Genomic DNA, 50753 nt, shown 5'->3' on the forward strand with positions numbered 1-50753 from the left:
AACACAATGCTAAATACAAAAAACCAAAGGGTAAATCAGAACCTTCTTTTACTAGATAAAAGTAAAGCTAGGTTTTGTATATCTAGGCTTATATAGGGTAGAGAGAACAATCATAAATTATTTTTTTTGAAAAATGAATACTTACAGTTGAAAAGACAAAACACAGAACGCTCATCACTTCTGAAAACATTTCTCATCATTGGTGTAAATCTTCCATTTTCCTTTTGATTACTTTTATTTCATCCTGCTGAAGTTGATAAGCTTCTAAAAGAATTGGGATAAAACCTTGATAATCGACAACATACATACCAGAAGATTCATCTTGAGTGACCAACTCTGGAAATACAGTTAACACCTCTTGTGCAATCAAACCGTAACGACTTCCTTTTTTAAATTTTGGCAGATCTACAACTATTTGATCAATCTTATCGGTCGGCAATTGAAAAGTGTTCCCAGCCTTGTCTATCCGATCTTCTAAAATATAAATAGTATCCACGGGAAAATGTGCCACTCCTGAACGATGCATGGACAACAATTCGGCATCTGTTTTAAATTCATACTGTTTTCCTCTTATTTTACTCAACTGGGTCAACAGGTTTTCGGAATTGATTGAACGCTCATTGCGCTTTAATCTTCTGTCAGAATAGCTATTCCATCCGCCCGTACTGTAGGCATCACCGTTTACATAAAGAGTCTGACCAAGACTTCTATTATAAGGATCTGAAATATACACGACATTGCTTACGTCTCTGTTCGGTTGAATTTTTAATGCATAGTTCCAACTGGAACTTGTACCAATGCCTAAGGATTCATAAACATAGCCAAATGAGGCATACGTGTGATAGAAATGAGAAGAACTCCCGATGAGAGAATAATTAGTATTAGGGCTATAAGACCCTAGACCAATTTTCCCTGAGGTATCAATCGTAAGTTGTGCATAACCGGAAGAAACTAATAACAAAGTAAAAAGTAGATTGTGTAGGTGTGCTTTTTTCATAATCAAATAATTTATCTTGAATCTACGATAAAATTATGATATAATTAATAAAAACATATATTTATTGATTATTATTCATTTTGTAAATCGTAAAAATATAAATTATGAGACGAAAGCACCTTCTCAGACCTTTAAAACAAAGAACAAAAAAAAGAGGTTGTATGTAAACATACAACCTCTTTAAATTTGCACGGGCGGAGAGACTCGAACTCCCGACACCTGGTTTTGGAGACCAGTGCTCTACCAACTGAGCTACGCCCGTAAAAAAAGAGCTTGCCTAAACAAGCTCTTCATTATGATAAAAAATAATCTTTCGATTATAAAATTTCAGTTACTTGACCAGCACCAACTGTTCTACCTCCTTCACGGATAGCGAAACGTAAACCTACGTTCATTGCGATTGGTGAGTGTAAATCAACAGAAATCGTTAAGTTATCTCCTGGCATTACCATTTCAACTCCATCAGGTAAGTTAATAGTACCTGTTACGTCAGTTGTACGTACGTAAAACTGTGGACGGTAGTTGTTGTGGAATGGAGTGTGACGTCCACCTTCTTCTTTTTTCAAGACATAAACCTCAGCTTTGAATTTATCGTGTGGAGTTACAGAACCTGGCTTACAGATTACCATACCTCTTTTGATATCCTCTTTAGCAATACCTCTTAACAAGATACCTACGTTATCTCCTGCTTCACCTCTATCTAAGATCTTACGGAACATTTCAACTCCAGTAATAGTAGAATCTAATTTTTCAGCACCCATACCGATGATGTCTACTGTATCTCCAGTGTTAGCAACACCAGTTTCGATACGTCCTGTAGCTACAGTACCACGTCCTGTAATAGAGAATACATCTTCAATTGGCATTAAGAAATCTTTTTCAACCTCACGAACTGGCTCTTCAATCCATGAATCCACAGCTGCCATCAATTCCATGATAGAATCAACCCATTTAGGCTCAGCATTTAATCCACCTAAAGCAGATCCTTGGATAACAGGAGTTTCATCTCCATCATAGTCGTAGAAAGATAGCAACTCACGTACTTCCATATCTACCAACTCTAACAATTCTTCATCATCAACCATATCAACCTTGTTCAAGAAAACAACGATACGTGGAATTCCTACCTGGCGACCTAATAAGATGTGCTCACGAGTTTGTGGCATAGGACCATCAGTTGCAGCAACCACTAAAATAGCACCATCCATTTGAGCAGCACCAGTTACCATGTTCTTTACGTAATCCGCGTGACCTGGACAGTCAACGTGCGCATAGTGACGGTTAGCTGTAGAATACTCTACGTGTGAAGTGTTAATTGTAATTCCTCTTTCTTTCTCCTCAGGAGCATTATCAATAGATGCGAAATCTCTTAATTCAGAAAGACCTTTTGATGCCAATACCGTAGTAATAGCGGCAGTTAAAGTAGTTTTACCGTGATCTACGTGTCCGATTGTACCGATATTTAAGTGCGGTTTCGAACGGTCAAATGTTTCCTTTGCCATGATTATTAATTTTAATTCTTAGTTATTTATTAGTGTTTATTTTTAAACTTTTTAATCCTTTTTGAGCCAATGACCGGATTTGAACCGGTGACCTCATCCCTACCAAGGATGCGCTCTACCAACTGAGCTACACCGGCTTGGATTTTAAATTTGAGCGAAAGACCGGGTTCGAACCGGCGACATTCAGCTTGGAAGGCTGACGCTCTACCAACTGAGCTACTTTCGCGTTTTACTGATTTTTCATCAGAAAGAACTCAATACCAATTAAGCTCTCTGTGGTGAGAGAAGGATTCGAACCTTCGAAGACATAGTCAGCGGATTTACAGTCCGCCCTCGTTGGCCACTTGAGTATCTCACCCATCCAATAATTTTAAAGAACTCTCTCTCCTCTTTTTGAGCCGATAATAGGACTCGAACCTACGACCTGCTGATTACAAATCAGCTGCTCTAGCCAGCTGAGCTATATCGGCATTTGGGTTGTTGATAAAAACTCCCCACCATCTTAACGGACTGCAAATTTATAAAGTTTTAGATATCATGCAAAACATTTTAAAATTATTTTGCTTTTTTTTATCAGTGTACAATTCTCTCCTTCTCTTTAGACTTCGTTAACTGCCTTTTCATCGCATCCGTACACAAACTAATTCCTTCTTCAAAAGTTTTTGATTCTTTTTTAACCATCAAATGATGTCCTGGAATACTCAACTTCAATTCTGTTACTTTGTTTTCTTTCTCACTGGTCTGCTGTACTTTTAAGAACACCTCACCATCTATAATTTTATCGTGGAATTTTTCCAAAGCCTCCACTTTTTCATTTACGAATTGAATCAAATCTTTGTCTGCATTAAAATTTACGGACTGAACGAATAGCTGCATAATTTTACTTTTTTTTAGCACTTCTAGGGTGTGCCTGGTTATAAACTTGTTTTAACTTTTCTAAGCTGTTGTGGGTGTAAACTTGAGTAGCGGCTAAACTAGAGTGTCCTAGCAACTCTTTCACCGAATTCAAATCTGCTCCTTTGCTTAGCATGTCTGTAGCATAAGAGTGTCTCAATACATGAGGACTCCTTTTTTCTTTTGTTGATACCTCACTAAAATAGGTATTTATTACACGATAAACAAGCGCATTGTACAATTTTCCACCTCGTGCAGTGAGGAATAAATTAGGTATCGAAACCTCCATCCCTTCTCTTTGCTCCATATACGTTTTTAACAGGGTCAATATTTCAGGGTATAAAGGCACCAATCGTTCTTTATTTCTTTTCCCCAATACCTTAATCGTGGCAGACTCAAAATCAACATCTTGAACTTCTAACCCCATCAATTCACCTTGTCGTATACCGGTAGCATAGAACAAATGTATCATGGTTTTATTTCTTAAATTTTCAAAAGGTGTGTATCGTTCATCTTCTAGTGTCAACACCGCATCAATTTCTTTTTCAGAAAAAGGAATGATCACTTTTTGGGCTCTTTTTAAACTTTTTTGATTTGAAAGGGGGCTTTCAACAACAACTTCAATCTTCTGAAGGTAGTTATAGAAACTTTTTAAGGCAGTTATTTTTCTATTCACAGATCTATTTGATAGGCCTGAATCATGTAAATCCAGAACCCACTCCCTAACAAAAACAGAGGGCACCAAACAAGGATCAGACACCTCATGTTCTCTTGCTACAAAACAGAAAAAAGCATGAATATCATTTTGATAGGCTGTAATGGTATGGGTGGAATAATTTTTCTCAAGGGTTAAGTATTCTATAAATTTTTGTAACAACTCCATTCTTGTGATTTGAATTTAGTAAAGTTAATATATAAAAAAACCACTTAACACCATTAAGTGTTTTTTTTGTGAGGGTAGTATAATTTTTATAAATACAGTCAACAATCCTATTTGGGTAATTTTTTAACGGATCAACTTTTTAGGGTGAGACAAATCAAAAGACATAAAAAAACCCTATGAAAATTCATAGGGTTTTGATTTGTACGTTTTAACAAACACTAAGCTTGTTCTTCGTTTGTTCTTAAACGTTGTACGTAAGAAGCTTTAATTCTTTGTTTGCGATTCACTACTGAAGGCTTATTAAACTGCTGGCGTTCACGTAGCTGCTTCATTGTTTTTGTACGGTCAAATTTTCTCTTGAAACGCTTTAAAGCTCTATCAATGTTTTCTCCGTCTTTAACTGGTATGATTAACATAGTTTAGCACCTCCCTTCATGTCGTAATATATTTTAAGTGTATTTATTCCTTTTTTGGACTGCAAATATAGTCTTATTTTAAGACTAAACTAATCTTTTAAAATATTTCTTGAAATGACTACTTTTTGTATCTCCGTAGTCCCTTCTCCTATCGTGCAGAGTTTACTGTCTCTAAAAAACTTTTCTACTGGGTAATCCTTCGTGTAACCATAACCACCATGTATCTGTATGGCTTCTGTTGCCACCTTGACACAGGCTTCTGAGGCATACATTTTTGCCATCGCTCCTATGGTTGTCATTTTTTCTCCTAATTCTTTCTTGGCTGCGGCTTTGTGGGTCAACAGTTCTGAGGCTTCAATTTCTGTTGCCATATCGGCCAGCTTAAACGAGATGCCTTGAAAAGAGGAAATAGGTTTTCCAAACTGAACCCTCTCTTTGGAATATTGTAAAGCAGCAGTATATGCACCTTTTGCTATTCCGATAGACAAGGCTGCGATAGAAATTCTTCCTCCATCTAATATTTTCATAGATTGTATGAAACCTTCCCCTACTTTTCCTAATATATTTTCTTTGGGAACCCTACAGTTGTCAAACACCAACTCTGCTGTCTCAGAGGCTCTCATCCCTAATTTGTCTTCTTTTTTTCCTGAATTGAAACCCGGTGTGCCTTTTTCAATAGCAAAAGCGGTCATACCATGAGAATCCCCTTTATCTCCTGTTCTGGCAATCACAACAGCTATGTTTCCACTGATGGCATGGGTGATAAAGTTTTTAGAACCATTGAGCACATAATGATCTCCATCCAATACTGCGGTGGTATTCATACCCCCAGCATCAGAGCCCGTGTTGTGCTCAGTTAAACCCCAAGCGCCTATCCATTCTCCTGAAGCTAGTTTTGGCAACCATTTGGTCTTTTGTTCTTCGGTACCAAATTGTAAAATGTGACCCGTACACAATGAATTGTGTGCCGCAACAGAAAGACCAATAGAAGGGTCAACTTTTGACAGCTCTTCTATCACCGTGATGTATTCGTGATAGGTCAATCCAGACCCACCATAGGCTTCTGGTACTAGAATTCCCATAAAACCCATTTCTCCTAATTTTTTAAACAAATCTACAGGAAATACTTGTGATTCATCCCATTGGTAAACATTGGGTGCAATATGAATTTTGGCAAAATCTTGTATCGATGATGCTATCATTTTTTGGGTTTCATTCGTTTCGAAATTCATTCAAAAAAATTTTGAGTTTTAATAAGCATGCAAATATAAACTTATTAAGTTAAACTTGTCATGTGGAAAATCCCTTATTGTTTTTAATTCAGCTAAATTCTGAATTTCTGCCACCTCTGCTCTATACTCAACAATTGATTTTGCCAATTTATAATCTATATAAACAATCTTAGACAATTCGTAAACACTTGCAATGTTGACATTTATCTTCTTAAGATTCGGATGAGACAAAACTTTAAATTCTCTCTGAAGCCTTATTAAAACATCCTCAGGAATTCCCCAAATTTCTTTTAACTGAAGGTCATAAGTATATCCTCCCAGTAGTTTTCTGTACTTGATAATACTCTTTGCCCTCTTTTCTCCTATCCCACTAACTTTCTTCAACGCTTCTACTGTCGCTACGTTGATGTCTTTAACAATTATTGGCTTACGTTTTATTTTTTGGAGTTTAGGTTTCTTTTGAATTGACCAGCTAGGAAATTTAAAATAAGGGGTCATGCAGGCAAGCAATGAATCTGAAATCTTAGTAACCTTTTGAAAGTCAATCGAGGAGTTTATATATTGTCCTGATTTCCTAAACGCCATCAACCTATCAATTTCCTTGACAGACATACCAAGTTGATAGGCTTTGTAATCCGACAAATAGTTAGGATTAAAAGGATATATTTTAAATTTCGTTTGCCGTAAATCAGAGGGAATACCCTCCAAGGCTGACTGGATTTCAAGTACCTCTGCTTCTACCTCATATCCACCTTGGCTGCTCTTTTGAAGCCCCCACAAAAGCACTTCAATCAGAACTACAATAAGCAGGAATAAAAAAAACCCATTTCGTTGACTTTTTGAGTATCGGAAATGGGTTTTAAGCTGTTTCATCTTAACACTATTACTTGTATTTTTTAATGGCTCCTGAATCGACACGTTTGAAATAATCCAGAGAATCTATCTTGACTTCTTTGACCAAGAAATACAACCCTAAAACATTGGGCAATGCCATTCCTAAAATCATCATATCAGAAAAATCCATTACCGCACCTAATGAGGAAGAAGAACCTATCACAACAAAAACTAAGAACAATAACTTGTAAAGAATCTCTGCGTTTCTTTCCCCTATAAATCTTTTAAATAAAAAGGTAAACGCTTTTATTCCGTAGTATGACCAAGAGATCATGGTTGAAAAAGCAAATAAAATAATAGCAATCAACAACACATACCTGAACCATGGAAACACACTAGAAAAAGCAGCAGAGGTCAATTCGGCTCCTGTCAATCCCTGGGTATGCTCTGCAAATCCAGAAAAAATTAAAACCAAAGCAGTCATGGTACAAATGACTATCGTATCAATAAAAGGACCCAACATGGCAACAACACCTTCTGTAATAGGTTCGTCAGTTTTTACTGCTGCATGAGCAATTGTTGCAGACCCAACTCCAGCTTCATTAGAAAAAGAAGCTCTCTGGACCCCAACGACCAACACACCTATAATCCCTCCTTTTATCCCTTCTCCAGTAAACGCTCCATCTAATATCAGAGAAAAAGCATGACCAATTTCAGAAATGTTGACACCCACAATCATCAAACAAGCGATCACATACACCCCTACCATTACTGGAACAATTTTATCCGTTACTTTGGCGATAGATTTAATTCCACCTATGATAACCAGCCCTACTAAAATTGCTACGATCACTCCGTACCAAGCACCGTAACCTTGAAAGACGGGGAACACATTGCTGAGTTGTGCATAGGACTGATTGGATTGAAACATGTTTCCTCCACCAAAAGAACCTCCTACACAAAGAATAGCAAAAAGTACAGCCAAGACTTTTCCTAGCGCACCTTTCCCTTGTTTTTCCAGTCCTCTCCACAAATAATACATCGGCCCACCTGACACCTCTCCATTTTCGTTTATCTCTCGATATTTAACCCCCAAAGTACAGCCCACAAATTTAGAAGACATCCCAAAGAAGCCGGCTAAAATCATCCAAAACGTAGCTCCTGGACCTCCTAAGACAATGGCAACCGCTACGCCTGCAATATTTCCAAGACCAACAGTTCCTGATAATGCTGTTACCAAAGCTTGAAAATGAGAAACTTCACCCTTTTTATTTGGATTGTCATAATCTCCTCTTATCAAATGAATCGCGTGTCTGGCCTTACGTAAATTGACAAACCCCAAATAAAAGGTAAAAAATACAGAACCCATAATCAACCACAACACGATCATAGGCATTTCAAAACCTAAAAAAGAAAATGGCTTCCAAAAAAACAAGTCACTCAGGATCTTGACCAAAGGTTCAAAAACACTGTTTATTTTTTCTTCTACGCTTGCAAAAGTAACCAAGGGGCTAAAAAGCGTGAATAGGGTCAATTTTGTGCTAACTTTAAAATTCTTCATATACTTCTTTAAATTTTTTTATCTGTTCTGGTCTTCCTAAGGCTATCAACCTACATTTAGGTTTTAAAATCATTTGGGAGGATGGATTCACAATATACTCATCTTTTTCTGTGATAAAACCAATCACATTACATCCCGAATTTTTGCGAACATCAAGATCCTGAATCGACTTCATTAAATATTGCTCTGGCAATTCATCAACACAAATTTCTTCTAAATTGGCATTGGAATCTCCCTCCATATTAATTCTATTGACAAACTCTACCAAATCGGGAGTCACCAAAAGCGAAGCCATATGATCTCCTCCTAATTTATCGGGCATAATAACATGATCCGCTCCAGCTATTTTTAATTTCTTAGTAGCATTTTCATCATTGGCCCTACTTACAATATTTAGGTGCTGATTAAGCTGCCTCGAGGACAACACCACGTATAAATTGTTTGCGTCTGAAGGTAGTGCTGTAATCAAATTAGAAGCCTGTTCTATACCCGCATTTTTTAATACATCATCATTGGTTGCATCACCTTTTACAAATTGGACATGCTCATATACTGGTGTTTCTGTAAAATCATCGCTCTGCTCTATGACCACACAAGTCTTATTGAACCTCTTTAATTTGTCATATGATTGTCTTCCATTTCTACCAAAACCACAAATTATGGTATGCCCTTTTAGCTTGGCAATTTCCTTTAATTCCTTCTTGATTCGAAAAGATTCCATAAGTACATTGTTTGAAAAAAAATCTGAAATAACAGTTACCAAATAACCATATACTCCAACACTCATAAATATTAATAAAATCGTAAATATTTTACCTAAATCATCTAATGGTTTCACTTCTCCAAAACCAACTGTAGAAGTGGTAATTATTGTCATGAAAAAAGCATCTAAAATAGAGAAATCAAAAAAAAGACAATATCCCAAGGTTCCGATAAGCAGAACAATTGTAAATAAAATTAAGCCTTTATATATCTTGCTAGTTAACATGCTATTACAAATCAAAAACAGATGTTCTCGTCGTCCTAATCATATCTTTTAATCGAAAGAGAAAGGCCAATGTCAAATAAATGGCAAATGATATCCCAAAAGTTACAAATGATACATATATAAAAAACAATCTTACGTTAGCGGTTCTGATTCCCATACTATCTGCTAATCTAGAGGAAACATCAAATCCATGTTTTTCAAAAAAATATCGGGTGTTTTTTACTAGTCTCATTTTTCAGAATCAATTTTATGCAAGGTAACAAAATGTAATGACTATGCAACAAGTAGATTCTTTTGAAACAAAACAGAAGAGAAAAACTTTAATTGTTAAAATATTTATCTCTCGAAAGGTCATAAAAAACAAGTCACTACTTTATCTTTACAATTCTTTTTAAACTGCAACAATGATGAATCAGGTCATGTTACCCTTGCGCATAGCGAAAAATACTTCATTCAGCTTACAAAGCATTCAATCCGTTTTAAATTTACTAGAAGAAGGAGCCACAGTACCTTTTATTGCTAGGTATAGAAAAGATCAAACCGGTGGTCTAGAAGATCATGAAATTTTCAAAATTCAAAAGGAAGCTAAAGCGGTCGAAGAATTGATCCAGAGAAAGAAATATATCTTAACCACCATCAAAGAATTAAAAATCAAAGACAAAAACCTAGCTTTAGACATTGAAAATTGTTGGGATAAAAAGAATTTAGAAGATTTGTTCTCTCCCTATAAAAGCAATCGAAAAACAAAAGCAAGTATCGCGAAAGAAAATGGACTAGAAGGGTTAGCTAGAATTATAATGTCTCAAAAAAACTTACTCATCAATACCGAGCCCTATATTCAAAACGCTATCAAGACCGAAGGAGAGGCTATTGAGGGTGCTATTGATATTATCTGCGAATGGATATCTAGACATGCATACAGCAAAAACCAATTGAGAAGATTATTTTCTGGAACTGGAATACTGAAAAGCAAAATTAAAAAAGGCAAAGAAAAGGAAGCAGAAGTCTACAAAACATACTTTGACTTTGAGCAAAAAGCTAACCAATTGCCCTCACATAGAATTTTGGCCATTTTGAGAGGAACTCAAGAAGGGTACCTCAACACTACGATTAAAGTTGATAAACAGACTGCCATTGATGCGATTGAAAAAAACTTCATCAAAAACAAAAGTAAAAGTGCTTCGATTGTAAAAAAAGCGATTTCGAACACCTACACCAAAAGCCTAAGGCCCTCCCTGGAAAAAGAACTACTCAATGATCTAAAACTAAAAGCAGATATAGAAGCCATTCAAGTTTTTTCAAAAAATCTTGAACAACTTCTGCTGGCTTCTCCGTTAGGAAAAAAAAATGTTTTAGCTATTGACCCCGGTTTCAAAACTGGGTGTAAAGTAGTGTGCCTTAACAAACAAGGAGACTTATTAGCAGACACTATAATCTACCCACACCCTCCACAAAAACAAGAACAAAAAAGCAAAGAATCTCTTCTAAATCTGGTCAAGAAACACCGTATTGAAACGATAGCTATTGGGAATGGAACTGCGGGTAGAGAGACAGAAATCTTCATAAAATCTATTCCTTTACCCAAAGATATCGCTATTTATTTGGTCAATGAAAATGGAGCCTCAATCTACTCCGCTTCCAAGATTGGTAGAGAAGAATTTCCTGAACACGACATCACGGTTCGTGGCGCTGTTAGTATAGGACGCAGATTGATGGATCCTTTAGCAGAACTGGTTAAAATTGAACCCAAATCTATTGGAGTCGGTCAATACCAACATGATGTTGATCAGGCCCTACTCAAGACAGAATTAGATCACGTGGTAGAAAAATGTGTAAACAGAATAGGGGTACAACTAAACACTGCAAACAAACACCTTCTACAGCACATTTCGGGCATTGGGCCCACCTTGGCCAATAATATTGTTTCGCACCGTTTAAAAAATGGGGAATTTAATACCCTAGTAGAATTAAAAAAAGTTGCTCGACTGGGTGATAAAGCTTTTGAACAATGTGCTGGATTCTTACGTGTTGATGGAAAAGAACCGCTTGACAAAATCGGTATCCATCCAGAACAGTACAATAACGTAAGAAAAATAGCAAAACAAAAAAAAATAAGAATAGAGGACCTAATCGGAAATCCAGAGGTTTTAAATCTAGCTAAAGACCAATATTTAGAAAAAGAAATTGGAAAACTATCTTTGCAGGACATACTCAACGAACTCGCAAAACCAAATATAGATCCCAGAGTACAAGATGATCAATTGGAGTTTAGCAAACACATCACAACTATTCATGATCTGACTATGGGAATGATTTTACAAGGACAAGTAACCAATATTACAAACTTTGGTGCTTTCATAGATTTAGGGATTAAAGAAAATGGGCTAGTACATATTTCTCAAATCACAAACAAATTCATAAAATCACCGAGTGATATCCTGTCTCTCAACCAGATTGTGTCGATAAAAATTATTCAGATAGACCTTGAAAACAAAAGAATTGGATTGACCATGAAGATTTAACCTCACTCAAATCAAAATCTTATTTGAATTGTATATTCCCCCGAAACCAACATTAAAGATTAAAAATGTAAATTGCAAAATGAAGAAAACCTACCTCACCCAAAAATTACCCCTTATTGTTACATTGATTTCTATCTTAAGCTGTAGCGATGATCCTATTCCAGAAGTAACCGAAAACGAAGAAAACACCCCTATCGTGGTTGTTTCTGAAGATCAATTACCACAAATAGAAATAAACACTTTGGGCATTACGATTGAAGACGAGTATAAAATTGATGCTGTGATGACCATTTCAGAAGATGAAACCGAAACATTCAACGGCAAAATTGCTATCGAAACTAGAGGTTCTAGTTCTCAAACCTTTCCGAAAAAATCATACGGATTTGAAACTAGAGATGCGACCAACGAAGATCTAGATGTTGCCTTTTTTGATTTCCCGGAAGAAGAAGATTGGATTCTTTACGCACCCTACAGCGACAAAACATTGATAAGAAACATACTTATGCATGACCTTTCAAAAGACATTGGTAGATACTCTAGTAGAACAAAATTTGTAGAAGTTAGCATCAATGACTCCTACAAAGGGATATATATCTTGATGGAAAAATTAAAAAGAGATAAGAACAGAATCAACATCAACAAGCTAAAAATAGATGAAAATTCTGGAACATCTGTAACGGGTGGTTACATTCTTAAAATTGACAAATCTGACATTGGAGAAGGTGCTGTATATAACAGCACCAATTCTTTCGTCTCCAAACACCACCCTAATAATGCCTATGAAAAGGTCAGGTTTCTGTATGATTACCCAAGTAAAGACAAAATCACAACACAACAAAAAAATTACATATCCAGCTATGTAGCAAATTTTGAAGATGCCCTAGCCTCTGTAAATTTCACCAACCCTACTATTGGTTATGATGCTTATATAAATACTGAAAGTTTCATAGATTATTTTCTGCTTACAGAGCTATCCAACAATGTCGATGGTTTTAGAATTAGCACTTGGTTGGTTAAAGACAAAAATGAAAAACTGAGCATGGGACCTCTCTGGGATTATAATCTTGCCTTTGGAAATGACGACTTTTGTAACAATGGAGCAACTAACGTTTGGCAACATAGGCAAAACGAAAGATGTGGAGGTGGAGGACCTTGGCCCATACCGTTCTGGTGGGAACGACTTCTGGAAGACCCTAATTACAAAATTAAACTGAAAGAAAGATGGTTAGAATTGAGAGGGGGCGCACTTTCCGAATCTAATATTTTGAGAAAAATTGATACTTACCAAAAGATTTTAACAAACACTGGAGCTCTCGAGAGAAATTTTAACACATGGCCTATTTTAGGAGAGTATATTTGGCCCAATATATATGTTGGAAACACCTATCAAGAAGAAATAACGCACCTAGAGGATTGGATCAAAGATCGAATTTATTGGTTAGATATCTCCATAAAAAACTTATAAGCTTTAATCTTTTCATCCTTTTACGAATGGCTCTAAAAAAGTCTTAACTTTGACTTTTTGAAAAAACACATGACACCTAACGAATCTATAGAAGTTTTAGGAGCTAGAGCTCATAATTTAAAAAATATTGATGTTAAAATTCCTCGAGACAAACTAGTTGTGATTACTGGTTTGAGTGGTAGTGGAAAATCATCGTTAGCCTTCGACACAATTTACGCAGAAGGACAAAGACGATATATAGAAACTTTCTCAGCATATGCGCGTCAGTTTTTAGGAGGTTTAGAAAGACCTGATGTTGATAAAATTGACGGCCTATCTCCAGTCATTGCCATCGAACAAAAAACCACCAACAAAAGTCCAAGATCAACCGTCGGAACGATTACGGAGATCTATGATTTTTTACGTTTGCTTTACGCTCGCGTGGCTGATGCTTATTCTTATCATAGCAATGAGAAAATGGTGAGTTATTCCGATGAACAAATCAAGGAGTTAATCCTAAAAGATTTCGAGGGTGAAAAAACGTTAATTCTTGCTCCAGTTGTAAAGTCTAGAAAGGGTCACTATCGTGAATTGTTTGAACAAATTGCTAAACAAGGCTTTACAAAAGTTCGTGTGGATGGTGAGATTTTAGAGATCGTCAAGGGTATGAAAGTAGACCGTTACAAAACCCATGACATTGAAATTGTTGTAGACAGACTAATCATTAATTCATCACAAGAAAAACGTTTGGAGGAAACGATTAAAACTGCAATGTATGCAGGGGATGGAGTTTTAATGGTCATGAAATTTAAGGAGAAAAATGCACGTTACTTTAGTAGAGCATTGATGTGCCCTACCTCAGGAATTTCATACCCGCTACCAGAACCTAACTCCTTCTCTTTCAATTCTCCTAAAGGAGCTTGTCCTAAATGCAACGGATTAGGGAATGTTGCAGAAATTGAACTGAAAAAAATAATTCCAGATCGTAGCATATCAATCAAAGAAGGTGGAATTATACCCCTAGGTAAGCAACAAAAAACTTGGATTTTCAAACAAATAGAAACCATTGCTAATGCCTATCAATTTGACCTAAAAGATCCCATTGCTAAAATTCCAGATACAGCTATGGATATTATTCTAAACGGGGGCAAAGATCAAATAGAAGTCAAGGCGAAGGTAGCAGGAGTAACAAAAAATTATCAAATAGACTTCGAGGGAATTGTTTCATTTATAAAAAACCAACACCAAAACACAGATTCTAAAAGTATCCAACGCTGGGCAAAAGATTTTATGAAAGAGGTGACGTGTAACAAATGTGAAGGTAGTCGTCTGCGCAAAGAATCCCTTTATTTTAAAATTGACGGTTACGACTTGGGGATACTAACATCCATGGACATCAAAGAACTTGGGGATTGGTTCTCCAAAATCGATCATAAACTAAGTCCAAAACAAAAGATTATTGGTTCAGAGATTATCAAAGAAATAAAGACTAGGATTCAGTTTTTACTTGACGTGGGATTAGATTATTTAACACTCAATAGAACTTCTAAATCTTTATCCGGTGGTGAGGCACAACGTATTCGATTGGCCACTCAAATTGGCTCTCAGTTGGTAGGTGTTCTATACATTCTTGATGAGCCAAGTATTGGTTTACACCAACGAGATAACGAAAAATTAATAAATTCATTAGAACAATTACGTGACGTTGGTAATTCTGTCCTAGTCGTAGAGCACGATAAGGACATTATGGAACGTGCTGATCACATTATAGATATCGGACCTGGTGCGGGAGTACATGGAGGGCAAATTGTAAGTGAAGGCAATTACGACCTTTTTGCACAAGTAGAAACATTGACAGCGGACTATTTAACCGGAAGAAAACAGATTGAAGTTCCTGCAAAACGTAGAGAAGGAAACGGAAAAGAATTGATACTCAAAGGTGCTTCTGGAAATAATCTAAAAAACGTAACGGCGCATTTTCCACTCGGAAAATTAATTTGTGTTACCGGAGTTTCTGGTAGTGGAAAATCAACACTAATCAATGGAACACTCTATCCTATCTTAAACGCACACATTTATAATGGAGTAAAAAAACCTCATCCGTATAAGAGTATTGAGGGTATGGAACACATCGATAAAATTATCGATATTGATCAATCTCCTATTGGGAGAACTCCAAGATCTAACCCCGCTACCTATACCAAAACATTTGACGAAATAAGAAGCTTATTTGCCAAGACTCCTGAAGCAATGATAAGGGGTTACAAGCCTGGACGTTTTTCTTTTAATGTTAAAGGAGGAAGATGTGAAACTTGTGAAGGAGGAGGAATGAGGGTCATAGAGATGAATTTTTTACCTGACGTACATGTTGCTTGCGAGACTTGTCAAGGAAAACGATTCAATAGGGAAACCTTAGAGATTCGCTACAAAGGAAAATCTATTTCTGATGTTTTAGAAATGACCATCAACCAAGGAGTTGACTTTTTTGATCAAATCCCTAAAATTCACAGAAAAATAAAAACCATAAAAGAGGTAGGCTTAGGCTACATTACCCTAGGTCAGCAATCGACAACTTTATCAGGAGGAGAAGCTCAACGTATCAAATTGGCAGCAGAATTGTCTAAGAGAGATACAGGGAATACTTTTTATATTTTAGATGAACCCACTACAGGACTTCACTTTGAAGACATACGAGTATTGATGGATGTCATCCAAAAATTAGTTGACAAAGGAAACTCAGTTTTAGTTATTGAACACAATATGGATGTGATTAAGCTTGCCGATCACATTATTGATATTGGCCCCGAAGGAGGAAAAGGAGGAGGCAAAATTATATGCAAAGGAACGCCCGAAGAAATTGCTAAACATAAAAAAAGCCATACTGCTCAATTCCTAAAAAAAGAGCTATGATTCACCTAAAACAAATCCATTGCTAACGAATAAAGATTGATATTTAATTTTATATTTTTAAAAAACAATGAATACGTTGCCCGTCATTATCAAAACAGGAATTAGAAATTAATGAAGTTACTACCCCTACTTTCCATTCTCATCAGTCTAAATCTCTACAGCCAAAATAATCAAATGGAGATAGAAGCTGAATTGTTTTCTAAAAAAAACATTCTAAAAATTAGCCAACACATTACTTACTACAACACAAGTCAAGATACATTAAAAACCGTTATTTTAAGAAATTGGGCCAATAGCTATAAGAATGATAAAACCCCACTAGCCAAAAGATTGTTAGAAGATTATAAAACTGATTTTTACTTTTCAAAAGATGAAGATAGAGGGTACTCTCAAGTCAATAGTATCAAAAACAAAAATCAAAACCTCAACTACCACTCTCTTACCCTACAAGAGGATTTGATCCGGGTAAACCTCAATAAAAAATTAAACCCCGGAGAGAATATCAGATTATCGCTGAGGTATGTGATCAAAATACCACATTCAAAATTCACAGGAAATGGTAAAAAAGATATCGATTACTATTTAAAAGATTGGCATATCACTCCTGCACCTTACGAAAATCGATGGATCTTAGATTCTCATAAAAATTTAAATTATCAATACAACCCACCTACTGATTACACCATTAAAATAAAAGTTCCAATTGGTTATCAGGTTCATAGTAATTTCCATCAAAAAAAAACGATAGGGCGTGAGGTTTTAAATTATCAGCTCTATGGAAAAAATATAGTGAATACTGATATTAGCATCTCATTTTTAAGGCCCTATTTGACTTTGGAAAATGAGAAAACTAAAATTATAACTGACTTTTTCTCTGAAGACTTTGAAATTGATTTCCAGAAGAACAAAATACAACAAATGATGTTTTTTTTAAAAAAACATCTTGGCAATCTTCCTAGAAAACAAATTCTAGTTGAGAAAGAGAATTACAATCAGAACCCCATCTATGAATTGAAATACTTACCCAAATTTTTACATCCATTTGAAGAAGACTTTACTTGGGAGCTGATGTTTTTTAAAACGATAAGTTCTGAATATGTAGATCAGATGATTTTGAGCAACAAGTACAAAGATTACGCTTTTAACGAGGGGATAAAAAACTATATGTTTATCAAATATCTAGACCACTATTTCCCCGATGCAACAATGATTGGACGTCTATCTAAAGTTTGGGGACTTAAATCTATGAATTTGGCCAAAAGTAAATTTGCAGATAAATTTTCTATCGTTCACCAAATTACAGCAAGGGAAAACTTGGATCAAAGCCTTATGACTCTGTTGGAAAATCAATCCAATTATAACAAAAAAATCATTACGCCATACAAATCGGGATTGGGGTTTGTTTTTTTGGAACAATACATTGGTAAAGAAATTATGGAAGCATCAATAAAAGAATTCATCCATAAAAACATCAACAAAAAAAACAACCTTGAAAACCTCATTCATGTTTTAGAAAAAAACAGTAAAAAAGATCTTACTTGGTTCATGAAAGAATGGATCTATTCAAACAAAAAAATAGATCATACTATAGCCAGCGCAGCATTTGAAAAAGATAGTGTTTACATAACACTCCAAAACAAAAGAAGCATCAAGACCCCTGTTTCAATTTATGGCTTGAAAAACAATATTGTAAAAAGCAAAATCTGGACAGATGGGTTTACTGACCTCAAGAAAATTGCAATCAAAAATGACCATTTCGATAAAATCACTTTAAATTATCTTAATGATTATCCTGAAATAAACAAAAGAAACAACTGGAAAAACTCAAAACCCAAACTATTTGAACGCCCATTAAAAATCAAATTATTAAAAGATTTGAATGATCCTAACTCAAATGAAGTGTTTGTAAACCCTGAGCTGTCCTATAATTATTATGATGGAATTATTCTAGGGATTGGCATACAGAACGAAGCGTTCATCCCCAAAAACTTCGAATACAAACTAAAGCCTACTTTGAGTACAGCAAGTAAGAGTTTAACTGGCGGCTTTAACATTTCATACGCTGTTTATCCTGAGAAGACAAGAATCTATCGAACAAGGATAGGAATAAACGGTAGTAATTATCACTATACAAAAAATTTAAATTACAATGTAATCTCACCTTATTTAGAGGTTAGCTTTAAACAAAAAAACATACGATTCCTTGGTACCAACAAAATTACGGCTCGCTTTTTAGGAATCAACAAAGAAGTAAATAAAAATACCATTGCAACAGATGATGACAAATACCAATTGTTAAAACTAAGTTATGACTTTAGAAAAAATCAGCTAATTCATGACTATAAGTTTAATTTAAGTACCCAAATAGCCACGAGGTTTTCAAAGATAACAACCCTTTTTAGGTACAGGCACTTGACAAATAGAAAACACCCTGTTGAATTTAGATTTTTTGGAGGACTATTCTTGAGAAATACTACCATGAGTGATTATTTTAGTTTCAACCAACACACTGCTAATGACTACTTATTTGAACTTCCCTATCTAGGGAGGTCTGAAAGTAGTGGTTTTCTGACACAGCAATATGTCAGAGCAGAGGGAGGATTTGTTACTCAAAATGGATCTGGTTTCTCTAACCAATGGCTGACAAGTATCAATACTAGTATTGGAATTGTAAGATGGGTAGAAGCGTTTAACAACATCTCGTTGTCAAAAAACAAAAGTGAAGTCACTGTTTTTGATTATGAGGGAGGAATTCGACTTAACTTTGCTCCAAACCTTTTCGAAATTCATTTCCCTTTATACAATAAAGAAGGTTTTTTAACCCGAGATATAAATTATTTTAAAAAGGTACGATTTACGATTCTTCTAAAAACCCAACCTCTAATTAGATTTTTCAAACAACAGTTGTTTTAGCCTTTTAAAGTAACCCATTTTTTGTGACTTTATTATCCCACTATAAATACTTAACTTCGCAACTTTGCAAATAGCCATACACATGCCTGTAACTGTTGACCCAAATAACGAACAAGAACTTACTTTTCATCAATTTAGAGAGGAAATTTTAAATGATTACTATATCGCGGTACTCAGTCGTGAGTGTAGTTTAATGGGTCGAAAAGAAGTCCTTACAGGAAAAGCAAAATTTGGAATTTTCGGTGATGGAAAAGAACTCCCTCAAATTGCCATGGCCAAAGCCTTTGAAAAAGGTGACTGGAGATCCGGATACTACAGAGACCAAACGTTTATGTTGGCTTTGGGAGAACTCACCCCACAACAATTTTTTGCGGGCTTATATGCTCACACAGATATCAAACATGAACCTTTTGCTGCAGGTAGACAAATGGGAGGTCATTTCGCTTCTCATAGTTTAGATGAAAAAGGAGAATGGAAAAATTTATCTGAGCAATACAACACAGCCTCTGATGTCTCTTGTACCGCAGCACAAATGCCCCGTCTGGTAGGACTAGCCTATGCCTCTAAGCTATACAGACAAGAGAAATCTATAGAAAAAGGGTATGATAAATTTAGTAAAAATGGAAACGAAGTTGCCTGGGGAACCATTGGAAACGCAAGCACAAGTGAAGGGCACTTCTTTGAAGCAATTAACGCAGCTGGAGTACTTCAAATTCCTATGGTCACCAGTATTTGGGATGATGAATATGGTATTTCGGTACATCAAAAACACCACACAACCAAAGAAAACATTTCTGAAGTCTTAAAAGGATTTCAAAGAGATACAAATACTAAAGGAATAGAAATATTTAACGTTAAAGGATGGGATTACTCAAGTCTTATTGAAGCGTATACCAAAGCTTCACAAATAGCAAGAGAAGAACATGTTCCTGTAATGATTCACGTTTCCGAAGTGACACAACCTCAAGGTCATTCCACATCTGGGTCTCACGAACGCTACAAAAGTAAGGAGCGTTTAGAATGGGAAAAAGATTTTGACTGTAATAAAAAGATGCGTGAGTGGATTCTTGACTTCGATTTATCTACTGAAGATAGCGTACTGAAATTTGTAGAAAATGAAGAAGAATTAATTGCGATAGAAAAAAGAGCAAAAAAAGAAGTCTCTGCAGCAAAAAGAATTGCTTGGGAAGCTTTTTTAAAACCTTTAAAGGAAGAAGAGGAAAGTCTCTATGCAGTATTGAATACTGTTTGTGAGGAAAGCATAAACAAAAATTTTATCCAAAAGCTAAAGAACGATCTCCATAAAATGGCTGAATCTAGCCGTTCAGAAGTTCACCGCAAAGACATCTATGGTACTGCAAGAAAAGTACTCAGTTATATTCGAGAAGAAAATATCCCAAGTAAAATTATCTTGCAAAAATGGCTGCAAAAAAACCTACCCATTGCTCAAGAAAAATACAGTTCCAAACTTTTAAACGACTTCGGAAAAGGAGCCTCTAGTATAGTAGAAATTGAACCTTCGTATGACGAAACTAAGGAGATCGTAGATGCAAGAGTCATCATTCGTGACAACTTTGATGCGCTGCTAAAAAAACACAAGAACTTGTTTATTTTTGGAGAAGATGCAGGTAAAATTGGAGATGTAAACCAAGGACTCGAAAACTTGCAAGATAAATATGGTGTACTGCGTGTAGCAGATACTGGAATCAGAGAAGCGACAATAATGGGACAAGGAATAGGAATGGCTTTACGTGGGTTGAGGCCTATTGCAGAAATTCAATATTTAGACTATATATTGTATGCTATTCAGACTTTAAGTGATGATTTGGCTTGTTTGCGTTACCGAACTTATGGAAAACAAACTGCTCCTTTAATCATCAGAACAAGAGGACATAGATTAGAAGGAATTTGGCATTCGGGATCACCAATGGCACTAATTCTTAGTTGCTTAAGAGGTCTTCACTTGTTGGTGCCTAGAAACATGACCAAAGCAGCAGGCTTTTATAATAGTTTACTCCAAACTGACGAACCTGGTATTGTCATAGAAAATCTAAACGGATACCGTTTGAAAGAAGAAATGCCCAACAATCTTGGAGAATTCCTCACCCCTATCGGATACTCCGAAACCATCAAAGAAGGGTCAGATATCACTCTAGTTTCTTATGGCTCCACGCTAAAAATAGTAATGGAAGTTGCCCAAAAAGAACTGGCCCAAGTTGGCATAAACGCAGAAGTTGTTGATGTCCAAAGTCTAATGCCTTTTGACTTAGACCACCACATTTCCAACAGTGTTTCAAAAACAAACAGACTCGCTATTATTGACGAAGACGTTCCAGGTGGAGCCTCTGCTTATATATTACAAAAAGTAATAGATGAACAAAATGCTTATCGTTATTTAGATAGCAAACCAATTTGTATATCCGCCAAAGAACATAGGCCCGCATATGGAAGTGATGGTGATTATTTTTCAAAGCCTTCACACGACGATATCTTTGAGGAAATTTACAGAATCTTTCACGAGGCAAATCCAAGTAAATTCCCGAAGTTATATTAAATAAACTCATCGCATAGACACAAGCTGTGAAAATTAGAGAGATTGACAATAAAAGACTAAGCGATAATATGAACGCCTAAGTCACACGCTGCGCATCGTTCTTTGTCACAATACTCCTTTTTTAACGTTAACAAAGCTTGAGTTTCTAAAGCAGATTTGGATTTTACATCAAGCGCACTAAATTTAGCAACGATATTATTTTTTTCAGGTGAAATTTGATACATCAGGTCTAACAAATAACTTTCATCAGTACCCTTTTTTTTTGCGTACAAAAACAAGAATGGTATAACAACATTCATCAACAACAAATCAAGAAAATTTTTACTGATTTTTTTGGACGATTTCTTCGAAACCTTATCTAGGTTATAGTGTGTCTTCCAATATTCGTCTATTTCAATGTCAAAAAAATCCTGATAACTCTTTAGGTTTTCTCCCAAACCTAAAACCTTTGAAAAAACTGTTTTGTGCTTTTCGTAAAAAGCTATCAACTGAGCCAATCTAATGGTTGGAAAATTATGTGGCCTACACCCAAAAAAATTCAATTTTGGTAATGGGAATTCTTCCAATCGATATTTTTGTCTTTGATCATCAAAACGCTTCTTTAAGATTTGACAATATAAATCTTCAAAAGAAGACTCCTTCAACAAACCTAACAATCCAAACAACAGCGATGCTGTCTTATTATTAGCTATTTGCTTTCTAATTACTATAAACTCAACTTGAGAAAAAGCCTTCAAAAAAATAGCTCCATTTAGATTTCCCCCAAAAGACTTCGCCAACAATAAAAAAAATGTCGCCTCCCAGTCTTGTTTTGTTTTGTTAAAAATCAATTCAATTTCACCTACTTTTCGCTCTAATCTTTCTACGTATAAACGCTCCATCCAATGCTGCCATTTGAAAGTATCGAATGCTTTGATCTTGTTTTCACAAAATATCCAATACTGAGATTGCTGCATCAATTCATTATAGTTTTGTAGGGCTGAACCCTTTATTAATGTGCTGAGTTCTAAAGTAGGAACTGAATTGCTTTGTAGATCAAAAACCTCTATGTCGTGTTCAAAAACCACATGAAGAATCACATTGCTATAGCTTGTATCTTTTTGATGTTGATGCGCATACCAATCAGAAGATTTTAGATGAATCTCAATGTTCCCAGCCCACTTTTGATTTGCAATCTCAATCATAGCACTGCTAAAATCAGGACCCTGAAGAAGATTAACCTCTCCCGGGTGGTGAATGATTAATTCTTCTCCTTCTGTTGTGTATATTTTTTTGTTTTGGATCAACTGTTGTTGCCAAACCAAATGTAAAAAAGACTCTTTCATAGCTTTTTAGAATCTAAGATTTTGACTATAAGTTAAAAAATAAATAGTTATTTTCGTAAAAAAATAAAACAAATGAAAACGAACATCATAGAAAGCCTAGAATGGCGATATGCAACTAAAAAATTTGACAGCGCTAAAAAGTTATCAAAAGAACAATTACAAACGCTCAAAGAAAGCTTTAATCTAACTGCTACCTCCTACGGTTTGCAGGCATTAAGCTTAGTTATAATAGAGAACAAAGAATTGAGAGAAGAGCTACTGCCACATGCTTTTAATCAAAAACAAGTAGTAGAGGCATCTCACTTGTTGGTTTTGTGCCATTCCGATACTTTTGAAAGTAGCGATATCGAAGCCTACTTTAATCTTGTTGAAAAGGAAAGAAACACACCTTCAGAAGTCTTGAAACCTTTTAAAGATTTCTTAAAAAGTGACTTTGAAAAGAAAACCAAATCAGAGAAACACGATAGTTTCACAAAGCAAACTTATATAGCTTTGGGGAATTTAATGACAGTGTGCGCTTTAGAAAAAATAGATGCCTGTCCTATGGAAGGCTTCAACCCATCTAAATTTGATGAACTGCTAAATTTGAAAACAAAAAATTTAAAGTCGGCTCTTTTATTACCTGTAGGCTTTAGAGCAAACGATGACTATATGGCCAAAGAGAAAAAAGTAAGAAAACCGATGTCTGAAACCATCATAGAAATCTAATGAACAATCCCTTTCAATATCTAGAGCCTAAAGAAATTTGGGCTCATTTCGATTTTATCAACTCCATTCCTAGAGCCTCTAAGAAAGAAAAAGCCATTTCTCACGCAATGATTGCTTTTGGGCGCCATCTAGGATTAGAAACACACCAAGACACATCTTTAAATGTATTGATAAAAAAACCTGCAACTATAGGTCTTGAAAACAGAAAAAAAGTAACCCTCCAATCACACTTGGATATGGTTCATCAAAAAAACAACAACACAGCTTTTGACTTTAACAAGCAAGGAATACAAATGTACGTTGATGGGGACTGGGTCAAAGCCAAAGGAACCACATTAGGAGCAGATAATGGTATTGGAGTTGCAGCCATCATGAGTATTTTAGCAAGCAAAACGATTGAGCATCCTGAATTAGAAGCGCTTTTTACAATTGACGAAGAGACAGGCATGACAGGTGCTTTTGAATTGCAACCCGGATACATTTCTGGCGACATACTTTTAAACTTGGATACTGAAGAAGATGATGAAATAACTATAGGTTGCGCCGGAGGAATCGATATTACCGGGACAAAAAAATACATCCCCAACCATACAAACATGCGTCACTCTTTTTATAAAATTGTTCTAAATGGTTTAAAAGGAGGACATTCTGGAATGGATATCATCAAAGGCCTTGGAAATGCAAATAAATTAATGACTAGACTGTTGTATGAAATTAACAAAACAGAAATCTTTCAAATCATTTCCTTAAATGGTGGTAATTTACGCAATGCAATTCCCCGTGAGTCAGAATGTGTTTTAGCGATCGAAAACCCAGTAGAATTCAAACAAAAATTAAAAAAGGTTTCTGAGGTAATCCTAACAGAATGGCACACCAAAGAACCAAATATGAATATTGATGTAACCAAATCTAAAATCACCAAAACAGGGATGAGTCCCCAAGATCAAACAGTATTACTACAAACTATTTACGCATGCCATGATGGTGTTTTCACCATGGACCCTAATATTGGAGATTTGGTTGCGACCTCAAACAATATAGCATCTGTAAATGTTGCCCATGGAAACATTACCATTGCCTGCCTAACTAGATCTTCTATCGAAAGTGAAAAAGAAGACTTAACAAATATGATAACTTCTAGCCTTAAATTAGGAGGTTTTGATGTCACTACTACGGGTTCATATCCTGGATGGCATCCCGATCCAAATACGAGTATCATCAAAACAATGGAAAACCTTTATCATGAGTTATTTGACAGCAAACCAAACATCAATGCTTGTCATGCTGGATTAGAATGTGGAATCATTGGGAAACACTACCCTAAAATGGAGATGGTTTCGTTTGGCCCAACCATACGTGGGGCACACTCTCCAGATGAAAGAGTGAGTATCTCTTCAACATTAAAGTTTTGGAAATTTTTAACCTCAATTCTAAAAAATATCCCTCATAAAAAATAGAGTTTTCAAAAACAGAGCTGAAAAACAAAAAAATGACTATATTGTAGTGAGCAGATCAAAATTAATGAAGATCTTAATTTTCGTCAACAAACAAATAATTGTACTTTTACGTATACAATAACAACATTTATTAAATGGGAAAAATTATTGCTATTGCTAATCAAAAAGGAGGAGTGGGTAAAACGACAACTTCAGTAAATTTGGCAGCTTCGCTAGGGGTTTTAGAAAAAAAAGTATTGATTATCGATGCAGACCCACAAGCGAACGCTTCATCTGGATTAGGAATTGATATTGAGAATATTGAAAAAGGTAGCTATGAGGTTTTAGAACACACTTGCACAGCAGCAGAAGCGATCCTTCAAACCAATTCCCCAAACGTAGACATTATACCCGCTCATATTGATTTGGTTGCTATTGAAATTGAATTGGTCGACAAAGAGCAAAGAGAATATATGTTAAAAGAAAGCCTAAAGCCTATAATTGACCTTTACGATTACATCATTATTGATTGTGCTCCATCTTTAGGATTAATCACCCTAAATTCTTTAACTGCAGCAAACTCAGTTATCATTCCAATACAATGTGAATATTTTGCTTTGGAGGGTTTAGGTAAACTACTAAACACAATCAAAAGCATTCAAAAAATACACAATCCATCATTGGACATTGAGGGACTCTTGTTAACAATGTATGATTCGAGATTACGCTTATCAAATCAGGTTGTAGAGGAAGTAAAAAAGCACTTCAATGAAATGGTTTTTGAAACGATCATACAGCGTAACATTCGTTTAGGAGAGGCTCCAAGTTATGGAGAAAGCATTATTGCCTACGATGCAACAAGCAAAGGAGCCATTAACTATATAAATCTTGCTAACGAAGTGATAACAAAGAATTAAGAAACATGGCAAAAGCAACAAAAAAACAAGCATTAGGAAGAGGTCTTTCGGCTTTATTGAAAGAAAACAACATGACTGTTCGCTCAATTGATCATGAAAAAGCCACTGAGATCGTTGGTAACATCATAGAACTAAGATTAGATCAAATAGAAGTCAATCCTTTTCAACCTAGAACCTATTTTGATGAAGAAGAACTAAAAGAATTAGCGAATTCCATCAGCACCCTAGGAGTAATACAACCCATTACAGTTCGCAGGGTACAAGATAAATTTCAATTGGTCTCAGGAGAAAGAAGATTTAGAGCCTCAAAACTGATTGGAAACAAAACCATTCCTGCCTATATTCGCTTGGCAAATGATCAAGAAATGCTAGAAATGGCATTGGTAGAAAATATTCAACGAAAAAACTTAGACCCAATAGAAGTTGCTTTGTCTTACCAGCGATTGATTGATGATATCAAATTGACACAAGAAGAATTAGGGGGTCGTGTTGGAAAAAAACGCTCTACAGTTACGAATTATCTTCGCTTACTTAAACTAGATCCCATTATCCAAACAGGAATGAGAGATGGATTTGTCAGTATGGGTCATGGTAGAGCTATCATCAATTTAGACCAAACCAGCAAGCAACTGGAAATTTACGAAAAGATACTGAAGGATGGGTTGTCTGTCAGGCAAACAGAAGCTTTGGTTGCCAATCTAAAAAAAGAAAAACCAAGTAAATCTATTTCCAAAGCAATGCCTACCTTTGTCAATGAAAACCAAGATAAGTTTGATCGGTTTTTTGGACAAAAAGTAGCCATTAGTGCAAATGCTAATGGTAAAGGTAAGATCTCAATTTCATTTTCATCTGAAAAAGATTTCAATAAAATAAAAGCTTTATTAGATATCAGTGACCTATAAAACACCAATAGCCATATTATTAATAGCTACCAAACTTTGTTTTTCGCAAAAAGAATCTAGCATGCTTTCAATGGATAGTCAGACTTTTTTAGAAGACACTGATAGTTTTGATCCATTAACCCCTGCCAAAGCTGCTTTCTATTCAGCTGTTTTACCAGGACTAGGACAAGCCTATAACAAACGTTACTGGAAAATACCCATTGTCTATGGAGCTTTGGCAAGCAGTATCTATTACTATGACTTGAACGGTAAGGCTTACAAAAGGTACCGAAAAGCATTCAAACTAAGAGCCGCTGGTAAAGAAGATGAGTTTTATGATGTTTTTACTGATGCTAGTCTAGAAAGAGCACAAACTTTTTTGAAAAGAAATAGAGACACCTCCTTGTTAACTTTTGTTGGCTTGTATGTTTTACAAATTTTAGAAGCCAGTATAGACGCACACTTGCTGCAATTTAATATTACCGATAAAATAACATTTAACCCCAAACTAATGAATGATGGTCAATCAATAAATCATTACACAGGGTTAGCAATAAATCTTAAATTTTAAGAATGAAGATAGCATTACTAGGATACGGAAAAATGGGACAGACTATTGAGAAAATAGCTGTGAGTAGAGGACATGAAATTGTGGTTAAGGTAGATGAAAACACCAAAGAATATGACATTACCTTAGCTGATGTTGCTATAGATTTTAGTATTCCTTCTGTAGCAGTAAAGAATATTTCAAACTGTTTCAACAACAATGTACCTGTTGTTTCAGGAACAACTGGTTGGTTGGCAGAATATGACAATATGGTTGCGCTATGTAACGAAAAAAAAGGAGGATTTATTTATGCCTCTAACTTTAGTTTAGGCGTGAATATCTTTTTTGAACTCAATCAACATTTGGCTAAGATGATGAAAAACCTCTCTCAATATGATGTGAGTATGGAAGAAATTCATCACAAACAAAAACTAGATGAGCCAAGTGGAACTGCAATCACTTTAGCTGAAGGTGTTATTGAACATACGAAATATGAAGGATGGGAAGTAGATGGAGCAATAGAGGAATCGAACATTCCTATCAAAGCAATTCGTAGTCCAGAAGTTCCTGGAACTCATACCGTAGACTACACTTCAGAGGTAGACAGTATTGAGATAAAACATACCGCACACAACAGACAAGGTTTCGCTTTAGGAGCAGTAATAGCAGCGGAATGGTTGGTTGGAAAACCTGGTGTTTTTTCTATGAGAGATGTATTAGGACTATAATATAAAAACAAACAAATGAACTGGATTGTATTTATTTTAATTATTCAAGTATTACACTTTTCTGCTACTTGGAAACTATATCAAAAAGCAGGTAGAAAATCATGGGAAGCCTTGATTCCAGTTTATAACGCTGTGGTCTTGATGAAAATTATAAACAGGCCTAAATGGTGGGTTATTTTATTGTTCATCCCTGTTATCAACCTGCTGATATTTCCAGTGATTTGGGTGGAAATTGCTCGTAGTTTTAGAAAATTTGACACAAAAGATACTTGGCTAGCCATTTTGTCTTTAGGGTTCTATAATTTTTATTTGAACTATGTGATTATAGAAGAATTAAAATATAATGCCAATCGAAGCACACTACCAGCAAGTAAAACTGGAGAATGGATTAGCTCTATCACTTTTGCAATAGCTGCGGCAACTTTTGTACATACATACATCATGCAACCTTTTACTATTCCAACCTCATCATTAGAAAAATCTTTACTTATAGGTGATTTCCTGTTTGTGAGTAAATTTCACTATGGAGCCAAAGTTCCTGTCAGCCCAGTTTCATTGCCCATGGTTCATGATTCAATTCCTGGAACTGGAATAAGATCCTATGTCAAAGGAATTGAGTTACCATACATGAGACTGCCTGGTTTTCAAGATATTAAAAGAAATGAAATTGTAGTATTCAATTGGCCTTCTGACTCCTTAGCACTAATGTGGGGAGATAACTCTAACAAATTTACCTACAAACCCATAGATAAAAAGACCAACTATGTAAAACGTTGCGTAGGTGTTGCTGGAGATAGCCTAGAAATTAAAAATGGTTACATTTTTATCAATGGAGAAAGAACTACATTGCCAGACAGGGCAAAACCTCAATTCTACTATACTGTAAAAACAAGAGAACTTTTAGACGCTAAGAAAATATACAGTACCTATGGAGTAAATCCAAATGAATGGAATGTTGAATGTGTTAACGATTTATACTTGAACTTAAATCAAGTAAAAACGCTAGCAGGCTTAGAAAAAAACAAACACAATTACATCCCAGAGGGATCCAGTACCCCTATTTATAACCCTTACTATATTTTAGGATTAGAGAATATTGAAGAAAATAAAAAAGAGGACTTGTATTGTATTAGACTAAAAACATCAAAACACAATAGGTTTGGCATACCAACAAAAGAAGCCTTACATCAATTAAAGAGAGATCTAAACCTTACAGACGAAAATATTAAAAACGTTGAAACTACCTATAGAATCAATTTAGACAAAGAGCATGCTTTACTAATGAAACAGACTCCTGAAGTCATTTCTATCAAAAGAAACATTGAACCTAAAGGATCATTCGACCCCAGTATATTTCCACACTCTCCTATGTACAGTTGGAGTCAAGATAACTTTGGACCCATATACATACCCGCCAAAGGAGATGTGTTAAAACTAAACAAAAAAACAATTCCTTTTTATGAAAGAATAATAAGTGAATACGAAAAAAATGACTTTAACATCGAGAAGGATGGCACCATCTATATCAATGGGATAAAGACAAACAAATACACCGTTAAACAGGACTATTTTTGGATGATGGGAGATAATAGACAGGGGTCTTTAGATGCTCGCTATTGGGGCTATACCCCTTTTGACCATGTGGTAGGAAAGCCTGTATTCATTTGGATGAGTTTAGACCAAAATGAAACTGCAATCAACAAAAAAATCAGATGGGAAAGATTATTTACCACCGTTGGAGGCGAAGGAGCTCCTAAATCATATTTTATTTATTTCTTAATATCACTTGGTTTATACTACGTAGGGAAAGAAGTTATAAAACGAAGAAAATAACATTATGATAGCAAACCTTTTGGTACAGCCCGCATACTTTGCTCCCATAGCTCATTATGCTGCTGTTCTACAGGCAAATACGACTGAGTTTGAAACACAGGGTAGCTTCATGAAACAAACCTACCAAACACGTTGCTATATCTATAGTGCAAACGGAAAACTACTCCTAAACATTCCTATCAAAGGGGCTAAGGGAGTAAAAAAAAACATTACAGAAGTAGAATTAAGCTATGATGAGGATTGGCAAAAAAATCATTTAAGATCACTACAATCAGCATACAGAACTTCTCCTTTTTATGAATATTATGAAAGTGATTTGATGGAGGTTTTTACCACAAAACATAAGTATTTATGGGAATTACTTAAAAAAACAAACGACTTTATTATGGATGCTTTGCAAGAAACAAGGCCATTCACACAAACAGACAAGTTCTTACATGACCATTCCAACAGAATAGACATCAGAGGATGGATAGCTACTAAAAAAGAACTAGAAATTAATTTTCCTAAATACGTTCAAATGTTTGATCACAAATATGGATTTATAGAAAATTTGAGCGTACTAGATCTACTGTTCATGGAAGGTCCTAATGCAAGTATGTATTTAGAAAATCTAAATTTAAAACATGTTATCTAGTAGGTTTTTTATCCATTATGGACTCCATTTTTTATTTCCTATAATTATTGCTTATTTGTACAATCCGAAGAAATGGAAGCGAAATTGGATCATCTTACTGTCAACAATGCTCATCGATTTAGATCACTTACTAGCAAATCCAATTTTTGACCCCAACAGATGTAGTATAGGATTTCATTTTATGCATTCTACCTATGCTTTCATTGGTTATTTGATATTATTATACCCTAAAAAAACAAATTTATTAGCGTTGGGATTTTTACTCCATTTGTTTACTGATTACGTGGATTGTTACTTAAAATAATATACATTTGTTAAGGACACATTCTATCATCAACTACTATGGAATTATTTTTAAACTTCATTAACAACATATATCCACTGCCAGAAGAGATCCTTAAAAAACTCCTCAGCTCTGTCCATGTCAAGTCTTATAAAAACGGAGAACACCTCTCGGAACTAGGAGCTGTTAACAATAAGTTGTTTTTTATTATTGACGGGATTACAAGGACTTATATGAAGCTTCAAAGTAGTGAGATCAACAAATCTATCAAAGCTCCGGGACAATTGGCAGGATCGCTAAAATCAGCGATGGACAAAGAACCTGCCCAAATTGCATGCCAAGCTCTCAGTGATATTGTAGTTGCAGAAATTACTGTAGACCATCTTGCTGAATTAAGAAACGAATATCCAGTTTTTGGGGAATTTATGTATAAAGCACTAGAAATAGAATATACAAATTTAGAAAAATCTCTAATTGATCTACTATCTAAAAATGCTACAGAACGCTATTTGATCCTGAGAGAAACGATAAAAAACATTGATCAACTTATTCCTCAATACCAAATTGCCTCACACCTGGGAATTACTCCAATACAACTAAGTAGGATTAGAAAGAAATTATTAAAACAATAGAGTATGAAATCACTCCAATATTTATTGAAGTGATTTTAAGTATTTCATCTTTTTCTTAGCCAGTTGCAATTTGTTTTTTTCTAGCTCAATAGATGCCATTGCTCTTTCTAGCAGGGGATTACTCTTCTTACTGTTAGAAAAGAACCCTAGATTGTTTTCTAACTGCTTTAAGTCTTTTGTAAAACGATCTATATCTGTTCTTAAATGATTGTATTCAGTGCCTAGCTTTTTACTATCAATAGCAAATAAGTAGGACATCTTTAACTGATACTCTATGAAATCCCTGTCTATGTTTTCCTCTAGGAAAACCATTTTATGTGTAATTGCGTTTAAAATATCTTGATCTATTTTGTTTTTTTGAGAGGGAACTGAACCAAGGTCTAACCAATCTTTTAAGAACTCTTTATAATTATCAACATTGATTTCCTCATTTTCTATCTTCAATAAAAAAGTCTCCTTATTTTTAAAATTTTCTTGTTCCTCTAAAGTACCATCTTTCTTGACAGTATTTAATCTCTCGAAATAGGCATCACAAATTCCTCTGAACTCTTTCCACAATTGATCCGCCTGCTTTCTTGGTACAAACCCAATCTTTTTCCAAGAGGATTGTATCCTTTTATACACCTCTGTAGCTTCATCAAAATGTTCGGAATCTTTCCAAACCTTTGCTTCTTCTATCAAAGCCTTTTTTGCTAATACAGCTTTACTTTGTGAAGCTTTAACTTCCTTGAAGTATTGATTCTTTGCCGTATTGAAGGCTCTAGTAGCTTCTTTAAAAGTGTCCCAAATCATTTTATTCTTATTTTTTGGAACTTTACCAATTGACAAAAATTCTTTCTTTAAAATGTCAAAAATTTCAATACTTTTTTTCCAATCCCCAAAAGATTTATTTTTTGAAAAATCAAAAGAAGTGATTTCATTAATTTTTATCAATTTTTGCGCTAAGTTGTTTTCTTCCTCTGCCTTCAATTCTTCAAGCATCAATGCTCTTCTGCGATTTATTTCGTTAGACAAAGTAGAAAACTCTTCCCAAATGATTTCTCTAAACTCTTTGGCAACAGGTCCTGTTTCTTCCTTCCAAACTTTGTGTAACATTTGTAGTTCATTAAAAGCATGTTGAGGATCGGTATGACTTAACAAACTCTTAGCATGTGTGATGATTTTTTGCTTTGCTTCTAGATTATACTTAAAATCAATAGCCCTCAAGTCACTATTTATATGAAGTAGATCATAATATTGCTCTACATACAAGTGATAATTTCCCCAAGTTTCTTGATACTTATCTGAAGTCACGGCACCTATACCTTTCCAATCTGACATAAGTTGCTGAAACTCTTGATACGTTTTTGAAACCTCTCCTTGATCAACTAAAGTCTTAATAGATGCAATGATGTCTTCCCTTTTTACTAAATTATCCTCTAACTCCATCGATAACTTTCTGTAAAAATTATTTTTCTTCTCTACATATGATTTCCACAAACTCTTGAATTCGGTCTGGATAGGTTGTGAATACTCAAAGTCAATTTCATTACCTCCATCTTGAATAAATAAACTTTTTGCAGCTTCTAATTGTTCATTATATTGATAATAAAAAGAAGACCTTATTATGCTTGCTTGCTCTTTAATTTCTTGTATTGGTTTTCCTTCAATTAAGGTCGTTAAACTTTGAACTAAATCATTTAATGACATTGCTTTGTAATCTATTGATTGAGTTTTATTTTCCATATTTATGATGATCTTTATATTTTGATTTACTATTCTGGTGTAGAGAAAAATTGAATAACCTAGCACTAATCATGGCTTCAGAAAACTTACTCTACAATGACCTATAACCTCTTTTTCATTTCATCTTATTTTCATTCCAAAAAATGACTAAATTTAGGAGTCACAGGCAATAGCTAAAGTTTTACAAGTTAATGATTTTATAATCGTCTGTATCCAAACAAATAAACCCCTGTTTTACAAATTAACTATTCCAAATATCCCAAGATTTTTCTGCCTGTAATTCTAACATGTGTAAACCATTGATTCCCTCTGCACCTTGCTGTTTACCTAAGCGTAAAAACGAAGTTTCTGACGGATTATAAATCAAATCAAACAACAAGTGTTTTGATGTAATATAATCATATGGTAGATTTGGTTTTTGATGAACATCGGGAAAAGTTCCTAAAGGAGAACAATTTACAATTACGGTATGATCTTTTATGATTTCTTGATTCAACTGTTCATAAGTCAAGTTTTGATGACCCGCTGTTCTTGAAACAAATTTAAAATTGATTCCTAATTTTTTTAAAGCAAAAGCAACAGCTTTCGAAGCACCTCCAGTCCCTAAGATTAGAGCTTTTTTATGATGAGGTTTTAAAAAAGGCTTCAAAGAGTTTTGAAAACCATAAACATCGGTATTATAACCTATAACCCTACCATCTTTATGAAATTTAATGGTATTTACGGCTCCAATTTCTTTAGCATCATCATCTATTTCATCTAAAAAGGGCTGCACTTCTTGCTTGTATGGAATAGTAACATTCATCCCGTTCAATCCATCTTGTCTTGCCTTAATGATATCCCTCAATAGAGTTATTTCTTGTAAATCAAAATTTACATAATGATGATTTTTTAGTTCCATCGATTCAAATTTCTTTTTGAAATATCCTCTAGAAAAAGAGTATGAAATATTTTTACCTACCAGACCAAAAGTTACCTTTTCCATTCCTATTGATTAATTTATTTTTGACAAACGTTCTATACAGATTACTAAAAACACTCCTAAAAACACAAACAAAAATGCCATCCAAGTTTCTGAAGAAGTTATATTCGGTAAGTATTTATGAAAACCAGCGACTACCTCTCTTGGATACACTCCTAGTAAAGTTTCATTTTGATTTTGTATGTATATCTTTTCTTTCCATGGCCAAACAGCACCAAGAGATCCTATAATAAAACCAATAATTAAAGCATTAACTACCTTACTCCATTTTCTTAGAATAAAAACCAATAGTTTCGAAAAGAAAATCAAACCAAAAATGGAGCCTAAAGTAAAGACCAAAATAACTAAAACATATTTTTGGGTGATTTCATTAAAATAAAAGGCATCTCTTAGAAAGAAGCTAAACAAAAAATCAGTAAGAACATTTACTGAGTCAACCAATAAAAAGGTATAATTTCCCATCAACATAAGAATATAAGAACCCGACAAACCTGGTATGGTCATCCCTGACACTCCAATAACACCACAAAAGAAAACAAACCACAGGTTCTCATTGACATGGGTTGGATGAATAAACGTAATCGCAATACCTGTAAGCACTCCTAACCCCAAATAAAGATAACTTCTAAACTCCCAACCTTCATATTTCTTTATCAAATAGATTCCGGAACCTATAATCATCCCAAAAAACAGAGACCAAACTCGAAGCTCATAGTGCTTTAAAAAATAATCTAGTAGTTTCGAAATGGTAAAATAGCTAAATACTACGCCTCCCAAAATTGAAACTAAAAATTTGGCGTTGATGTAATGAAAAAAACTTTTGAGCCTTCCATTCAATAACAATCTGAAAGCTTTTGCATTTATTTTTGGAAAAGAATAAATCAACTCACTATAAAAACCTAAGACGTAAGCAACTGCTCCCCCTGAAACCCCTGGCACTTTATTTGCAACTCCCATCAATCCTCCTTTCAAAAAAAGAAGTAAGTGATACAAAAAACTTGATTTAGGAGCCATATTTAAGATTTATCACTTGCTAACTTTTCCAAACCAAGGATTAGAAAAAAACCAAAAACTGCCAAAAACACTACAGTGATGAATTCAGTATTTGCACAACAATCAGTAGGCAATATACTTTTCTGCAATACAGGTACTTCTATCCCTTTAGAATTAATTCTTGTGCTAATTGTTTGTTTCCATGGCCAAATTTTGTTCAAAGAACCCACGACAAAGCCAGTCAACACCACCAAAGTTCTATTTTTATAATTAGAAAACATCCATTTTAACACTCTAGAAAACATCAACAAACCAACAATACATCCTGATCCAACAATTGAGATCACGAATAAATCTTTAGTATGAATTGCAGTTAGAACGGGCTCATAGGCTCCTAATAAAACCAAGATAAAAGCCCCTGATATTCCAGGTAAAATCATGGCACAAATGGCTAAAACTCCAGCTAAAAAAAAGAAAAATAGGGAAACATGATTACCAATCATTGGTTCCGCAATAGTAACAATGTAGGCAATGACTCCCGATAAAAGCAAAGCAACAATTTCTTGAACCCTCCAATATTCTACTTGTTTGCCGATATAAAATATACTCGCAACAACCAATCCGAAAAAGAAGCCCCAAACCAATGTTGGATAATTTAGTAATAAAAATGAAATTCCTTTGGCTAAGGAAATCACGCTTATCGCTATACCTAGAAAAAGAGAAACTAAAAAGCTTGCATTTGACTGATGCCAAGCTGCCTTAAAACCTTGTTTCCTGTATAGCTTAAGTAATGACAAATTGAAATTGCTGATGGTCACAAGTAATTCCTCATATATACCCGAAATAAAAGCAATAGTCCCTCCAGAGACTCCAGGCACAACATCTGCAGCTCCCATGAGTGCTCCTTTCAAAGAAATAATAGCGTAATCTTTAATTGTCCTGTCCATTGAAAGAGTTTTGAGCAAATGTAATTTTAAATACTAATTCTTCAAACAATTTAAAACCATTCTTTTCACTTTTTCATCCTCAAAGACTTGTGTATAAAGTGTTTTTACAACCTGATGGTATTCGTAGTCCAAACTCAATGCATTTCTTAAATGCAAATACCCTTCTTTATTTTTGCTAGTCATCAGAAACAAACAGCCTAACCTATATTCAATTTCAGCACAGTTGTGATGTTGTTTTTTAGCTCTTATCAAGACATTTAAAGACCTGTGTAGGTCTTGAGCAGAAAGCCAAGCATCAGCCAATAAAATCCAAACCTCTATTCCTGAATCATCTAGCTCGATCACCCTCTCAAATGCTTCCGTAGCTTCTTCAAGGAAATTTAATTGTAAATTGATTTCCGCACAGGCCCTCCAATAGACCACATTTCCCTCATCTAATGCAATAGCTTTGTTTAGGTAATGTAAAGCTTTATCATAAGTTTTTTCTTCATGACATAAAACAGATAACAAAAACCAACCTTTATCTAAAAGAGGATCCTCATGCAAAGCCTTTTTATAGTAATAAATAGCTTTGGTCGCATTATTTTTATTCTTGTAGCACTCTCCTATCTGTAGATATGCGTAAGCAGTTGGGTCGTCTAAACTCAATGTGATTTTATAACTATCTATAGCATCATCAAATCTATCTAATTTTTCTAACGTTTTTGCTTTTTCAATGTAACCACCAATGAAATTTTCATCTATGATCACAGCATAATCAAATGCTCTTAAAGCCATTTTATAATCTTTAAGCACAAAATATTGTCTCCCCAATTGATGCCATGCAACTTCACAATAAGGATTTTTATCTATATAATCTTCTAAGAAAGAAATGGCCTCATAATGAGCCGATTCCATTTCAAAACAATAAATGATATTGTACAGAGCCTGATAATCCTCAATATCTAAATCTAAACATACCGAGAAATGCGCTCTAGATTTCACATAGTCATCCAAATACAAATACTCCATCCCCAACAATACTGAAACATCAGCCAAATCATCTGTATACTCTTTTGCTCTTTTTAAGTAAGCAATGGATTCTTTATGTTTATCTTCTTTGGATAGTAGGTTCGCAATTTGAATGTAGACTTCCTCATGATAAGGATATACAGCCAACAAACCGTCTAATAAGCTTCTTGCATCGGTTAATTTATCTTCAAACACCATGATTTCAGCTTGAATCAGTTTGATGTCCACGGAATCGGGGTGTTGATCTAAAGCTAGAAAAACTGCTTTCTTCGCCATGGAAGTATTTCCGTTATCTAAGTAATAATGAATAATTTCCTCAAAATCAGTCGTGTCAAAAAAATACACTTCATTCGTTTTGAGCATCTCTTCAAATTTTGATAATGACGCCATCTCCTTTTCTTTTGTTTAGAGTAAACTCCGTTAGATACACATAAATATAAAAAAGAGAAATGAGATGTTAAACCAAGGAGTCTAAATCTTTTTAACAAATTAATCAACAAAAAAACTATATTTGTAATAACAATTTTCTGATGTCTTATGAGTGACAAAATACTGCTAAATTCAAAAAAAATACAGATAATCATTCAACGATTGGCTTGCCAACTCATTGAAAATCATGGTGATTTTTCTAACACAGTCTTGATTGGACTACAACCTAGAGGATCACATTTTGCTGAAAGGATAGCCTCTGTTTTGACCAATGACTACAAGGTAAAGAACATCAAACTGGGCAAATTAGATATCACTTTTTATCGTGACGATTTTAGACGCAGAGATGAACTCTTAAATGCAAATTCTACTGAAATTAACTTTTTAGTAGAAAACCAAAAAGTGGTTTTTATTGATGATGTTTTATTTTCTGGAAGAAGTATTAACGCAGCTTTAACTGCAATACAATCTTACGGAAGACCAGCGGAAGTCGAGCTGTTGGTTCTCATCGATAGACGCTTTAGTAGACATTTACCTATTCAACCCGATTACAAAGGAGCGACTGTAGATGTAATAAACGAAGAAAAAGTTTTGGTAAACTTGAGTGAAGAGACAACAAAAGATGCTGTTTATATTATTAACAAGAAAGAGAAATAGATGAAGACCTTAAGCGTTCCCAACCTATTAGGAATTAAGCACCTAGTTAAACAAGACATTGATTTAATATTTGAAACCGCAGATAATTTTAAAGAAATAATAAATAGGCCAATTAAAAAAGTTCCTTCGCTGAGAGACATCACAATTGCCAACCTATTCTTTGAAAACAGCACTCGCACCAAATTGTCATTTGAACTGGCAGAGAAACGTCTGTCTGCTGATGTGATTAATTTCTCTGCTTCAGGCTCTTCTGTTAAAAAGGGAGAAACTCTAATCGACACCGTCAACAATATTCTATCTATGAAAGTAGATATCATCGTTATGAGACATCCTGAGGTTGGAGCTCATGAATTCTTAGCGAAACATGTAAATACAAAAATTATTAATGCGGGAGATGGTACACATGAACACCCTACACAAGCTTTGTTAGATTCATTTTCAATCAGAGAGAAGTTTGGAGAGGTGGCAGGTAAAAAAATCGTTATCGTTGGTGATATCTTACACTCTCGTGTCGCACTCTCTAATATATATGCGCTTCAACTTCAAGGAGCTGAAGTGAAAGTTTGTGGACCTACAACACTCATTCCAAAACACATTGAAAGCTTGGGGGTAAGCGTTGAAACAAATCTAAGAAAAGCATTAGAATGGGCTGATGTTGCTAACATGCTACGGGTTCAAAATGAGCGAATGGATGTTAAATTTTTTCCATCAACAAGAGAATACACTCAATTGTACGGAATAAATAAAGAGTTATTAAATTCTATGGACTCTGAGCTAACAATTATGCATCCAGGACCGATCAATAGAGGTGTCGAAATTACTTCAGATGTAGCAGATTCTGACCAGGCAATCATTTTGAATCAAGTTGAAAATGGAGTAGCTGTTCGTATGGCCTGTATCTACCTATTAGCCTCACAAATAAGACAATAATTATGAAAATTAAGCTCTCCGAAAAATTCACTTTATTCACTGCAGAAATAGACTTCAATACTTTTTTTGAAAAAAGCTCTAAAGCACTAGAAAATCATAACAACCAAAACATTGTTTTAGACATCACGTCTATTGAGGTTACCAAAAAAGATATAAACCTATTTGTTGAATTTGCCAAAAAACAAATAGACCAAAAAAAATCTTTTGCAATTGTACTTTCTGCCTTTGATGCTGATGATTTTAGTGAGATCCTAAATGTAGTCCCTAGCCTAACGGAAGCTATCGACATTATTGACATGGATGAAATGTCAAGAGATCTTGGTTTTTAATGGGTATTGAATTAACCATATTAGGCTGTCACTCAGCCACCCCGAGGACCAATGCTCATCCCACAGCACAATATTTAAAAATAAACGAAAGGCATATTTTAATCGATTGTGGAGAAGGGACTCAAGTCTTACTTAGACAACAAAAGATACCTTTTGCAAAAATCAAACACATTTTTATCTCCCATTTGCATGGAGATCATTTTTTTGGTTTGGTTGGACTCATTTCTACATTTGGACTTTTAGACAGAAGAACAGAACTAAATATTTATGGCCCAAAAGGAATAAAAGAAATCATCACACTTCAACTAAAATTATCTAAATCTTGGACTTCTTTTCCTTTATTGTTTCATGAGTTAAAAAACAAAGAAAGTGAAATAATATTTGAAGACAAAAAAATAAAAGTATCTACAATTCCCTTAAATCATAGAGTATATACCAACGGGTTTTTATTTGAAGAAAAACCTAGTCTACGAAAATTAAACATGGAGAATATTGCCATGGAACCAGAAATTGAAATCTGTGATTATCACAATCTTAAAAAAGGTAAAGACTTTGTAAAACAAGATGGAACTATTCTAGGAAACGATGATTTAACTCTACCCCCTAGACACACCCATAGTTATGCTTTTTGTAGTGATACTGCCTACAAACCAGATATTGTTCCTCTTTTAAAAGGTGTTAGCTTCTTATATCACGAATCTACCTTCCTCGAAGATAAAAAGAACTTAACCGAAAAAACCAAACACAGTACCGCGAAAGAAGCAGCATTAATAGCCAAAGCAGCCCAAGTAAAAACTTTAATTTTGGGACATTATTCTAGTAGATATAATAACTTAGACGAATTTAAGATTGAAGCCAAAACAGTATTTGATGATGTTGAACTGGCTGAAAGTGGCAAAGTATTTAAAATCTAAAAAACATTAAACCTAGAACTGAAAAGACTAGTCAATCATCAATTCAAAAGGAATTCTAGCTTGTACCCCTTTAGTTTTTATGAAATCTTTAGCATTAACTAGACCCTGCAATTTAAATTCAGCTAAAAAACCATCAATCTGTATTTTAGCAAAAGGATTAAAATCAAACATCTCTCCAAAATCAATCTCATACTTAGGTAACTCTTTGATACTATATTCTGTCACTTCAGCTATTTTAGCTGCGTAACAGATAGCTTCCCACAAACCTCCAATTTCGTCTACCAGACCCAACTCTTGAGCCTTAGCACCAGTCCAAACTCTACCCTGAGCAATACGATCTACCTCTTCTAAAGACATATTTCTTCCTTTAGATACACGGTCTAAAAATTCGTCATAAATCATTTCAATACCCTGATGAACTAGCACCTTATAACGACTATCTAAAGGTAAAACAGCACTGTAATAGGCTCCGTTTTCATGTGTACTTACCACTTCAGAATTGACCCCTATTTTTTTGGCCAATCCTGATCCATTTGGAAATATTCCAAAAACACCTATAGAACCTGTAATTGTGGTTGGCTCTGCAAAAATCCTATCCGCACCACAAGAAATATAATACCCACCGGAGGCCGCATAATTCCCCATAGACACCACTACAGGCTTTTCTTTTTTTGCTTTCTCAACGGCATTCCAAATTAAATCTGAGGCCAAAGCACTTCCCCCTGGTGAATCAACTCTCAATACAATCGCACTTACATTCTTGTCTTGTGCTGCTTTTTCTAGAGAGCTAATCATTTTATTTTGACCTATAACATCAATAGAACCTTCTCCATACTGTATTTCTCCCTGCGCATAGATTACAGCTATCTGATTTGTTTTTTCAACAAGACTTGATAGAGAAATATTTGCCATATAATCTGTCATCGATATTTTCTCTAATTTTTGTACCGCTAACTTCTCCTTAATATAGTCTTCATACTCATCAGGATACAAACAAAGGTCCACTAGACCATGCTTAATCGAAGTGACGGCAGATCTTCCATACATTTTTTCTACAGCGGTATCTACATCAATATTTCGAGATGTTGTCAACTCTCTTGAAATTTCATTCCATATACCAGCAATCAATTCAGAAATCTGAACCCTGTTGGCATCACTCATCTCATTGGCTATAAAAGGTTCTACAGCACTTTTATATTTACCGTGCCTAATTACCTCCATTTTTATACCATATTTTTCTTGAAAATCTTTATAAAACATAACCTCCGAATGTAATCCCTTTAAGTCTACATAACCTAATGGAGCAATTGAAATCATGTTTGCTACTGAACTCAAGTAATACTGTTTCTGTGTATATGAATCATTATATGCATATATAAATTTATGCTTTTCTTGAAATTTAACTAATATATTTCTCAATGCTGTCAATTGAGCCAATCCTATATTAGCGGGGATATTTTTTATGCTAATCCCTTTAATATTATCATCATTCGTAGCTTTGTCAATTGCTTTACAAACATTATTAAACCCCGTAACTTGTTCTTTAATATTTAACAGTTCTGATAAAGGATCTATTTCAACAGGACTGTAATCCTTTAAGTCTCCAGATAAGTCAATTTCTAATATTGAATTTGATTTCACTTCCTTGACCATGCCACTACCGACAGAAACTCCTACACCCAATCCTAGTAAGATAAAAACAACGATAACCAACCAAATCGCAACAAACGATGACAAAATATTTTTTATAAAATTCATGCTTTAATTTTTTATTAAACAAATATAATTGATTTCTTTACCAAACGATTAAACCATCTATGAACATTGTTTATTTATCTTTAGGCACCAACTTAGGAAACAAATTAGAAAACCTTCAGAATGCTATTCACAAAATTGGCACGATAGGTAAAGTAATAAAAATATCATCCGTTTACCAAACTGCTGCATGGGGGTTTGAGAGTGATGATTTTTTCAATATTGCCATCGCACTAGAGACCCCACTTACAGCCAGCCGATTGATAGAAGTATTACTAAGTTTTGAGACTGAATTGGGTAGAAACAGAGACAATAAAACAGGGTACCAAGCCAGACCACTAGATATTGATATTATTTTTTTTAATGATAACATTATTAATACAGATCAACTAACAGTACCACATCCTAGAATGCATGATCGCAAATTTGTTTTGATTCCAATGATTGAAATCACAAAGAATTACAAACACCCTTCGCTTAACAAAAGGTTAGAAACGTTATCAGCAGATTGTAAAGATACTAGTGAACTGACCCAAACAAAACATATTCTTTCAGTCTAATAGAAACCAATTCATAAAAAAAGCCTCACTATTTGTGAGGCTTTTTTTATGAATAATGAATGACTAATATCTATAGTATTCAGGTTTGAAAGGACCTTCTACAGTCACTCCAATATAATTTGCTTGATCCTCAGATAAAACATCTAGTTCAACACCAATTTTGGCTAAGTGCAAACGAGCTACTTTTTCATCTAAGTGTTTAGGTAGTGTATATACATCATTTTTGTATGCCTCGGCATTTTTCCATAGCTCTAACTGAGCTAAAACTTGATTCGTAAAAGAATTAGACATCACAAAACTTGGATGACCTGTAGCGCACCCTAAGTTAACCAAACGTCCCTCAGCCAATACTAAAAACTCTTTCTCGTCAATCATGTACTGATCTACTTGAGGCTTAATCTCTACCTTTGTATGACCATAGTTTCCGTTTAACCAAGCCATATCAATTTCATTGTCAAAATGACCAATATTACAAACAATAGCTTTGTCTTTTAATGCTTTAAAATGACGATCAACTATTATATCTTTATTTCCAGTTGTGGTGATTACAATGTCTGCTCTGGATATGGCGTCATTCATTTTCTTGACCTCAAAACCATCCATCGCAGCTTGCAAAGCACAAATAGGATCTATTTCTGTTACGATAACTCTAGCTCCTGCTCCTTGTAGAGAAGCAGCAGTACCTTTACCAACATCTCCATAACCGGCAACCAAAGCAACTTTCCCGGCCATCATTACATCAGTAGCTCTTCGAATTGCATCTACAGCAGATTCTTTACAACCATATTTATTATCAAATTTTGACTTGGTAACAGAATCATTTACATTGATTGCTGGCATTGGTAATGTACCCGCTTTCACTCTCTCAATCAAACGATGAACCCCTGTTGTTGTCTCTTCTGACAAACCTTTGATACCTGAAACCAATTCTGGATATTTATCTAACACCATATTGGTCAAATCTCCTCCATCATCTAAAATAAGATTAAGTGGCTTTCTGTCTTCTCCAAAGAAAATAGTTTGTTCAATACACCACTCAAATTCTTCTTCACTCAAACCTTTCCAAGCATAAACAGGAATTCCAGCATCAGCAATGGCTGCAGCAGCTTGATCTTGTGTTGAAAAAATATTACACGATGACCAGGTTACTTCAGCTCCTAAGTCTACTAAAGTTTCTATCAACACCGCTGTTTGGATGGTCATATGCAAACAACCTGCAATTCTGGCTCCTGCTAATGGCTTTTTACCTTTAAACTCTTCTCTAAGACTCATTAAACCTGGCATTTCAGCCTCAGCCAAATGGATTTCTTTCCTTCCCCAATCTGCTAACGAGATGTCCTTTACTTTGTAAGGAACGTATGCTGTTTCTAAACTCATATTAGTATATTTGTTGCTTTAAGCATGCAAATTTACAAAATCCTTACAACAATAAATGCCTTTATTTAAAACAATTAAGATTGACAAAAACACCACTGTTTTTGTTTGGAAAATAACAGAGACCACTGATGAATTAAGGGCTACATATCTATCTAAAAACAGTATAAATAGAGTCAATTTAATGAAATCATCCTCACATCAAAAAGGGTTTTTGAGTATTCGTCATTTATTACAACTCATTCGCCTTAATGATGATGACTTAACTTACAATGAACACGGAAAACCTCTGCTAAAAAATGGCCAACACATCTCCATCTCGCATTCGTACGAATTCTCAGCAATTGGAATCTCAACTAAAATGATAGGGATCGATATAGAAAAGAACAGAGACAAAATAAAAATCATAAAAAATAGATTTACTGATTTTAATAAAAAAAAACTAACCAACGATGAATACATCCAACAACTGACTCTTATCTGGGGTGCCAAAGAAGCAATGTTCAAAATACACCCTAGTGGCGGCATGAGTTTTAAGAATGATTTAAAGATATCTCAATTCAACACCAGAAAAGCAAAAGGTTTAATCAACACACCAGAACTCAAAGAAAAATGCGATATTTGTTTTCATCAAATTGAAAATTATTCTTTAGCCATCGCTAGCATTGATCATGAGCTTTCTTAAAACATTACAAACAGCACAACTACAAAACAAAAAGCTTGTTGCGGTCTTGATAGATCCTGATAAAGTTTCCGTACCCGTTGTGGATAATATTTGTAAAAGAATCAACAAAGCTCCTGTAGACTATTTGCTATTGGGCGGAAGTATAGTAGGCAGTAACCAAACTGAAATTATTGCTAAAGAAATTCAAAAACACACAACCAAACCTGTCATACTTTTCCCAGGAGATTACACACATCTAACAGAACATGCTGATGCTCTTTTATTTTTAAATTTAATTTCTGGTAACAACCCTGAATATCTAATTCACCAACAAGTAAAAGCAGCTCCATTGTTACGCAAAACTTCTTTAGAGGTAGTTTCAACAGGGTACATTTTGATCAACGAAGATAATAATAGCAGCACCTTAAACGTTACTAAGACCAAACCTATTGACCCAAAAGACACATCACTAATTAAAAACACTGCATTAGCAGGACAACTTATGGGCCAAAAAGTACTCTACCTAGAAGCAGGGAGTGGTTCAAAACAGGCCATAGAAAAAACTGTAATAAATGCAGTCCATAAAACTGTCCACCTTCCTATTATTGTGGGTGGTGGAATTAAGGACAAAAATAAGATCCATGAAATTCACAAAGCTGGCGCTACACTTGTAGTTATAGGCACTGCGTTTGAATTGAATAGGATCTTTTAACAACACATCTATGAAATTGGAAAAAGAATTAGAAAAACAAATTGATATAAGAGGAATCTCTAAAGATCAACTAGACAAACAACTGAACACATACAAGCAGGGCGCTCCTAAATTAATCATAGATAGGATTGCCAGCATCAACGATGGAATTATAGCTATTGATGATGTTGAAAAAAGTAGATTGATAAATATTTACAACATTCAAAAGCAAAATTTAGTCATCTACAAGTTTACCCCAGCCTCAGGAATGGCATCAAGAATGTTCAAAGGATTGAGCGAACTTTTGAACTCAAAGAGAAAAAATGAAATGTCACGGTACTTTTTTAACAACTTACGTAATTTCCCGTTTTACAAAGAAATGATGGTTAAGTTTAACAAGAGACATCCTGAAATCAAACATTTAGGTAACCTAACCAACAAGCTAATCTTCTTAGATTTTATACTAAACAAAGAGGGATTAGATTATATCAACACCCCAAAAGCATTAATTAAATTTCATCAATATGACTTTGATAACAAATCTGCTTTAGAAGAACAAATTGAAGAAAGTCTGCACTACTGCATAAGTAAAGATCAGACAATCAATATGCATTTTACAATAAAACCACTTTTTATAAACGAATTCCAAAAAGTAGTTGAAGATTACATCCAAGCTAACAATGAGTATTCAACAGTTAAGTTTAACATTAATTTCTCTACCCAAAACCCCAATACAGATACCATAGCAGTAAATAAAAACCTGAAGCCTTTCAAGAATAAAAATGGGAAATTCATTTTTAGAGCTGGGGGTCACGGAGCCTTGATTGACAATCTAAATAACTTGGATGCAGACATTATTTTTATCAAAAACATAGACAATGTATGCCACCGTAATCATATTGAAGAAACGATTAAACACAAACAAGTTTTGGGTGGAAAACTTCTTTGTTTACAGGAAAAAACCCACAAATACTTAAATTTAATCAACACCAAGCCCGATGAGATCAATTTAATTGAGGTTGTTGATTTTGTAAAGAAGAACTTCTCTATTGAAGTCAGCAATGAAAACTTGAACAAAGAATTTTTATTTAATCTACTAAACAAACCTATTAGAGTTTGTGGAATGATTAAAAATCAGGGAGATGCTGGTGGAGGTCCATTTTGGGTGAAAAAAAACAAAAAGGAAAACTGTTTACAAATCGTTGAAAGTACACAAATTGATACCGCCGACAAAGATCAATTAGCCATTTTACATCAATCAACACATTTTAACCCTGTTGACATTGTTTGTTCTTTTAAAGATTACAGAGGTAACAAATTTGATTTAAAAGAATTTGTAGACAATGATGCTGTTTTTATTTCGAACAAAAGTCTGGAGGGAATGCCCATCAAAGCTCTAGAACTTCCTGGGTTATGGAATGGTGGTATGTCCAAATGGCTGACTGTTTTCGTAGAAGTACCGATCCAGACCTTTAACCCTGTAAAATCAGTCACAGACTTATTATCTCCAATGCATCAAGCCTAAGTATTCGCTTGACCAATATAATTTGTTAAATCTTCATTTCGGTCTAACTTTCCTGTTTTAAAATAAGTTACTGCATCATTATTGTTGATAAAAAACTTTTGTGCGCCCATCTTATCAACAATCCCACTTCTTGTTAGCATGTCTCTTACAGGGCCTTTTATGTTAGAAAAAAAAACTTCAACCCCTTTGTCTTGATAACAATCTATATCTGATTCAATCATCTGTATAGCTGTACTATCCATACCATTGATGCATTCACAATCCAACAGAATAAGCTTCAAATTAGGTCCTTTTTTCTTTACATGGTGTTGTAAAATCTCACTAAAATAATTAGCATTTGCAAAATATACCCTAGCATCAAACCTAATAATCAAAATTTCTTTATCTATTTCTACCCCTTCAAATCTATTCGTATTTCGAAAAATATTAGTGTTCGGAATTCTACCCAACACCGCTACATGAGGCCTTGAGGTTCTTGCTATCAACATAGACAAAGACAACACTACTCCAATAATTATCCCTTCTTTTATTCCTAAAAATAAAGTCCCTGAAAAAGTAGCAATCAACATCCAAAAATCATTCTTATTCAAAAACCACAATCGTTTGGCTTCCTCGTAATCAATTAGCTTTACTATGGAAACTATGATAACACCCGCCAAAACTGCTTTTGGTAGATAATAAAAATAGGGCGTTAAAAACAACAACACCATAACAACAATAAACAAAGAAAACAAACCCGCTAAACTTGTTTTAGAGCCAGCTTCATCATTTACTGCAGACCTTGAAAAACTTGCTGTAGATGGATACGACTTGAACATCGAACCCACAATATTCATCATTCCCAAAGCGATTAACTCTTTGTTGGGCGAAATCATCATATCATCTGAACTTTGCTCTAATGCTTTACCAATCGATATGGTTTCTAAAAAACCTATTACTGCTAACGTAAAAGCTATGGGCATGATCTCCGAAACTAAGGAATAAGTGATTTTTGGGAATTCAAAAGAGGGTAAGCCTGATGGAATCGATGCTAAAACTGAAACATGAGATAGGTGTGTATGAAAAAAATACAAACTTAAAGTACCCAAAACTACAACCAACAAAGGTCCTGGTATTTTGGATTTTGTCTTTTTGATAAGAAATAAGATTCCAATAGTTGTGATTCCTATAAAAAACGTAGCTGTATCTAATTTATCTGATTGGGAATAGATAGAAACAATGATTTCTTGTAATCTATTGCTTCTTACAACAGGTATGCCTGACAAGTTTTTTATTTGATTAACACCTATAACAATAGCCGCTGCAGAAGTAAAACCGCTAATAACAGGTTTAGATAAAAAATTAACGATAAAACCCAATCTACCAATTCCTAACAACAGCTGTATAGCTCCCACGCAAAATGCCAACAATATAGCCAGAGCAATATAGGCTTCTGTCCCACCAACGGCTAACGTTGAGATACCAGCAGCTACAATTAATGAGTCCATAGCTACAGGACCAACAGCTACTCTTTTCGAAGTACCAAAAAGCATATACATAAACTGAGGAAACAAGGCCGTATACAGACCATAAACAGGAGGCAAACCTGCAATCAAAGCATAAGCTATGCCCTGAGGAATCAGAACAATACCTACCGTCATTCCCCCTATAACATCAGACTTTAAATTTTTCTTAAAGTCATACTTTGGAAACCACTCTAAGACAGGAATAGAACTCTTCATCATCTTTATATTTTAAAATAATTCCCCTTGATTTGTTGGTTTGGTAATTTCTAAATGATGATAAGCTAAATCTGTAACCTCTCTACCTCTAGGTGTTCTGATGATAAAACCTTGTTGAATTAAAAAAGGCTCATATACTTCTTCAATGGTTTCAGCATTTTCACTTACTGCAGTGGCTAATGTACTTATCCCTACGGGACCTCCTTTAAACTTCTGAATAATCGTTGTCAAAATTTTATTATCCATTTCATCCAAACCAAAGGTATCAACATTTAAAGCTTTCAACGCATACTTCGCTATTTCTATCGTGATCGTACCATCTCCTTTGATTTGTGCAAAATCTCTAACTCTTCTCAGCAATGCATTTGCTATACGAGGTGTCCCTCTACTTCGTCCCGCTATTTCTATTGCTGCTTCCATACTCGTAGACACTTTCAATATTTGAGCACTTCTTTGAACAATTGTACTGAGTAGCTCTGTATCATAATATTGTAACCTACTAGAAATTCCAAAGCGAGCTCTCATCGGAGCTGTTAGTAAACCTGAACGTGTTGTGGCGCCAATCAATGTAAAAGGCTCTAAATTGATTTGAACTGTTCTTGCATTGGGACCTGATTCAATCATAATATCAATCTTAAAATCCTCCATAGCAGAATACAGATACTCTTCAACAATGGGACTCAATCGGTGAATCTCATCAATAAACAAAACATCACGCTCGTCTAGCCCTGTGAGCAGACCTGCTAAATCTCCAGGCTTATCTAGAACCGGACCTGACGTGATTTTTATTCCTACATTCAACTCATTTGCTAAAATGTGTGCCAAAGTAGTTTTTCCTAAACCCGGAGGCCCATGGAACAAAGTATGATCTAGAGCCTCTCCACGAATATTAGCTGCTTCTACAAAAATTTTAAGATTTTCTATTGCTTGCTCCTGACCCGTAAAATCATCAAAAGACAGAGGACGCAACTTTCTTTCTACATCTAACTCGTCGTTAGAAAAATTTGCGTTGTCTGGGTTTAAGTTCTCGTTCATTTCATTATGCTTAGTCCCACAAATATAAGCTTTCAATATGAATTAAATAAATCAAAGAAAGACCATCAACACAAAAACCACAACTTGTGACAATGATGATTTTAATTTGCTCTCCCACTGTCTAAAGTTACAGTACAGTTTCTTATTTAGGCAATATCGTCGCTTTCTAAAGAAACCAATTCTCCTTTGACAATAACATTTAAATAATGAATATCAACTTCCTCTCATTGAAAATGAATCAACAATTCTTTGGTAACTGAATTTTTGGTTAACTAATTTCTACATGAAATAGTGCGATGATTTGAAACAGCAATTTTTTAGGTATTTGTTTATGAAAGATCGTTGTAATATTCAATTGATAGAATCAAGATAATTTTCTACACACAAAAGTGAATACTATTTTAAACTGGTCTAATAATTGCAGGAGGATCTTCTTTAATCTTTGAAGATGTTGAACGATGTCTTTTAATCAAAAACGGTTACACTATGAAAGTATAACCGTTTTTTAATGATGACTTGCTCCCCCTCTAGGACTCGAACCTAGGACCCTCTGATTAACAGTCAGATGCTCTAACCAACTGAGCTAAGGAGGAATTTCAATAAATGAAAATAGGCCTTAATGCTTACTCAGAAAATCTAAATCTAATTAGTGTTGTTTGCTCCCCCTCTAGGACTCGAACCTAGGACCCTCTGATTAACAGTCAGATGCTCTAACCAACTGAGCTAAGGAGGAATTTGCATGAAGCAACAACATTTCCTTTTTGCGGTTGCAAATATATGTCTTTTTATAAATCTAACCCAATTTTTAAAAAAAAAAACAAAAAAAAACAATTTGTTATAATATTACTGATTTTGTACTTTCTACGAAATAAAAATTTGTGAACGCAACAATTTAATTAAGTTTGCTTGTTAGACAACGAACATCAAATTTTAG

Annotated in this window: 43 protein-coding genes and 7 tRNA genes; 23 read left to right on the forward strand and 27 right to left on the reverse strand. The window is 34.7% G+C overall.

Annotated features, from left to right (window positions below; translation table 11 throughout):
- Positions 1 to 196 precede the first annotated feature (196 nt).
- The 15 genes from ABF281_RS04825 to ABF281_RS04895 form a co-directional block, all read right to left on the reverse strand.
- Positions 197 to 997 carry a tail fiber domain-containing protein gene (locus ABF281_RS04825; protein ID WP_347180560.1) on the reverse strand — a complete coding sequence of 267 codons (801 nt, stop codon included), beginning with the start codon at positions 995 to 997 and terminating at the stop codon, positions 197 to 199.
- Positions 998 to 1186: 189 nt separating this feature from the next.
- A tRNA-Trp gene (locus ABF281_RS04830) sits at positions 1187 to 1259 on the reverse strand.
- Positions 1260 to 1314: 55 nt separating this feature from the next.
- The gene (gene tuf, locus ABF281_RS04835; protein ID WP_347180561.1) at positions 1315 to 2499 is read right to left on the reverse strand and encodes an elongation factor Tu; all 1185 of its coding nucleotides are present in this window, start codon (positions 2497 to 2499) and stop codon (positions 1315 to 1317) included.
- Positions 2500 to 2563: 64 nt separating this feature from the next.
- Positions 2564 to 2636, reverse strand: a tRNA-Thr gene (locus ABF281_RS04840).
- Positions 2637 to 2652: 16 nt separating this feature from the next.
- Positions 2653 to 2725: transfer RNA gene (locus tag ABF281_RS04845), tRNA-Gly, on the reverse strand.
- Positions 2726 to 2775: 50 nt separating this feature from the next.
- Positions 2776 to 2857, reverse strand: a tRNA-Tyr gene (locus tag ABF281_RS04850).
- A gap of 38 nt (positions 2858 to 2895) precedes the next feature.
- Positions 2896 to 2969: transfer RNA gene (locus ABF281_RS04855), tRNA-Thr, on the reverse strand.
- Between the two features lie 103 nt (positions 2970 to 3072).
- Positions 3073 to 3375, reverse strand: a complete 303-nt coding sequence (gene raiA / locus ABF281_RS04860) for a ribosome-associated translation inhibitor RaiA (RefSeq protein ID WP_347180562.1) — start codon at positions 3373 to 3375, stop codon at positions 3073 to 3075.
- A 4-nt stretch (positions 3376 to 3379) separates the two neighbouring features.
- Positions 3380 to 4276 (reverse strand): tyrosine-type recombinase/integrase, encoded by an 897-nt coding sequence (locus tag ABF281_RS04865; protein ID WP_347180563.1) that lies wholly within the window; start codon positions 4274 to 4276, stop codon positions 3380 to 3382.
- 218 nt (positions 4277 to 4494) lie between these two features.
- Entirely contained in the window at positions 4495 to 4692 is a 198-nt protein-coding gene (gene rpsU / locus ABF281_RS04870) for a 30S ribosomal protein S21 (RefSeq protein WP_347180564.1), read from the reverse strand.
- Between the two features lie 89 nt (positions 4693 to 4781).
- Positions 4782 to 5924, reverse strand: a complete 1143-nt coding sequence (locus ABF281_RS04875) for an acyl-CoA dehydrogenase family protein (protein ID WP_347180565.1) — start codon at positions 5922 to 5924, stop codon at positions 4782 to 4784.
- Positions 5925 to 5942: 18 nt separating this feature from the next.
- On the reverse strand, positions 5943 to 6797 hold the full coding sequence (locus ABF281_RS04880) for a helix-hairpin-helix domain-containing protein (protein ID WP_347180566.1): 855 nt from the start codon (positions 6795 to 6797) through the stop codon (positions 5943 to 5945).
- A 10-nt stretch (positions 6798 to 6807) separates the two neighbouring features.
- The gene (locus ABF281_RS04885; RefSeq protein WP_347180567.1) at positions 6808 to 8319 is read right to left on the reverse strand and encodes an alanine/glycine:cation symporter family protein; all 1512 of its coding nucleotides are present in this window, start codon (positions 8317 to 8319) and stop codon (positions 6808 to 6810) included.
- Positions 8306 to 9307: a potassium channel protein gene (locus ABF281_RS04890; RefSeq protein WP_347180568.1), complete on the reverse strand. Its 1002-nt coding sequence runs from the start codon at positions 9305 to 9307 to the stop codon at positions 8306 to 8308. Before ABF281_RS04890 ends, ABF281_RS04885 begins: the two co-directional genes overlap by 14 nt.
- A 4-nt stretch (positions 9308 to 9311) precedes the next feature.
- Entirely contained in the window at positions 9312 to 9539 is a 228-nt protein-coding gene (locus ABF281_RS04895) for a PspC domain-containing protein (protein ID WP_347180569.1), read from the reverse strand.
- Positions 9540 to 9714: 175 nt separating this feature from the next.
- Here ABF281_RS04895 and ABF281_RS04900 point away from each other — a divergent pair, with 175 nt between their 5' ends.
- From ABF281_RS04900 to ABF281_RS04920, 5 genes are all read left to right on the forward strand, one after another.
- Positions 9715 to 11829: a Tex-like N-terminal domain-containing protein gene (locus ABF281_RS04900; RefSeq protein WP_347180602.1), complete on the forward strand. Its 2115-nt coding sequence runs from the start codon at positions 9715 to 9717 to the stop codon at positions 11827 to 11829.
- A gap of 79 nt (positions 11830 to 11908) precedes the next feature.
- Positions 11909 to 13294, forward strand: a complete 1386-nt coding sequence (locus ABF281_RS04905) for a CotH kinase family protein (protein WP_347180570.1) — start codon at positions 11909 to 11911, stop codon at positions 13292 to 13294.
- Between the two features lie 69 nt (positions 13295 to 13363).
- Positions 13364 to 16183, forward strand: coding sequence for an excinuclease ABC subunit UvrA (gene uvrA, locus ABF281_RS04910; protein WP_347180571.1), 2820 nt, complete (start codon positions 13364 to 13366; stop codon positions 16181 to 16183).
- Positions 16184 to 16294: 111 nt separating this feature from the next.
- Positions 16295 to 19096: a M1 family aminopeptidase gene (locus ABF281_RS04915; protein ID WP_347180572.1), complete on the forward strand. Its 2802-nt coding sequence runs from the start codon at positions 16295 to 16297 to the stop codon at positions 19094 to 19096.
- A gap of 82 nt (positions 19097 to 19178) precedes the next feature.
- Positions 19179 to 21650, forward strand: a complete 2472-nt coding sequence (locus tag ABF281_RS04920) for a thiamine pyrophosphate-dependent enzyme (protein WP_347180573.1) — start codon at positions 19179 to 19181, stop codon at positions 21648 to 21650.
- 56 nt (positions 21651 to 21706) lie between these two features.
- Here ABF281_RS04920 and ABF281_RS04925 read toward each other — a convergent pair whose 3' ends face one another.
- Positions 21707 to 22975: a DUF2851 family protein gene (locus ABF281_RS04925; protein WP_347180574.1), complete on the reverse strand. Its 1269-nt coding sequence runs from the start codon at positions 22973 to 22975 to the stop codon at positions 21707 to 21709.
- A 72-nt stretch (positions 22976 to 23047) separates the two neighbouring features.
- Between ABF281_RS04925 and ABF281_RS04930 the strand changes: the two genes are divergently transcribed.
- The 10 genes from ABF281_RS04930 (at position 23048) to ABF281_RS04975 (ending at position 31577) form a co-directional block, all read left to right on the forward strand.
- A complete protein-coding gene (locus ABF281_RS04930; RefSeq protein WP_347180575.1) occupies positions 23048 to 23683 on the forward strand; it encodes an NAD(P)H-dependent oxidoreductase in 636 nt (211 codons plus the stop codon).
- Entirely contained in the window at positions 23683 to 25140 is a 1458-nt protein-coding gene (locus ABF281_RS04935) for an aminoacyl-histidine dipeptidase (RefSeq protein ID WP_347180576.1), read from the forward strand. The genes ABF281_RS04930 and ABF281_RS04935 overlap by 1 nt, the downstream gene beginning before the upstream one ends.
- 134 nt (positions 25141 to 25274) lie before the next feature.
- Positions 25275 to 26036, forward strand: a complete 762-nt coding sequence (locus ABF281_RS04940) for an AAA family ATPase (protein WP_347180577.1) — start codon at positions 25275 to 25277, stop codon at positions 26034 to 26036.
- A 5-nt stretch (positions 26037 to 26041) separates the two neighbouring features.
- On the forward strand, positions 26042 to 26938 hold the full coding sequence (locus ABF281_RS04945; RefSeq protein ID WP_347180578.1) for a ParB/RepB/Spo0J family partition protein: 897 nt from the start codon (positions 26042 to 26044) through the stop codon (positions 26936 to 26938).
- A gap of 70 nt (positions 26939 to 27008) precedes the next feature.
- Positions 27009 to 27488 (forward strand): DUF5683 domain-containing protein, encoded by a 480-nt coding sequence (locus ABF281_RS04950; protein ID WP_347180579.1) that lies wholly within the window; start codon positions 27009 to 27011, stop codon positions 27486 to 27488.
- A 2-nt stretch (positions 27489 to 27490) separates the two neighbouring features.
- The gene (dapB, locus tag ABF281_RS04955) at positions 27491 to 28192 is read left to right on the forward strand and encodes a 4-hydroxy-tetrahydrodipicolinate reductase (RefSeq protein ID WP_347180580.1); all 702 of its coding nucleotides are present in this window, start codon (positions 27491 to 27493) and stop codon (positions 28190 to 28192) included.
- Positions 28193 to 28207: 15 nt separating this feature from the next.
- Complete coding sequence (gene lepB / locus ABF281_RS04960) at positions 28208 to 30025, forward strand: signal peptidase I (protein WP_347180581.1); 1818 nt, start codon at positions 28208 to 28210, stop codon at positions 30023 to 30025.
- A 4-nt stretch (positions 30026 to 30029) separates the two neighbouring features.
- Positions 30030 to 30662 carry a WbqC family protein gene (locus ABF281_RS04965; RefSeq protein WP_347180582.1) on the forward strand — a complete coding sequence of 211 codons (633 nt, stop codon included), beginning with the start codon at positions 30030 to 30032 and terminating at the stop codon, positions 30660 to 30662.
- Positions 30652 to 30966, forward strand: a complete 315-nt coding sequence (locus ABF281_RS04970) for a DUF6122 family protein (protein WP_347180583.1) — start codon at positions 30652 to 30654, stop codon at positions 30964 to 30966. The genes ABF281_RS04965 and ABF281_RS04970 overlap by 11 nt, the downstream gene beginning before the upstream one ends.
- A gap of 38 nt (positions 30967 to 31004) precedes the next feature.
- Positions 31005 to 31577 (forward strand): Crp/Fnr family transcriptional regulator, encoded by a 573-nt coding sequence (locus tag ABF281_RS04975; RefSeq protein ID WP_347180584.1) that lies wholly within the window; start codon positions 31005 to 31007, stop codon positions 31575 to 31577.
- Between the two features lie 21 nt (positions 31578 to 31598).
- On the opposite strand, the gene ABF281_RS04980 is transcribed toward ABF281_RS04975, so the two are convergent.
- The 5 genes from ABF281_RS04980 to ABF281_RS05000 all read right to left on the reverse strand — a co-directional run bounded on the left by ABF281_RS04980 (position 31599) and on the right by ABF281_RS05000 (position 37625).
- A complete protein-coding gene (locus ABF281_RS04980) occupies positions 31599 to 33302 on the reverse strand; it encodes a DUF349 domain-containing protein (protein ID WP_347180585.1) in 1704 nt (567 codons plus the stop codon).
- Positions 33303 to 33543: 241 nt separating this feature from the next.
- Complete coding sequence (locus ABF281_RS04985; RefSeq protein WP_347180586.1) at positions 33544 to 34287, reverse strand: shikimate dehydrogenase; 744 nt, start codon at positions 34285 to 34287, stop codon at positions 33544 to 33546.
- A gap of 9 nt (positions 34288 to 34296) precedes the next feature.
- Positions 34297 to 35298 (reverse strand): DUF368 domain-containing protein, encoded by a 1002-nt coding sequence (locus ABF281_RS04990; protein WP_347180587.1) that lies wholly within the window; start codon positions 35296 to 35298, stop codon positions 34297 to 34299.
- A gap of 2 nt (positions 35299 to 35300) precedes the next feature.
- Positions 35301 to 36224 (reverse strand): DUF368 domain-containing protein, encoded by a 924-nt coding sequence (locus tag ABF281_RS04995; protein ID WP_347180588.1) that lies wholly within the window; start codon positions 36222 to 36224, stop codon positions 35301 to 35303.
- Positions 36225 to 36257: 33 nt separating this feature from the next.
- Positions 36258 to 37625, reverse strand: coding sequence for a tetratricopeptide repeat protein (locus tag ABF281_RS05000; protein ID WP_347180589.1), 1368 nt, complete (start codon positions 37623 to 37625; stop codon positions 36258 to 36260).
- A gap of 147 nt (positions 37626 to 37772) precedes the next feature.
- Here ABF281_RS05000 and pyrR point away from each other — a divergent pair, with 147 nt between their 5' ends.
- From pyrR to ABF281_RS05020, 4 genes are read left to right on the forward strand one after another with little or no spacing between them, the layout of a single operon-like run.
- A complete protein-coding gene (pyrR, locus tag ABF281_RS05005) occupies positions 37773 to 38321 on the forward strand; it encodes a bifunctional pyr operon transcriptional regulator/uracil phosphoribosyltransferase PyrR (protein WP_347180590.1) in 549 nt (182 codons plus the stop codon).
- Positions 38322 to 39251 (forward strand): aspartate carbamoyltransferase catalytic subunit, encoded by a 930-nt coding sequence (locus ABF281_RS05010; protein ID WP_347180591.1) that lies wholly within the window; start codon positions 38322 to 38324, stop codon positions 39249 to 39251. It abuts the gene before it with no gap.
- A 2-nt stretch (positions 39252 to 39253) separates the two neighbouring features.
- Entirely contained in the window at positions 39254 to 39580 is a 327-nt protein-coding gene (locus tag ABF281_RS05015; protein WP_347180592.1) for a ribonuclease Z, read from the forward strand.
- The gene (locus ABF281_RS05020) at positions 39580 to 40494 is read left to right on the forward strand and encodes a ribonuclease Z (protein ID WP_347180593.1); all 915 of its coding nucleotides are present in this window, start codon (positions 39580 to 39582) and stop codon (positions 40492 to 40494) included. The genes ABF281_RS05015 and ABF281_RS05020 overlap by 1 nt, the downstream gene beginning before the upstream one ends.
- A 27-nt stretch (positions 40495 to 40521) precedes the next feature.
- Here ABF281_RS05020 and sppA read toward each other — a convergent pair whose 3' ends face one another.
- A complete protein-coding gene (gene sppA / locus ABF281_RS05025; RefSeq protein ID WP_347180594.1) occupies positions 40522 to 42252 on the reverse strand; it encodes a signal peptide peptidase SppA in 1731 nt (576 codons plus the stop codon).
- 59 nt (positions 42253 to 42311) lie between these two features.
- Here sppA and folK point away from each other — a divergent pair, with 59 nt between their 5' ends.
- Positions 42312 to 42809, forward strand: coding sequence for a 2-amino-4-hydroxy-6-hydroxymethyldihydropteridine diphosphokinase (gene folK, locus ABF281_RS05030; protein WP_347180595.1), 498 nt, complete (start codon positions 42312 to 42314; stop codon positions 42807 to 42809).
- A gap of 63 nt (positions 42810 to 42872) precedes the next feature.
- On the opposite strand, the gene ahcY is transcribed toward folK, so the two are convergent.
- On the reverse strand, positions 42873 to 44186 hold the full coding sequence (ahcY, locus tag ABF281_RS05035) for an adenosylhomocysteinase (protein ID WP_347180596.1): 1314 nt from the start codon (positions 44184 to 44186) through the stop codon (positions 42873 to 42875).
- Between the two features lie 55 nt (positions 44187 to 44241).
- On the opposite strand from ahcY, the gene ABF281_RS05040 reads away from it, so the two are divergent.
- Genes ABF281_RS05040 through ABF281_RS05050 form a run of 3 tightly spaced genes read left to right on the forward strand, consistent with a single transcriptional unit; the run spans position 44242 to position 47063 of the window.
- Positions 44242 to 44868, forward strand: a complete 627-nt coding sequence (locus ABF281_RS05040; RefSeq protein WP_347180597.1) for a 4'-phosphopantetheinyl transferase superfamily protein — start codon at positions 44242 to 44244, stop codon at positions 44866 to 44868.
- Positions 44855 to 45559, forward strand: coding sequence for a geranylgeranylglyceryl/heptaprenylglyceryl phosphate synthase (locus tag ABF281_RS05045; RefSeq protein ID WP_347180598.1), 705 nt, complete (start codon positions 44855 to 44857; stop codon positions 45557 to 45559). The genes ABF281_RS05040 and ABF281_RS05045 overlap by 14 nt, the downstream gene beginning before the upstream one ends.
- Before the next feature lie 10 nt (positions 45560 to 45569).
- Entirely contained in the window at positions 45570 to 47063 is a 1494-nt protein-coding gene (locus tag ABF281_RS05050; RefSeq protein WP_347180599.1) for a DUF4301 family protein, read from the forward strand.
- Here the strand turns inward: ABF281_RS05050 and ABF281_RS05055 are convergent.
- The 4 genes from ABF281_RS05055 to ABF281_RS05070 all read right to left on the reverse strand — a co-directional run bounded on the left by ABF281_RS05055 (position 47060) and on the right by ABF281_RS05070 (position 50552).
- Entirely contained in the window at positions 47060 to 48787 is a 1728-nt protein-coding gene (locus ABF281_RS05055) for a solute carrier family 26 protein (RefSeq protein ID WP_347180600.1), read from the reverse strand. The two genes, ABF281_RS05050 and ABF281_RS05055, sit on opposite strands and share 4 nt — an antisense overlap.
- A gap of 9 nt (positions 48788 to 48796) precedes the next feature.
- Complete coding sequence (ruvB, locus tag ABF281_RS05060; protein WP_347180601.1) at positions 48797 to 49819, reverse strand: Holliday junction branch migration DNA helicase RuvB; 1023 nt, start codon at positions 49817 to 49819, stop codon at positions 48797 to 48799.
- A 519-nt stretch (positions 49820 to 50338) separates the two neighbouring features.
- Positions 50339 to 50412, reverse strand: a tRNA-Asn gene (locus ABF281_RS05065).
- 66 nt (positions 50413 to 50478) lie between these two features.
- A tRNA-Asn gene (locus ABF281_RS05070) sits at positions 50479 to 50552 on the reverse strand.
- Between the last annotated feature and the right edge of the window lie 201 nt (positions 50553 to 50753).

This window comes from Wenyingzhuangia sp., from assembly GCF_039768515.1.
Taxonomy (GTDB): Bacteria; Bacteroidota; Bacteroidia; order Flavobacteriales; family Flavobacteriaceae; genus Wenyingzhuangia.

What these genes read in the sequence shown, in the direction of transcription:
- ABF281_RS04825 (WP_347180560.1), bottom strand. Translation starts at nt 997, where the DNA reads ATGAAAAAAGCACACCTACACAATCTACTTTTTACTTTGTTATTAGTT.
- tuf (WP_347180561.1), bottom strand. Translation starts at nt 2,499, where the DNA reads ATGGCAAAGGAAACATTTGACCGTTCGAAACCGCACTTAAATATCGGT.
- raiA (WP_347180562.1), bottom strand. Translation starts at nt 3,375, where the DNA reads ATGCAGCTATTCGTTCAGTCCGTAAATTTTAATGCAGACAAAGATTTG.
- ABF281_RS04865 (WP_347180563.1), bottom strand. Translation starts at nt 4,276, where the DNA reads ATGGAGTTGTTACAAAAATTTATAGAATACTTAACCCTTGAGAAAAAT.
- rpsU (WP_347180564.1), bottom strand. Translation starts at nt 4,692, where the DNA reads ATGTTAATCATACCAGTTAAAGACGGAGAAAACATTGATAGAGCTTTA.
- ABF281_RS04875 (WP_347180565.1), bottom strand. Translation starts at nt 5,924, where the DNA reads ATGAATTTCGAAACGAATGAAACCCAAAAAATGATAGCATCATCGATA.
- ABF281_RS04880 (WP_347180566.1), bottom strand. Translation starts at nt 6,797, where the DNA reads ATGAAACAGCTTAAAACCCATTTCCGATACTCAAAAAGTCAACGAAAT.
- ABF281_RS04885 (WP_347180567.1), bottom strand. Translation starts at nt 8,319, where the DNA reads ATGAAGAATTTTAAAGTTAGCACAAAATTGACCCTATTCACGCTTTTT.
- ABF281_RS04890 (WP_347180568.1), bottom strand. Translation starts at nt 9,307, where the DNA reads ATGTTAACTAGCAAGATATATAAAGGCTTAATTTTATTTACAATTGTT.
- ABF281_RS04895 (WP_347180569.1), bottom strand. Translation starts at nt 9,539, where the DNA reads ATGAGACTAGTAAAAAACACCCGATATTTTTTTGAAAAACATGGATTT.
- ABF281_RS04900 (WP_347180602.1), top strand. Translation starts at nt 9,715, where the DNA reads ATGAATCAGGTCATGTTACCCTTGCGCATAGCGAAAAATACTTCATTC.
- ABF281_RS04905 (WP_347180570.1), top strand. Translation starts at nt 11,909, where the DNA reads ATGAAGAAAACCTACCTCACCCAAAAATTACCCCTTATTGTTACATTG.
- uvrA (WP_347180571.1), top strand. Translation starts at nt 13,364, where the DNA reads ATGACACCTAACGAATCTATAGAAGTTTTAGGAGCTAGAGCTCATAAT.
- ABF281_RS04915 (WP_347180572.1), top strand. Translation starts at nt 16,295, where the DNA reads ATGAAGTTACTACCCCTACTTTCCATTCTCATCAGTCTAAATCTCTAC.
- ABF281_RS04920 (WP_347180573.1), top strand. Translation starts at nt 19,179, where the DNA reads ATGCCTGTAACTGTTGACCCAAATAACGAACAAGAACTTACTTTTCAT.
- ABF281_RS04925 (WP_347180574.1), bottom strand. Translation starts at nt 22,975, where the DNA reads ATGAAAGAGTCTTTTTTACATTTGGTTTGGCAACAACAGTTGATCCAA.
- ABF281_RS04930 (WP_347180575.1), top strand. Translation starts at nt 23,048, where the DNA reads ATGAAAACGAACATCATAGAAAGCCTAGAATGGCGATATGCAACTAAA.
- ABF281_RS04935 (WP_347180576.1), top strand. Translation starts at nt 23,683, where the DNA reads ATGAACAATCCCTTTCAATATCTAGAGCCTAAAGAAATTTGGGCTCAT.
- ABF281_RS04940 (WP_347180577.1), top strand. Translation starts at nt 25,275, where the DNA reads ATGGGAAAAATTATTGCTATTGCTAATCAAAAAGGAGGAGTGGGTAAA.
- ABF281_RS04945 (WP_347180578.1), top strand. Translation starts at nt 26,042, where the DNA reads ATGGCAAAAGCAACAAAAAAACAAGCATTAGGAAGAGGTCTTTCGGCT.
- ABF281_RS04950 (WP_347180579.1), top strand. Translation starts at nt 27,009, where the DNA reads ATGGATAGTCAGACTTTTTTAGAAGACACTGATAGTTTTGATCCATTA.
- dapB (WP_347180580.1), top strand. Translation starts at nt 27,491, where the DNA reads ATGAAGATAGCATTACTAGGATACGGAAAAATGGGACAGACTATTGAG.
- lepB (WP_347180581.1), top strand. Translation starts at nt 28,208, where the DNA reads ATGAACTGGATTGTATTTATTTTAATTATTCAAGTATTACACTTTTCT.
- ABF281_RS04965 (WP_347180582.1), top strand. Translation starts at nt 30,030, where the DNA reads ATGATAGCAAACCTTTTGGTACAGCCCGCATACTTTGCTCCCATAGCT.
- ABF281_RS04970 (WP_347180583.1), top strand. Translation starts at nt 30,652, where the DNA reads ATGTTATCTAGTAGGTTTTTTATCCATTATGGACTCCATTTTTTATTT.
- ABF281_RS04975 (WP_347180584.1), top strand. Translation starts at nt 31,005, where the DNA reads ATGGAATTATTTTTAAACTTCATTAACAACATATATCCACTGCCAGAA.
- ABF281_RS04980 (WP_347180585.1), bottom strand. Translation starts at nt 33,302, where the DNA reads ATGGAAAATAAAACTCAATCAATAGATTACAAAGCAATGTCATTAAAT.
- ABF281_RS04985 (WP_347180586.1), bottom strand. Translation starts at nt 34,287, where the DNA reads ATGGAAAAGGTAACTTTTGGTCTGGTAGGTAAAAATATTTCATACTCT.
- ABF281_RS04990 (WP_347180587.1), bottom strand. Translation starts at nt 35,298, where the DNA reads ATGGCTCCTAAATCAAGTTTTTTGTATCACTTACTTCTTTTTTTGAAA.
- ABF281_RS04995 (WP_347180588.1), bottom strand. Translation starts at nt 36,224, where the DNA reads ATGGACAGGACAATTAAAGATTACGCTATTATTTCTTTGAAAGGAGCA.
- ABF281_RS05000 (WP_347180589.1), bottom strand. Translation starts at nt 37,625, where the DNA reads ATGGCGTCATTATCAAAATTTGAAGAGATGCTCAAAACGAATGAAGTG.
- pyrR (WP_347180590.1), top strand. Translation starts at nt 37,773, where the DNA reads ATGAGTGACAAAATACTGCTAAATTCAAAAAAAATACAGATAATCATT.
- ABF281_RS05010 (WP_347180591.1), top strand. Translation starts at nt 38,322, where the DNA reads ATGAAGACCTTAAGCGTTCCCAACCTATTAGGAATTAAGCACCTAGTT.
- ABF281_RS05015 (WP_347180592.1), top strand. Translation starts at nt 39,254, where the DNA reads ATGAAAATTAAGCTCTCCGAAAAATTCACTTTATTCACTGCAGAAATA.
- ABF281_RS05020 (WP_347180593.1), top strand. Translation starts at nt 39,580, where the DNA reads ATGGGTATTGAATTAACCATATTAGGCTGTCACTCAGCCACCCCGAGG.
- sppA (WP_347180594.1), bottom strand. Translation starts at nt 42,252, where the DNA reads ATGAATTTTATAAAAAATATTTTGTCATCGTTTGTTGCGATTTGGTTG.
- folK (WP_347180595.1), top strand. Translation starts at nt 42,312, where the DNA reads ATGAACATTGTTTATTTATCTTTAGGCACCAACTTAGGAAACAAATTA.
- ahcY (WP_347180596.1), bottom strand. Translation starts at nt 44,186, where the DNA reads ATGAGTTTAGAAACAGCATACGTTCCTTACAAAGTAAAGGACATCTCG.
- ABF281_RS05040 (WP_347180597.1), top strand. Translation starts at nt 44,242, where the DNA reads ATGCCTTTATTTAAAACAATTAAGATTGACAAAAACACCACTGTTTTT.
- ABF281_RS05045 (WP_347180598.1), top strand. Translation starts at nt 44,855, where the DNA reads ATGAGCTTTCTTAAAACATTACAAACAGCACAACTACAAAACAAAAAG.
- ABF281_RS05050 (WP_347180599.1), top strand. Translation starts at nt 45,570, where the DNA reads ATGAAATTGGAAAAAGAATTAGAAAAACAAATTGATATAAGAGGAATC.
- ABF281_RS05055 (WP_347180600.1), bottom strand. Translation starts at nt 48,787, where the DNA reads ATGATGAAGAGTTCTATTCCTGTCTTAGAGTGGTTTCCAAAGTATGAC.
- ruvB (WP_347180601.1), bottom strand. Translation starts at nt 49,819, where the DNA reads ATGAACGAGAACTTAAACCCAGACAACGCAAATTTTTCTAACGACGAG.